The organism is Mucilaginibacter sp. A3364 (assembly GCF_059690715.1).
Genome location: NZ_JCAWED010000001.1, coordinates 1,844,980 through 1,902,650 on the forward strand (window position 1 = coordinate 1,844,980; position 57,671 = coordinate 1,902,650).

Genomic DNA, 57,671 nt, shown 5'->3' on the forward strand with positions numbered 1-57,671 from the left:
TACATCCAACAGTAAATATCAAAGCTGTTATCGACATAAAAACAATAACAACATGATAACTCGCATTTGTTGAGAGGCGCAGGTTATAATGATCTTTAGCACCAAAATAATTACCGGACTTGATAGCTGCCGCAGCCGACAACCCGCTCGACATCATATAGGTGATAGATGCCATACTAATTGCTATTTGATGGGCAGCCAATTGTACTAAACCAATACTACCCATAATTACCGCCGCAGCACTAAAAGCACTTACCTCAAAGCCATATTGTAAAGCAACAGGGCCGCCAATACCAAATATTTTAAGGCAGCGAACACGATCGATATTTTTGATGGCGAAAGTGGTTAAGTACGCTTTAAAATTCTTCGACTTAAAAACATAATATCCCATTACGCAAGCCATTAAGCAGCGGTCAATTAACGTACTGTAACCTACGCCGGTAATACCCATTGGCTTTACGCCAAATAAGCCCTTAACGAAAATTATCCCCAGGCAAATATTCAGCACGTTACCCCAGATGGATATCATCATGGCCTGTTTGGTGAAGCCAAGCCCTTCGGCAAACTGCTTAAAGGTGTTGAAAATAAGCATCGGGATAATGGATAGCGCCAACAAGGTTAAGAACGGCCTTGCTTCGGCAACCACCTGCGGAGATTGATCCAGATGCCCTAACAGGTATACCGAACCAACTGATATTATAGCAAACAAAGCAATGCCGCTAAGCAGGTTAATAAATAAGCTGTTGGATAATAGTTGTCCGCATTCTTTAAAGTCGCCACGGCCGTTATTTTGCGCTATAAGAGGAGTGGAGCCATAGGAGATACCTATGCCAATGACCATAGGCACCACAAAAATACTGTTGGCCAGTGATACAGCCGCCAGGCTAACCGTGCCTGAAAAGTGTCCAACAATGATCGTATCCGAAGTTTGAACCAGCGTATGACCCAATTGCGATATCACAACAGGGATAGCCAGTTTAAGATTATCACGGTAGTATTCTTTGTATTTTTGGTAGATAGCTTTCATTTTGCACGCATCGGTAGGCCGTGCAAAATTATGAAATTATTGCACGGACGGTGTTATTGATCAGTCGCCGCAGTGTAGTATTCTTCTTTTTCGGTAGTATGTATACGTACTACACCTGATAATGCCAGGTTAACCAGGATACGCTGCGCTGCACGACGGCCAACTTTAATTAAATCACAATATTGTTTCACATCAATACGCTCATTAGTCGTTAAGTAATCTAATAACTTACGTTCTTTATCCGAATATTCTATCAATACACCTGTACTATCGCCTGATCGTTTTAGTACATCAACCACCACTTTACTTGCTAGCACACTTTTATCTTTCACCCGCACGTAAACCCACCATTTACCATCTTCGGCAAGCGCGTAATGGGGTTTCAAGTTACTTTCGGCCGTATCAACAATCAGTACCAGTTTATCATCCACATACACCTCTTCAAACTTAGGCTCCAGTGCAGGGCGGCAAAACATATGAGCGGCTTTGGTGATCATATAGCGCTCTTCGTCCTCAGATTTAACCCCCTTAATGGTGCCATCATCAGCTACGCCAATTAACAAACGCCCGCCTTTATTATTGGCAAACGATACCATAGTACGAGCTATTTTTTCGCAACTGGTAATGGTTTTTTTAAAATCTAAGGTTACACCTTCGCCTTCAAAAATCTGTTTCTTAATGCTCATTTTCTATAGGTTTAGATGCCAAATACGGTGTAAATATTTCCATCCAAAGCTCGGGTTTACTTACAGGCGTAAATCCAAACTGTGTGTAAAGGCCATGCGCATCTGCTGTGGCTAATGACCATCTTCTTAATCCTTCAAACTCATCGTATTGTTTAATAGATTGGATCAGCCATTTAGATAAACCCAGGCCGCGATGAGCCGGCAATACAAAAACATCTGCAATGTAGCCAAAAGTGGCTTTATCTGTAATTACCCTTGCAAAACCCACCTGGTTGTTGTAATAATATACACCAAAACAAATAGAATTTTCTATCGCCCTTTTTAGTCTTTCCGGTGGGATGCCTTTTGCCCAATAAGAATCCTGATCCAGGTAATTATAAACAACGTCAAAATCTATCAGGCGTTTGTCTGTTGATATTTGATATCCTTTTTTTGCAAATGCTTCGTCATTCATAAATACCTTCATCACTTTGGCTTTCAATATAGTTTAAATTGCGTACATAAACCTCATTCATTAAGGTAACGCATACCTCGCCTTTTTTGTCTACAATATCTATCGGGTGTGCTTTTACGTAGCGGCCGCCGGTGTTTAGTACATGTTCCGCTTCGGCTATTTCTTCGGCTGATAACCTAATGGTAAAGTAAAGTGAGCCTAAGCCAGGCTTTAAAAATTGTATTTGTGCTGATTTTGACCAGGCTATTAATTTATAGCCTTTTTTGGTAAAGTGCTGATGAAACAACAGCGGTAAAAACGGATCGGCGGCAGCAAATAATGTCCCTCCGAATATAGAATTATTGTAATTGCGATTTAAAATGCTCTTGCTTATTTTAACTCTTACCCCTGTAAATCCTTTATCAAAATGTTGCACCCAAATGCGCTGAAAGAAAAGAGGAGGGTAGAAGCGCATAGCCCATTTCAATAAACCTTCGGATACCAGCATGATAGCTAAATATCAATAATTAAAAGCAAACATTGTTACACCGTTTTGATTTTTGATGAAAATTTGATGAAAAATATTTCAACAGATTTCAAATGGCACGGTTATTATACTGTAAATAAGGATAATTAATAAAAACACCTATGAAAAAGCACATTTTAAGTTTAGCAATTGTAGCCGGCATGCTTGGTACAATTGCATTTGGATGCAGTTCTGAAAAATCGGCATCCGGCACAGATACAGCTGTAGCCGTTGCAGATTCGCCGGCTGCAGTATCACCGATGGTTATGGATACCAACAGAACACCACCAATGGCCGATACAGCAAAAAAAGTTGTTACAGATACAACCAAGAAACCGCCAATGTAAATTGGAAAGTTTTAATAAAAAAGCCCGCAATTTGTTGCGGGCTTTTTTATTGACGATTACCAGGTAGCGTTTCAATAGATCATAGATAACGCGACAGCCAAGACCAGATATATAGCTATTGGTAGCTGGGTTTATAAAATTCACATAATTAACATTATGTTAAGTACAATATTTTAATGTAAGCCCGGATTATTATGTCCGGGCTTACTATGGGTTGCAATGTGCTCCCCTTATTTTGCTTTTAGCGCATCGATCTTCTTTTGAGTTTCGTTAGCTTGTGCAGTGTTTTTAGTACCTAAGTAATACAATTTCAAATTAGCTAATGCATCTTCAGATTTTGGCTGAAGCTCAACAGCTTTTAATATCCATGGTTTAGCCAGTTCCAGCTGTGCACTGGCTTTAGCCATGGCCACATCATAATCTTTTTGTTTGGTTAACTGGTTAGCTGCATTGTACATATCAATACCTGGGCTTAAAGTAGCATAACCTAAGTTTAAGATGGCATCGGTATAGTTTGGATCAATTTCCAACGCTTTTTTAAACATGTCAGACGCTTTGGCAAAGTCTTTAGCACGTTGAGCAACCAAAGCCGCTTTTTTTGCAGCATCTGTTTCTTTTCTCAGTTTGTTGGCTACCGCGTCAGCAAACTGCGCATTTGTTAAACCTGCGTAGTAATATAAACTTTTGTTTTTCGGGTCATTAGCAATAGCTGCTTCAATTTTGCCAATAATTTCCTGTTGTTTGCCGGTTAATAAACCAATCTCAATTTCTCTTTTTCTCAGGTCAGAGTTGTTTGGAAATTTCTCGATACCCTCTCCTACAGCTTTTAAAGAAGCAACAGTATCTTTTTGTTGAAGATAGATCGTTGAAATATCTAAATAGATGTCTTCTTTTTTAGAGTAAGCTGTAGTTACCAGTTTTTTGTAATTGGTAAGCGCTTCCGGGATTTTATTTGATTGCCTCGCTGCTAATGCTGTGTAGTAAATAGCGTTAGTATCTTCGGGCATTACAGTACGATAATAGTTAAATGCATCATACGCTAGATCATATTTTTTAGCCTGGTAATCTTTTACACCTTTGTTCAATTGATATTGAGCCAAATTGCTTCTGCCATTTTCAACATATGATTTGAACTCTTTTTTTGTATCAACCTGCTCAGCTTTAGTTAAAGCGGCATCAGCTATATCAAAATTTGGTTTTGACGTTGCCTCCACAGTATCTTGTGCTGCTAAAAATGCATATATAACGCCTTTTAACGCATAGGTCATCGGCAAGTCTTTAGTTTTATCGTGAACCGAGGCTTTGTCAATAGAAGTTTTTGCCTGAGTTAAGCTGGCGGCCGCCAGTGGGGTACCTCTTAAGGCATCTACCTTTCCGAAGGCCTCATTGGCTTTATCAAGTTCGTTTTTTTGCGCAAATGATGCTGTGGAAACAAGGCCCAATATACCTGCCGCCATCAAAAATTTAATTTTCATCTCTTAATTTATTGATTGGTTAACTGTTTTAATTTATTATCTAACTTCTCTATTTGATATTTATTATTGGTTTTTGTGTACAACAGCTTCAATACTTCCAGGCATCGCACATCATTTGGCGATATTTCGTTAGCTTTTTCCAGCCATTGTATAGCGCTGTTTATATTTTTTTCGCTGTCTTCTTTTTTCAGTTCACTTTTTTTAACGTACAGTAGTCCTAAATTAAATACCGGGTTAAACGCTGAACTATTAAGGTCGATTACATGCAAGTAAAGCGACTCTGCTTTATCATAGTTAAATAGCTGATCATAGCAGTTAGCTGCTACGAAAACAATATCGGGGTTATTTGCATTAATATCAAGCAGCGGCACCAATAATGGCTCCAACGCTTTGTAATTTTTTTGATTGCTGTAAATATTGGCCTCGTCCAGCAATAAGTTTTTATCGTTTGGTACCAGCTTCCTCCCCTTTTTGATCACCTCCAGCGCATGTGCCGTATCACCTACCGATTGATAAATATTTGAGGCGGCTTCAAAATACTCAACTTTTAAAGTGTCTGATTTAAATAAGCCATCATAATACTTAGCTGCGGCCTGTAAGTTGCCTAATTTGCTATTGGTATAAGCCATGTAAGCATTCAACTGCTCAAAATTAGGAACATACCTACTGGCTTTTGAAAACAGCGCTTGCGCATTGCTGAAATCAGAGATACGCACATACGTAAATGCCTTACGAATGTATACGTTTGCCAGGCAACGTTTAGCAAAACTCATCTCGGTTTCGTACCTGAATATTTGTTTATCAGCCTCCAACTTGTCAACCAGGTCGGTAGTTTTTCTGAAAAAATCTGTGGGTTGATTGAGCTTATTGGTGGAATCGGTGTATAGTATAGCGCAATTAATTACGGCGCTATATACGTTTTTTTGAAGATCGCGGGAGTTTTTGCCGATGGCCATAAGGCTGTCAATTGATTTTTTAGCGTTGCCTAAAAACCTAACCTCGCCCCTTTGCTTATAATATGCCAGGCTATTTACCACACCCTTCAGCACTTCCGACTGGCAGAAAGCCATGGGTGCGGTAAATATTAATAGTAAAACCGATAAAGCAATTTTACGTCCCGTCATATATAGTTTGTTTTGTTATTCTGTTGTTTCTTCTGATGAAGATTCAGCATCGGCATCCGGACTTGATTCGCTATTTTCGTTCAACTCATCGCTTACTTCATTTTCCTCTTCCTCATCATGCTCAATTTTAGCTACTGATGCAATTTCGTCATTGCCTTTCAAGCTAATGAGTTTAACACCTTGCGTAGCACGGCCCATTACCCTTAATTCGCTAATAGCAATACGTATAATTACGCCTGACTTATTGATGATCATCAGATCTTCCATATCAGTAACACCTTTTATGGCAACAAGGTTTCCGGTTTTTTCAGTTACGCTAAGAGTTTTTACACCTTTACCGCCACGGTTAGTAACGCGGTAGTCGTCAATATCGGTACGTTTACCGTAACCTTTTTCAGATACTACCAATACCGTAGTCTCCGGATTATCAATACTGATCATACCAACAACCTCGTCATTATCGCTATCTAAGCTGATACCTCTAACACCTGTCGCGGTACGTCCCATCGGCCTAACTGTAGCTTCGTTAAAGCGTATAGCACGACCAGATTTAAGCGCCATAACGATCTCGCTGTTACCGGTAGTTAAGTTTGCTTCTAGTAATGAGTCACCATCATTTACATTGATAGCGTTGATGCCATTAGCACGCGGACGAGAATAAGCCTCTAAAGATGTTTTCTTGATCACACCTTTTTTGGTACACATAATAATAAAGTTGTTCTCCAGATACTCGCGATCTTTCAGGTTAACAACTTTAATATACGCCTTGATCTTTTCTTCTTTTGGTATGTTGATGATATTCTGGATAGCACGGCCTTTAGAAGTGCGTGAGCCTTCCGGTATTTCAAAAACTCGTAACCAAAAGCATTGCCCTGATTCTGTAAAGAACAACATGTAATTGTGGTTCGAAGCGATCAGTAAGTGCTCGATAAAGTCTTCATCACGGCTATTGCTGCCTATGGCACCTTTACCACCGCGGCTTTGTCTGCGGTATTCGGTAAGAGAGGTCCGTTTGATGTAACCTTCATGCGAAATGGTGATAACAACGTTCTCATCCTCGATAAAGTCCTCAGTCTGCATTTCGGCAGATGAGTAGGTTATTTCGGTACGGCGCTCATCGCCATATTTATCTTTTACTTCAGCCAACTCATCTTTAATGATCTGCATTCTCAGGCCTTCGTCGGCAAGGATAGCGTTTAAATGATCAATTAATTTCATCAGGGCCTCGTACTCGTCTTTGATCTTATCGCGCTCCAGTCCGGTTAACCTTCTTAGGGTCATATCCAAAATGGCGCGTGCCTGAATGTCTGTTAAACCAAAATTGGCCATCAAGCCTTCGCGGGCCTCATCAGGCGTTTGTGAAGCACGGATCAACTTGATAACTTCGTCCAGATGATCCAAAGCTATAAGCAAGCCCTCTAGTATATGGGCGCGTTTTTGGGCTTCAGCCAATTCAAATTTGGTACGGCGAACGATAACCTCATGCCTGTGCTCAACAAAGTGATGGATAAGATCACGAAGGTTAAGCAGCATTGGGCGGCCATGTACCAGTGCGATGTTATTTACACTAAATGAGGTTTGTAAGGAGGTGTATTTGAATAAGTTATTCAGCACGATCGCGGCATTGGCCTCACGTTTTATTTCGTAAACTATGCGGATACCTTCACGGTTCGATTCATCGCGAATGGCTGATATACCTTCGATCTTTTTATCGTTTACCAACTCGGCGGTACGTTCGATCATCAGGCCTTTGTTAACCTGGTACGGGATTTCGGTAACGATAATACGCTCGCGGTCGCTGCCATAGGTTTCGATCTCGGCACGGGCACGTAATACCACGCGGCCACGACCGGTTTCCAGCGCCTCGCGCGGACCGTCAAAGCCGTAAATTATACCTCCTGTAGGGAAATCGGGGCCTTTAACGTGCTTCATCAACTCGGCAACTTCAATATCGCGGTTGTCAATGTAAGCTACGGTGGCGTCAATTACTTCGCTCAGGTTATGCGGGGCCATGTTGGTGGCCATACCTACCGCGATACCCGACGCACCGTTAACCAGCAGGTTAGGGAACTTTGATGGTAATACGGTTGGCTCCTCTAACGAATCGTCAAAGTTTAGCTGGAAGTCGATGGTGTCCTTGTTAATATCGGCCAGCATTTCCTCGGCAATTTTTTGTAAGCGAGCCTCGGTGTAACGCATTGCCGCAGGGTTGTCACCATCTAATGAACCATAGTTACCCTGGCCTTCGACCAACGGGTAACGTAAGCTCCACTCTTGCGCCATACGCACCATGGTGTCATATACTGAAGAGTCGCCGTGCGGGTGATACTTACCCATTACCTCACCCACAATACGGGCAGATTTTTTATAAGGTTTATTATTGCTCAAACCCAGATCAAGCATACCGAACAATACGCGCCTGTGCACCGGTTTTAAACCATCGCGCACATCGGGCAATGCCCTTGATACGATAACCGACATTGAATAATCAATGTACGCCGCTCGCATTTCCTCGTCAATATTTATCGAAATTATTTTGTCTTCGTTACTCGAATTATCGTTCTCTGTTCCTTCAGCCATCTTAATTTTTGTCTGTTAATTCTTCTTGTAATTTATTGGTTGAAATCGGTCTCTGTTTCTAACTGGCGAAGTTAATAAAATCATTCATTTTATGGCCGTTTTTTACTAACAAAATGGCTCCACAACTGGCCTATTTGGGCAGATACCCGAGGTTTTTTTCAACAATTACAGAATACTCCACATTACCGCTTCAAAGGGCTTGAGCGCGAGCGGGTTTAATAGAAAAATTACAGCGAATTTAAGGGCGCAGTGTAGCGCGTTATGCGTAGCCGCTACAGGTGCTACACTTTTCAATTGTAGCGCTACACCTTATAATAAATTAATAATCAGATTTTTATCTAGATTATTGGTGTACTAGTGTATTAGTACGGTAGTGCACCTGTGTTACGCTTAGCGGCAGCTACTTTTATCCAGTAGTCTACTATCTCGGTGTTGTTGGGTAATGTGCCTTTCAGCATCAGGGTGTCCTTACGAACTACGTAGCGGTACCGCACTGTTTTGCCTACCATTTGCTGATCCTGTAAGGCAAAGGTCTGCGTTTCCATGCAGCTATCAGGTGTTAAAGTATAGATACCCGATTCGTATCTCAGCGGTGGCTCCCCTGCTTCCAGCGCGTTTGCTTCAAAAGTACTATCGGTATAGGTGCGCTGCATTTTATAGGCTTTGGGCGGGCCGAAAAATTTGCCTTTGCTGTAGCCGCCAGCGTATTGCCACGTGCCGCTCAGTGTTTCGGCTTTATAAAACGACGATAATACCACAATTACCGCTAACAGCGCGATCATCTTTTTCATACTACGCCCAGTTGATACCTTTTTTTAATAACGAAATGGTTTTCTCCTCTTCGCTGCCGGCTTTTGGTTGGTAGTTGTACAGCCATTTAGCCGTTGGTGGCAGGCTCATCAGTATCGATTCTATCCTACCGTTGGTTTCCAGCCCAAACTTTGTACCTGCGTCATAAACCAGGTTAAATTCGGTGTAGCGACTGCGGCGCTGGTATTGCCACAGCTGTTGGTCTTCGGTAAAGCTTTCGTTTTTGTGACGATTAACCAGTTCGGTATAAGTTGGGATGAATGAACGGCCCAACGCTTTTGAAAATTCAAAGATATCTTCCCAGCTTAGTTTTTCATTAGCAGTTAGCCTGTCGTAAAATATGCCGCCTATGCCGCGGGTTTCGTTACGGTGTTTAATGTAGAAATAGTCATCGGCCCAGGCTTTAAAGCGGGTATAAAACTCGTTGCTGTATTGGTCACACACGGCTTTTAAGGACTGGTGAAAAAACTTTGCATCATTCACCACCACGTAATGCGGCGTCAGATCAATACCACCACCAAACCAGCGTACCGGCTCGCGGCCCGCGGCAAAGGTTGATGGCATTTCAAAGTACCGTATGTTCATGTGGATGATTGGCACCAAAGGATGATTAGGGTGGATAACAATAGATACGCCCGTCGCAAAAAAATCATCCTGGTCTATCTTCAGGCTTTTTTTGATCACATCAGGTAGTTGTCCTTCTACAGCAGAAAAATTTACGCCGCCTTTTTCAAAAATGTTACCATTCTGAATGATCCGGGTACGACCGCCGCCGCCGCCTTCGCGCTCCCATTTTTCTTCCTCAAACTTTGCTTTGCCGTCAACCGCCTCTAACGCGGCACATATTTCATCCTGTATCTGCTGGTAGTCGGCGGCTATTTGTTCTTTGGTTATCATTGAGGGCAAAGGTAGTGTTTTGGTTGAATACGCCCTAAAAGTCATTAAATGTTAGTCCGGATCTGCGATCCCGGACTCCCGAGTCGAGGATTTGCAATCCTCGGTGTGCGGCTTCTGGCATTACGGTAGCGGATTGCAAATCCGCCGCTCTTTAGTCCGGGATTATAAATCCGGACTAACAGAATGTCAAATATTTGACTAAAGTACTAATGGCACTTGCTTAAAAGGTTCTGCCCAGCCTAAGTCACGCGGCGCCAATACGACTAAATCCGATCTCGTTCCGTTTGGGATTTTGAACTCATGTACGTAAAAAGTCTTCCTATTCGGCTCAGTCATATTAAATTGAAAATGTTCATTTACCATTGTCGAAAAAATATTGTTGCCTTCTAGTAGTGGAAATGGGCTGAATCTTACACAATACATAACGAGGTTAGCTACTATTGCATTAATACAGTTCCTTAATGTAGCCGACGATAGATGATTAGACCTATCATGCTTAGTTTTATTATAAGCATCATACCAACTCAACGACTCGGACGGTTTGGATACGAGCCAATCTTTAAACGGCTTGAAAGGAGCTAGCGACATTTGACCTCGCAAAGTTGCTTGAAAGTCATTTAAATGAAGTTTATCTAAAAGTTTGACATAATCCTTGGTTGTGTATTGCTTGCCATTAGTAGGCTTGCAATTGGCTAATTGCATATAAAATTTCCAAGTACTCTCTATTTCTGTACATGCTAAGATTAAAAGTTCTCGAGATTTATTGCTGTAAGAATCGAGGCACTTCTCATCAGGTTCAATATAAAAAAATAACTCGTCAAGTTTGTCTAACAAAAGGCGCAAAGATCGTTCTGATAGTTTCATCTCATTTTCAGAACAACCCAACGCTTCATAAGTATCTACGTAGTAGTAAAGACACGGCCTCCAAACTCCCGTAATTGAAAAACCAACTTCTACATCAAGCGCCTGTACATCTGTAGCGCCAAAAGTTTTTTCTATCCATTCTTCTAACGTACCTGTTTTAGCCTCAATCGCAGTTAATCCTTGTGATATTATATGATAAGGAACTCCTTTACCATATAAATGCACAAAATGCGTATCCGTTTCGTAAGCGTAGCCCCAAGGCTGACTCAGATGCAAGTCATTAACCCATCCTGGTAAAGTGGTTTTATTATTTCTATATGTAAGACCTCTCATGATAACTGATAAACTTACGTTATCAACTCGGCATATTCGCCCCCTCATCCTCAATATAATCCAGATCCTTATCAAAGGTTTCCTCTAACTGGCTGGTGGCAAACAGCGCAATAGCGGTTAATAAAACCATGGTGATGTACCCTGCGTTGACACGGCCGAAGTGGCCCATCAGGAAGGTGAAGAAAAAGTTGATAGGTATCAACGAGCCACGCACAAAGTTTGGCGCGGTGGTGGTTACGGTGGAGCGGATGTTGGTGCCAAACTGCTCGGAAGCTATGGTAACAAATGTTGCCCAATAACCTACCGCGAAACCCATAAAGAAGCATAACCAAATAAACTGCGGCGTGGTGATGCCTTTGGCGCTCAGGTAAAACATAGCGCTTATCAGCGACAGCAATAAAAAGATGAACATGGTGTTTTTGCGCGACCGCGTGTACTGCGCCAATAAGCCCGCAAATATGCCCCCTACCGAAATACCGATATAAGTGTACATAATACCACTGCCGGCGCTTAAAGGCTCTTTAGCGCCCAGCGCAACGCCAAATTCGGGTGCTTTGGTTACCAGTACCCCTACTACGTACCACAGTGGTGCGCCAATTAATATGCAATACAGGTATTTCAGGAAACGTTTACGGTTATTAAACAACAACAGGATATTGCCTTTTGATACATCCTTATCGGATATGTTTTTAAACATGCCCGATTCGAAGGTGCCCATCCGCAGCAGCAACAACAACACGCCCAGGCCGCCGCCAATGTAGTAAGCTATACGCCAGTCGTATTTGCCGGCCATGGCGGCAGCTACCGCGCCTAAAAGGCCAACCATGGCTACAATGGTGGTACCATAGCCGCGGCGTTCTTTACTTAGGGTTTCGCTAATCAGGGTTATACCTGCGCCCAATTCGCCGGCCAGGCCTATGCCTGTTACAAAACGAATGATGGCATAGCTATGCACATCGTGCACAAAGCCATTAATGATGTTACCTACCGAGTATAAAAATATCGACCCGAATAATACTTTAATACGGCCCAGCTTATCGCCCATTACACCCCATATCAAACCTCCCAGCAGCAGGCCGAACATTTGCATGTTGATGATGTAATTGCCATCAATTTCTATCCTATCGGGTGTTACACCTATTTCCTGCAGACTACGTACCCGTACGATTGAAAATATCACCAGGTCGTAGATATCAACAAAATAGCCCAGTGATGCTACCAGCACCAGGAAAAAAACATTCTTTTTAGGATTAGCTAAAGTGGCTTGCGTCATGACTTAAGTTTACTATTGGTAGGGCTAATGTAATATAAATTTAAATTTTAGGGCAAAAAAAAACCTCTGTTGTTCACAGAGGTTTTTAATTTCTTTGGTTAAGCACTTATTTATACTTTTTTAACGTTTACTGCTTGTAAGCCTTTTCTACCTTCTTCAACGTCATACTCTACTGTGTCGTTGTCTTTAATAGCATTTACGCCGCCTTGTACATCTTTAAAGTGCACAAAAAGATCTTTACCTTCTTCGGTAATGATAAAGCCGAAGCCTTTTTGAGTGTTAAACCATTTTACTTTTCCAGTTTTCATAAATATAATATTCGTATTAAAAAATTGTGTTAAACATGTATAATTAAGCCTAACTGAATACAAATGGTATTAATAATCAGCGGTATAATATAGCGTGCTACATCAAATATATAAAAATATTATATAACCAAATAAAATTATTTATTGGGTTGTGGGGTTAATCGTAAGTACGGTTTAACCTCTGTAAAACCTTTAGGAAATTTTGCCGGGATGTCTTCGGTTTTAATTGCAGGCACTACAACCACGTCTTCGCCGTCTTTCCAGTCGGCTGGTGTAGCTACGCTGTGGTATGCTGTTAATTGCAGCGAATCTATCACCCGTAATATTTCAACAAAGTTACGGCCGGTTGATGCCGGGTAAGTTATGATCAGTTTAATAGTTTTATCCGGACCAATAATGAACAGCGAACGCACGGTTGCGTTTACCGAAGCATTTGGATGAATCATGTCATAAGCCTCGGCTATTTTACGATCCTCATCCGCCACTATCGGGAATTGTACATCAACATTTTGTGTTTCGTTAATATCTTTTATCCAACTGCGGTGCGATTCGGCCGAGTCAACACTTAGTGCCAGTACTTTTACATTGCGTTTTGCAAATTCATCCTGCAAAGCCGCGGTACGGCCAAGTTCGGTAGTACAAACCGGTGTATAATCTGCCGGATGCGAAAATAATACGCCCCAGCCATCGCCAAGGTATTCATACAGGTCTATCTCTCCTACTGAAGTATCTGCCTTAAAGTTTGGTGCTTTATCGCCTAATCGTAAACTCATGGTATTTGTATTTTTTATGTGATTGATGAAGTAAAGTTAGCCCGATGATTTTAAAAAGCAAACCTTAAATACAAAATAAACTAGTATTTATATAGACTTTACATACAATTGACTTTCGCGACAGCATAAAAACAAAAAGCCCCGCAACCATAGGCCGCAGGGCAATTGTAATTAATTAGGGTAAATTACTTTACAGTTTGGAAATACTGTACGGTATCGTTAGTTGATACTGACAGAATAGCCTCGCTTTTAGCGTTTTTGATGTTTACAAATACTACTACCGGCTCTTTATCATTTTGAGTTTCAAATTTGATAACCTCGGTTACAGTATAATCTTTGTAATTTTTTGCTATTTGATTTTTAACGGCAGTTGACAAAGACGCGTAAGCGATAGTTTGGGTACGGCCCAGGTATTCGCCTCTTAAATCGTAAAATGCTGTATATTTTTGACCATCAATGGTAAATGTAGCTTTTTGGCAGTTTGAACTTACAGTCCAGGTAACGTTTGCAGCTGCATCAAAATCAGCTTCAAATTGGTTAAGGGCAGCGTAAGTAACTGTTTTTTCATCGTCAGTTTTAACTTTTTTACCACCATCTGCAAATGCAGCAAAGCTAAACATGGTAGCGATAGCTGCGGTTATAAATAATTTTTTCATAGTTTCTTAAATTTTAAATCCGATACAAATGTAAAGTGCAATTACTTAGTGTACAAATTACACGAAATTTTTGCGAAAGTGTTATTATCACCCTCCAAAATTGAAGTGTCGTTAAAAAAATTGCAAAACACTTAGTGTATTTATTACAATAACAAAAATATAATGGTGTATTTTGTACAATAAGTAGATTAAAAACGGCCCAAAAAAAGAGGCGCTACCCTATTGTAACGCCTCTTTTACAGTTAGCAGACATTTAAATGGCAATTACAGCGCCTTTATATAGTCGAGGAATAAATGGAGTGCTTTTTTCTTGTCCTCAGTCAAATTAAAATCCAGTTTATGCATCAGGTAATCTTCCAGGTCGAAGTCTGCGCGGGGCGGAATTTCTTTCAGTACCTCTGCCCTGTGGTTTAAGCCGTATTGTAATGCTTCGTCCAGTTCGGTTATAAATTCCTGTTGGATGGGTTTGTTGGCTATCCAGGCGGCAAACACGAATGGCAGGCCGGTAAACTTTTGCCATTCCTGGGCCAGGTCATACACAAACGGGTATTGTTCTGTTTTGCCAAAGGTGCGATCGCCAATTTGTACAAAGGCCGTATTTTTTTGGGTGGATGTTGAATAGTCGGCCGCATCTGTTATTAACTCGGGTTTAACCTTCCAGTAATTTTTCAGCAGTACCAGCGCCAGGTTATTTGATGAGCGCGATTCGGGGTCGAGCTGTAGATGTGTCACCTTATTTATCTCGCAATTGCTAAAAATAAAAACCGAATTAACTGCACCCACTGCGCCAATGCAGTAGTTAGATACGATATGCCATTCGGGAAGATTTAACGTAGCAGCAACGGGTATCAGGCCGATATCAACCGTGCCGTCTATCAGTTTCTGCGCGCAATCGGCAGGAATATCCAGGCTAAGGTTTATCTTGTTGATGATATCGCTGTGTTGTAATCCGTATAAAAAGGGTTTGGTGTTAGTGTAGCTAACGGCAGATATTTTTATGTTATTCACAGGTATTTCTTAAGCGATCTTCAGGTGATCGGCATTATTAAATTCTACGATCTCAAACTTCCCGCCATCGTGCGTTACCTTATACAATACCAGGTTTTGGTGCGGGAAGCTATCCATCTCGGTTAAAGGTTTGCCGGTAAGCAGGCACAACAATAAACGCATAGCGCGGCCGTGCATACATACTAAAACCGTCTGTTCTTCCGGGTGACTCATGATCACTTCCAAAGCTTCCAACTGGCGTTTTTTTACTTCGTTGGGGCTTTCGCCATCTTCAAACTTGGTATCCAGTTTGCCGGCAACCCAGTCGCGCATTAATTGTAAAAACGCTGCTTTGGTTTCGGGTGTGCTGGGTTGGCCTTCGTAAATACCCCATGCAAGCTCGTCAAGTCCTGCAAGTTTCTCGTAAGGAATACCCAGGTCAATAAACGGCTGTATACTTTGCTGGGTGCGCTTAAGTTCAGAAATATAGATCTTATCAAAAGGCACAGCTTTATAAGCGTTGAAAAACTGCTTTGCCTGCAGCTGTCCTTCCTCGTTCAGATCGGTGTTGCGGCCCCGGCCTTGCACTATGCCTAACTTATTTAAATCTGTTTGCCCGTGGCGGACGATGTATAGTGTTTTCATTTTAGTCATTAGTCATTGGTCATTGGTCATTGGTCAGTTGTCATTGTAAACTTTACTAATGACCAATGACCAATGACTGATGACTAGTTTATCACCGGCAGCCTGTAAAACTGTGGCTTTTGCTCGGCTTCAAACTGGTAGTCGTTATAGTCGGTAACTACGTTGTATAGTGTGTCGCGTTCTATAGGGTAACGGCCTACCTGTTTTATCAGTTCAACCAGTTGTTTGGTGCTCATGGCCGGGGTTTGTTCTTCGGCGCCTGCCATGCTGTATATTTTGGTGGTATCGTCCAGCGTACCGTCAATATCATCAACCCCAAAGTTTAGCGATAACTGTGCCGTAGTACGACTGATCATGGCCCAATAGGCTTTGATATGATCAAAATTATCCAGGTAAATGCGCGATATGGCATAATTACGCAAATCCTCAACCACCGGAACCTCGGGCACGTTAGACATCTGGTTATCCTTATTACGGAACTTCAACGGGATAAACGTTTGGAAACCACCCGTACGATCCTGCAACTGGCGTAGGCGTTCCATGTGGTCAACCCGGTGCCAGTGCTGCTCAATATGGCCGTAAAGCATGGTAGCGTTTGAGCGTGCACCCAGTTTGTGCCATTCTTCGTGTATAGCTAACCATTGGTCGGCGGTACATTTGTCTTTGGCAATCTGGTCGCGTATTTCCTGGTGGAAGATCTCGGCACCACCGCCGGGGATAGATTCCAGGCCTGCATCCAGCATCATTTTCATGCCGGTGGGGTAGTCTATCTTAGCTTTTTTGAAGATGTAGTGATATTCAACCGGCGTTAATGCTTTCACGTGCAGATCTGGCCGATGCGCTTTGATACGTTTAAAAAGCTCGACATAAAACGGCACATCATACTGTGGTAACACGCCACCTACAATGTGTACCTCGGTAACGGGTTCGTTATCGTATTTTTTTACGATATCGAACATCTCGTCCATGGTGTACTCCCAGCCTTCCTCCTTCTGTTTCAGCAGGCGCGAATACGAGCAAAACTTGCAGTCGTAAACGCAAAGGTTGGTGGGTTCGATATGAAAATTGCGGTTGAAATAAGTTGTGTTGCCGTGGCGCTTTTCGCGAATGTAGTTGGCCAATACGCCAAGGTAGCTTAGTTCGCCTTTTTCGTAGAGGATCACACCTTCATCAAAAGTGATGCGCTCGTTGTGGAGTACTTTTTCTGCAATGCGTTTTAAATCAGCAGATAAGCCCGGATCCTGTAATAATACCTGTAAATTACCTGGTACTTCCATTTAATAAAACGTTTAAACAAAGGTAGCAAAATGCTGCAATTTTGCAGTGCTTTGCTATATATAACCCGTGTTTAAACAAATAGTATGACGCTTATCTTACAGTAGCAGGCCGTTAGTTAGTTTTGATGATAGATTTTATTTCGGCGCCAATAAAACAACCTTCAAGGCAGCCGCTTTTACGTTGGTAGCCTGCTTTTGATATCATGCCGTTGTTACCGGCTTCGAAGAAAATATCGTAACGATCTTTAGCCTGTGTTAACCAGGTAGTTTTGGTAAACGAGTAAATATCATCTAAAGCATAAAGGTTGGCACCTTCTCCGCCATGGCTGTTTAGGGTTTTTTCGTTTTCGTGCCACTCTGTACTTAGGTAGTAGGCACCGGTATTATTACTGACCCTGTATTCGTAAAACCAGTAATCTCGGGTCGTAACCTGGCCATTTTTAATGGTTAGTTTGGTTTCCGAATAAGCAAAGTTTAAAGGACGTTGTACTGCAACGTATGAATAGTTGTTATTTGCGTTTGATTTAAACGTTTCAAAAGCTTTTAAACTTTTCTCGTAGTCATTAGTAACCGCGTCCTTTTTGGTGCACGAGGAAATAAGCACGATCAACGAAAGCATGCTTAAGGTTATATATTTAAAAAAGTTCATGTCTGCTTAAATTGGTTATTAAGTACATAAAGTTACATAATTGTAACAGTATTATGGTAAATAATATGGTAATTTGATATGCTTAATATGAAAACAGAAACCATTGCCATACACGCCGGCAACCATGCCGATGCCGCTACCGGAGCCGTTATACAACCGATAGTTCTATCAACTACGTTTATCCGTAACGCGGACGGTAGTTATACCGATGGCTACATTTACAGCAGGGCTTCAAACCCTAACCGCACTTCCTTAGAAAATGTGTTAGCTCAGTTAGAGCAAGGGGCAGATGCGGCAGCCTTTTCATCGGGCAACGCGGCGGGCATGGCTGTATTTCAGTCATTGGCCCCAGGTACGCATGTTATTGCGCCCGATGATATGTATCATGGGTTACGTAACCAGCTTAAAACTTTATTCGCCGGCATTTTAACGTTTGATTTTATTGATGTGAATAATGAGGCTGTTTTAAATGCCCACATCAAACCCGAAACCGGACTAATCTGGATCGAAACCCCATCAAACCCATTATTAAAAATAAGCGACATCAAAAAAATCGTCGCGACAGCAAAACAGCATAACATTAAAGTGGTGTGCGATAATACCTTTGCAACCCCTATTTGCCAGCTACCATTAACCTTAGGTGCCGATATAGTTATGCACTCCAGCACCAAATATTTTGGCGGGCACAGTGACTTAATGGGCGGGGCTCTAATTACTGCAGAAAAAAGCGACTGGTGGGCCAGGATCCGTGCCGTACAAGAAATGGGCGGCGCTATCCCCTCTCCGCAGGATTGTTATTACCTGGCACGTAGTTTGAAAACACTGCCGTACCGTGTACGCGGTCATGTAAGTAATGCACAGCTACTGGCGGAATACTTACAACAGCTTCCAAAAGTTGAACGCGTGTTATACCCCGGTTTACCATCGCATCCCAATCATGAGGTTGCCAAACAGCAAATGCAAAGCTTTGGCGGGGTATTATCATTTTGCTTAAATGGCGGCAAAGAAGAAGCGCACCGTGTTATTAATAAGCTACAACTATTTACCCAAGCCACCAGCTTAGGCGGTGTAGAAAGTTTGATTGAGCACCGTGCTATGATCGAAGGCCCGGATACTAAAACACCGTTTAATTTGCTGCGGGTATCTGTCGGGTTGGAGCATATTGATGACTTAATAGCCGACTTAGAACAAGCTTTGGCTTAAAAAATTTGCACTTTTACCTATCAGCATATATATTTGCAGCTCGGTAGCAATACCATGATCAATTCCCTCATACGGTTTTGATTTATAAAGAAGTGGCGAGAGATCAGGCTCAATGACCCACTGGCAACCCTCTAAGGTTAGAGATAGGTGCCAATTCCTGGCCCGGTAAATATCCCGGGAAATATAAATTAACAACATGGATAATTTAAAAAACACCCTTCTTCCGCAAATTTTAATTAATGCCCAAAACGGTACCGCGCCTGCTTATTGCATGTGCTATATGTGCCGCTGTTGATCCCTCACCCGTTTATTTTCTCCACAAAAGAAAAATAACGAACAGCGTTAACGGATAAAATATATCCTTTAGCCTCCCTAAAAATCAACACGTTAATTACTATCAACCAAAAAAATGAGCATTTTAACTTATAAGCATACATCACCATTCCAACTCGAGTCGGGCAAAATACTGGCCGAACTTGAAATTGGCTACCACACCTTTGGCACCCTTAATGCCAATAAGGATAACGTGATATGGGTATGCCACGCCCTTACTGCAAACTCCGACGTATTGGATTGGTGGAAAGGCCTTTTCGGCGATGCCGACTATTTTAACCCGAACGAGCATTTTATAGTTTGTGCCAATATATTAGGTTCGGCCTATGGTACTACCAGTCCGCTCAGTGTTGATCCAGCAATCGGCAAGCCATACTTTTTATCGTTCCCCAACATTACTGTAAGGGATATGGCGAAGGCTCATCAGTTACTAGCGCAGCATTTAAAGTTAGATAGCATACATACCGTAATTGGCGGATCATTAGGCGGACAACAAGCTGCCGAGTGGGCCATTATGGAACCTGATTTTATAAAAAACCTGATCCTTATCGCTACCAACGCGCGTCATTCACCGTGGGGTATTGCTTTTAACGAGTCGCAGCGTTTGGCTTTACTGGCAGATGAAACTTATCATGCCGAAACCGTAGATGGCGGTAAAAAAGGTTTAAAAGCCGCACGCAGTATAGCGTTACTATCCTATCGTGGTTATAAAACTTACACGGTTAGTCAGCAGGAAGACGCGGATGCTAACAACGCCGATGATTTCCGTGCAGCCAGCTACCAGAGCTACCAGGGCGATAAACTGGTGAACCGATTTAATGCCTACAGCTATTGGCACCTAACTAAAACCATGGATTCGCACAATGTGGGCCGTAACCGAGGTGGGGTTGAAAAAGCGTTGAGCCTGATCAAAGCGCGTACGCTGGTTATCGGTATTAAATCAGACGTGTTATTCCCGGTTGAAGAACAGCAATACTTATTTCAGCATATACCGCAGGCGGCATTTGCCGAGTTCGACTCGTTTTACGGGCACGACGGTTTTTTAATTGAAACCGGTATCCTTACTAATATTATCACATCATTTTTTAAACAAGACGTAAAGGGAAAGATCATCCAGTTACAGCAAATAGCATAATGAGCAAGAAACTAAATATCGGCCTTTTTGGCTTCGGCGTGGTTGGCCAGGGACTAAATGATATCATCCAGACTAAAAACCTTAACCTTGAAATAAAAAAGATAGCTATTAAAGATGCCAGCAAAAAGCGCTCTTTACCGGCCGAACTTTTTACTACCGACAAAAACGAACTGCTTAACAACCCGGAGATAAACACCATTGTTGAGCTGATAAACGATACCGAAGCGGCTTTTGACATTGTATCAACCGCGCTTAAATCGGGCAAGAACGTAGTATCCGCCAGTAAAAAAATGATAGCCCTGCATTTGGAGGAGCTGATCCAGATACAACAACAATACGGCACATCATTATTGTATGAGGGCGCGGTTTGCGGTAGTATTCCTATCATCCGTAACCTTGAGGAGTATTATGATAATGAGTTGCTGCACTCTATCTGCGGTATATTCAACGGTTCGTCAAACTACATTCTGTCTAAAGGCTTTTTGGAGAACATGGATTATGATGCCGCTTTAAAACTGGCGCAGGACCTTGGCTTTGCCGAAACCAACCCGATAATGGATGTAGGTGGTTTTGATGCGAAATTTAAACTGGTGATAGCCGCGTCGCATGCTTATGGTGTTATTGTAAATCCGGATGAGGTGTTGAACATAGGTATTCAAAACCTGGGAGCAGATGATATTCAGTACGCCCGCGAAAAGAACCTGAAAATAAAACTGGTACCGGTAGCTAAAGAACTGGACGACGAGCATGTTGCCATGTTTGTATTGCCAAAACTGGTTACCGAAACGGAGTTTTTATACAATGTGGAATATGAGTACAACGGCGTAATTGTACAAGCCGCGTTTGCCGATCAGCAATTCTTTTTTGGTAAGGGCGCTGGTGGCCACCCAACAGGTTCGGCTGTGTTATCGGATATTGCTGCTTTACGCTATGACTATGCTTATGAATACAAAAAAACCAAAGCTAGTAAAGGCTTAAACTTTACTAATGATATTGAATTGTGCATTTACCTGCGTTATGAGAGCGACGAACTGCTTGAAGCGTTGAAATTCATCAGCATTAAAGAACGCTACTATTCTGGCAATTATAAATATGTTATTGGAAAAGTAAATCTGCAAAATCTGATCGCTAACGAACAACGTATATCGGATGAGAAGGCATTTCTGGCCTTCGCCGATCAGCTAACAGGGGTCAGTTTAGCCTCGGCTTAAAACCCAACTAAACTTTGCAGTAGTTTTGTTGTGAAGAAAAATGAAAGGTTCCGTAACAGGAACCTTTTTTTGTTTTTAGTCCGACCGCGCGTTGGCGATTACTTACGTGGCTTTTTTATGTCATTGCAAGCGAAGCGAAGCAATCTCCGCTGATAGGTGCGCTAGTTCATACGGAGATTGCTTCGTCGTTCCTTCTCGCAATGACATGTAAGGTGGAATTATGCAGCCAAATTTGTATTTTTGGCGCTATTCGCGTTAGCAAACCCTTATAAATGCATAAACTGGCCGCCGTTTTTAAAAGCAAACCATTTGTAGTTATTGTATGGTTTTTTCTTGGCCTTTTCCCAGTAATCAAAAGTGTTATTGAAGGTTTTGTAAAGCACGAAAACCACATCCATAACAACTACTTCGTTTACAAATACACCTTTATTCATTTAATTGAGCAGGCAAACCTATATACGTTTGAGCCGGCGCATTATATTGATATGAACCATTACGGACCGGTGTTTGGTTTGCTGATAGCCCCATTTGCCCTTCTGCCCGATTTTGCCGGTGTGTTATTATGGCAATTACTCAACACCTGGATATTGTTCATCGCCATACAAAAGCTGCCTATAAAAAAAGAACATGCTTTAATTGTGGCTTTACTATGCGCGCATGAGTTGATGACATCCGCTTCCAGCGTACAAATAAACCCGCTGGTTACGGCTTTAATATTATTTAGCTACATATTCATCCGTAACCAAAAGGACTTCTGGGCGGCTTTAATGATCATGCTGGGGGTATATATTAAACTGTATGGCATCGTGGGACTGGCATTTTTCTTTTTCTCTAACAACAAACTCAAATTTATTGGCTCCATGGCATTTTGGGCCGTGGTATTATTTGTGTTGCCGATGGCGATATCTTCGCCCGCGTTCATCGTGCAAACTTATAAAGACTGGTACGCTAACCTGGTGCACAAAAACGCGGGTAATGAAACTTCGCTGATGCAGGATATATCTGTAATGGGGATGCTGCGCCGCACGATGTTTCCGCACCTGTCAAATTTGATTGTTTTGCTGCCGGCTATGGTGCTGTTCGGTTTATCATACCTGCGTATCAAGGCATTTAGAGACGTTAATTTCCAGTTACTGATTGTGGCTTCTACGCTGATATTTCCTATTATCTTCAGTACGGGGTCCGAATCGCCAACCTATATCATCGCTTTTGTGGGCGCGGCTTTGTGGTATGTAAATGGTGAGCGACCGGTAACTTGGGTTGACTTAAGTTTAATGGCGTTCGCGTTTATATTGACGAGTCTATCACCGTCGGACTTGTTCCCTCGCTACGTACGGATCCATTATGTAGAGCCTTACGCTTTGAAAGCTTTACCATGTTTTGTGGTATGGCTGAAGATAATTTATGAAACATTATACCGTAAGTTTGATAAAAACGATTTAAACTTACCTTTGCAGAAAGGTGCGCAAACAGCATGAGTAAGAAACTTTCCATTATCATTCCGGCTTATAACGAAGAACAGAACATCAGTCATTTGGTTACTGAGCTGAACAGGTCGTTAAGTACCATTAACTATGCTTATGAACTGATATTTGTAAACGACGGCAGTAAGGATGATACGCTGAACGAGATCATTAAACAATCGGAATTGTATCCTAATGTTTACTTCATCGAGTTTTCGAAAAACTTTGGTAAAGATTACGCGCTTAAAGCCGGTATTGATATGGCGCAGGGCGACGCGGTTATTACCATGGATGCCGACCTGCAACACCCCCCTCACCTGCTGCCCGAAATTTTGAAGCGCTGGGAAGAAGGGTTTGATATTGTGTACACCTACCGCCAGGAAGCTAACCAGCATGTATCGGGTACGCAACGCGCGGGTTCAAAAACATTTTATAAGCTTATTAATTTGCTATCAGACATCAAGCTGGAGCAAGGCATATCCGATTTTCGTTTACTGGACAGGAAAGTGGTTGATGAGCTTAAGCACATTAACGAGTACGAGATATTTTTCCGCGGGATGGTAAAATGGGTTGGTTTCCGCCAGGTAGGCATCCCCTACACCCCCGCCGAGCGCCACACCGGCGAGGCCAGTTATTCCTTTTTCAGGTTGGTTAAACTGGCCGTAGGCAGCATTATGGCATTTAGTGTAAGGCCGCTGTATATTGCTACCGGTTTGGGCCTGTTCTTCTCCATATCGTCCATGCTTTACATTCCATATATCGTTATCAGCTATTTTTCGGGGTACGATACCGCTTCGGGCTGGGCATCGTTGATTGCTACTGTCGCCTTTTTTGGCGGCCTGCAACTATTGGTTTTGGGCATTATAGGCTCTTATCTGGGTAAGATATTTATGCAGACCAAAAACCGCCCTAGTTATATCATCCGTTCTACCAACCTATTAAAACCTAAGCATGATACTACTGGGGTTTGATGTTGAAGAATTTGATATGCCGTTTGAGTATGGTAAAGAGTTGCCATTTGATGAGCAACTGGAAATATCAACCAAAGGCACTTTGCTGATACTTGAACTGTTAAAACTCACCGGAATTAAAGCCACATTTTTCTGCACGGCCAATTACGCTATGCACAAACCGGAGATCATTAAACAAATGGTAGCCGATGGGCACGAGATCGCTTCGCACGGTTACTATCATTCTGATTTTAAAGAAGAACACCTGGCGCAATCAAAAGCTAAACTGGAAGAAATATCGGGTGTGAAAGTATCGGGCTATCGCATGGCCCGTATGGCACCGGTTGATGAATTGGAAATTCAAAAAGCAGGGTATGCTTATAATACTTCCATGAACCCTACTTACCTGCCGGGACGTTATAACAACCTGGGCAAACCGCGTAAATGGTATTTTGACCACGAGGTACTGCAGATCCCGGCATCGGTTTCGCCGTTGGTGCGTTTCCCGCTGTTTTGGTTAACGTTTCATAACCTGCCCATGTCATTGATCAAATGGATGAGCGCTGCGGCGCATCGTAAGGATGGTTACCTGAACCTCTACTTCCACCCCTGGGAATTTACCGACCTTGATCAGCCTGAAAAATTTGGTTTCCCGGGTTACGTGGTTAAAAATTCCGGCGACGCCTATGTAAAGCGCATTAAAGATTTTATTGTGTGGGCGCAAAGCAAAGGTTTGGAGTTTTGCAGGACGGATGAGTTTGCGGCGGGGATAATCGCCAATAAAAAATAAACAACTACCTCGTCATCCCGAGCGTAGCGTGGGGATCCCCTTTAGAAAAGTATGCGTACGACCTGTCTCAAGGGGATTACGACGCTCGTTCCTCGCTCGTAATGACGGGGCGGATAAAATGCAAAAGGGCCACCTGTTTAGGTGGCCCTTTTGCTATATGATGGAGTTAATTATATTATTCCGCATTGTCCGCAGCGTTCAAAAACACGAACTGATTATCAAACATATCCAGCTTGATCTTGCTGTCCTTATCCACCTTGCCGGCTAATATTTGTTTAGATAGCTCGTTCAGGATACGTTTCTGTATCACCCGTTTTAATGGGCGTGCGCCGAACTGCGGATCGTAGCCCAGTTGTGCCAGCCAATCCAGCGCTTCTGGCGATGCTTCCATGGTTATGCCCATTTCGGCCAGGGTAGCCTGCACTTGTTTAAACTGCAGTTTTACGATGTCGCCAATCTCGTTCCGGCTCAGCGGCGTGAACATGATGATCTCGTCTATCCTGTTCAAAAACTCCGGACGGATGGTTTTGCGAAGCAGATCAAACAGGTCATTTTTAGTTTTGGCGATGATGGAATCCTTATTCGCGTCATCCATCAACTGGAAATTATCCTGTATCACGTTTGATCCGATGTTAGAGGTCATGATGATAATGGTGTTCTTAAAGTTCACTAAACGGCCTTTATTGTCGGTTAAACGACCATCATCTAGTACCTGCAGCAAAATGTTAAATACATCCGGGTGCGCTTTCTCTATCTCATCCAGCAATATCACGCTGTATGGTCTGCGACGCACGGCTTCGGTTAACTGGCCGCCTTCATCATAACCCACATAGCCCGGAGGCGCTCCTATCAATCTTGATACCGCATGGCGTTCCTGATACTCACTCATGTCAATACGTACCATGGCGGCTTCGTCATTGAAAAGATAATCTGCCAGTGCTTTGGCTAATTCAGTTTTACCGACACCGGTAGTACCCAGGAATATGAACGAACCAATAGGCTTACGTTTATCCTGCAAACCGGCACGGCTGCGGCGTATAGCATCACTAATAGCCTCGATAGCCTCGTCCTGACCGGCAACACGCTTGTGCAGCTCATCTTCCAGGTTAAGCAATTTCTCACGCTCGCTCTGGATCATTTTTGAAACCGGAATACCTGTCCAGCGGGAAACCACGCCGGCTATATCGTCAGCAGTAACTTCCTCTTTCAGCATGCGGCTATCTGATTGATTTTCCTGCAATGCAGCCTTCAGTTTTTCAACCTCTTCCTGCGCTTCGCGGATAGTGCCGTAACGTAGTTCGGCTACTTTACCGTAGTCGCCGGCACGTTCTGCTTGTTCAGCTTCCAGTTTGTAGGTTTCAATTTGCTCAACTTTTTTGTTGATGCCGTCAACCACATCTTTCTCGCCCTGCCATTTGGCGCGTAGCGAATCACGATCTGCTGATAGGTTAGCTATTTCTTCGCTTAGTTCGGATACTTTCTTTTCGTCCTTTTCACGTTTAATGGCTTCGCGCTCGATCTCTAATTGCATAATGCGACGCTCCAACTCATCCACCACCTCCGGCACCGAATCCATTTCTAAACGCAGTTTTGAAGCGGCTTCGTCCATCAAATCGATGGCTTTATCCGGCAGGAAACGATCTGAAATATAGCGCTGCGACATTTCTACCGCGGCAATGATCGCTTCGTCTTTGATACGTACTTTGTGGTGTGCTTCGTAGCGTTCTTTCAAGCCACGCAGGATAGATATCGCGTCGGCAGTATCTGGCTCATCCACCAATACCATCTGGAAACGACGTTCAAGCGCTTTGTCTTTCTCTATATATTTTTGATACTCGTTAAGTGTGGTTGCACCGATGGCGCGTAATTCGCCACGGGCCAGGGCCGGTTTCAGGATGTTAGCCGCATCCATAGCACCTTCACCACCGCCGGCACCTACCAGGGTGTGGATCTCATCGATAAACAACACGATCTCCCCATCAGCCTGGATCACTTCTTTGATCACTGATTTCAGACGCTCCTCAAACTCGCCTTTGTATTTGGCGCCTGCAACAAGCGCGCCCATATCTAAAGAGTATACCGTTTTGGTTTTCAAACTTTCGGGCACGTCGCCTTTGATGATACGGAAGGCTATACCTTCGGCGATGGCGGTTTTACCCACGCCTGGCTCGCCAACCAGTATCGGGTTGTTTTTGGTACGGCGCGATAAGATCTGTATTACTCGGCGGATCTCTTCATCACGGCCAATAACCGGGTCCAATTTGCCCGATTCGGCGTACTCGTTCAGGTTGCGGGCGTATTTGTTAAGGGCGTTATAGGTGGCTTCCGCGTTTTGGTCGGTAACTTTATTATCGCCGCGCAGACTGGTAATGGCTTTTTTGAGGTCCTTCTCGTTTACGCCGTAATCTTTTAGCGCCGAACTGGTTTTATCGTTTACAGATAAAATACCAAGCAAAATATGCTCTACCGATACAAAATCATCCTTAAACTCTTTTAAGTAAGAAGTAGCCTTTTGCAAAGCCGTGTTTGACGATGCCGATAAATATACATTGCTGCCGCTAACCTTCGGGTACGCGCCTATCTGTTCATCAAGCGTATCATTCAACCGGTTAAGGTTAACGTTTAATTTTTTTAGTAAATAAGTGATAACATTCTCATCAACCAGCAATAATCCTTTAAGCAAATGTGCGGGCTCAATGGCCTGCTGCTGATTGCCGGTTACTATCTCCGAAGCCTTCTGTACGGCTTCCTGAGCTTTTATTGTAAAGTTGTTGAAGTTCATGCTTTATTGTCCTCAAAGTGTTTGCCACAATGGTTAATCTGAAAAAATGTCACTACAAAATAAAAAGCCGTGCCCTTTTGTCAATAAAGGCACGGCTTAAATGTCAATAATTCAGGTAATTATACCAGGTTTGATTTAATGTAGTTGTAGCTTTTGGTAATACTATCAAACGGATCAACCGGTGTACGGTCCTGCTCCACGAAGAAATACTTCAGACCAGCCTTGTCCGCGTGTTTAAAAATGGTTTTAAAATCAATTACGCCATTGCCCACTTCGGTAAAAGCATGTTGCGGGGTGTTATCCATATCCTTCACATGCCATAACGGGAAACGGCCCGGGTTGGCGTTGATCAACGCGATAGGATCCTGTTTGGCTTTGTTTACCCAGTAAAGGTCCATTTCCATTTTTACCAGGTCCTTGTCCGAGTTTTGAAGCAAGGTTTCGTACGGATATTTTCCGTCTTGCTGTATAAATTCAAAGTCGTGGTTATGGTAGCAAAACTGGATGCCCGCTTTTTTACAGATCTCGCCGGCTTTGGTAAAGTCTTCGGCCACTTTTTTATAATGGTCAAGGCTACCACGTTCGTTGCCACCAAGGTAAGCGCAAACCATGTATTTAATGCCTACTTCGGCAGCATCATCAACGGCTTTCTGCCATTCGTTGGAGATTGTTCCTTTGGGGCCTTTAACGCCGTTATTCTCTTCGCCTAAAGCATAGTGACTGCTAAACATTTTAAGGCCGTTTTGCTTTAACAGGTTAGCATAAGCTTTAGCCTCCAGACCGTAAAATTTTTGGTTACCGGTATAAGTTGCGCCTTCTAAAGAGTTATAGCCTACTTTGGCTACTTTGGCTAGTGTAGCCGCCGCGTCTTTCTGCATGGCATCACGCACGGTATAAAGTTGCAGGCCTATGTATTTTTTGTCGTAGGCAAACAACTGGGGTGCTGCCAACACTCCGGCAGAAAATACGGCCGAGGTTTTTAAGAATGATCTTCTCGTAATCATAAAATGTTGATGTTTTCGGGTTTAAAAAGCGATGATCCGCTGCGCTAATTTATTAGTTTTTATTATAAACGCGTTTAAAATAATAATCTTGCTTTGCGCGCTTGCCATTCTTATACCCGTCTATCCAGGCGTGCACTTCATCAGCGCCATTAAACTGGTAAACTATACGTTGCGGGAAATCGTGTTCCGGGTTTTGGAAGATGAATTTCTTTTTAGTGTTGTCGGTTAATTTAAAATAAGTAGGTTGAGCTTCGGCAGACTTTTGCGCTACGTAAAACAGTTGTTCTCCACGCTGTACTATGGTCATAATCTCCAAAGCTGTGGAGTCCTTCCCTTTAACCAAAAAACCTTTGCCTTTTAGTTCCTTATCGCTGATCTGTTTCCAGGTTTCGCCAATGATGTTGCCTTTATCATTCTTCATTTCCCAGGTACCACCTACCAGGGCTGATAACAAACCAAACTCTTCAGATTGCTGGGCATAAACTTTAGTGCCCAACAACAACATTGTAATAAGCAGCAACTTTTTCATAAGCTAAATATAAAGCTTAAAGTTTATATTTTTCCAAATACAACGGTGCTGTTATGGCCGCCAAAGCCAAAGGTATTGCTCATGGCGGTACTTAATTGGTGAGATTTTGCTTCTTTTAGTACGATGTTCAGATCGGCCGGGACTTCAGGATCCAGATGCGTAGTATTGATAGTTGCCGGTACTATATTATCGCGCAAAGCCAATAAACATATAATACCCTCAATAGCACCCGCAGCACCCAACAGGTGACCGGTCATTGATTTTGTAGCACTTATTTGCACACCCGTTTTATGGCCCTTGGTGAGGCCTTGCACAGCATGTATCTCAGAAAGATCGCCAACCGGGGTTGACGTAGCATGCAGGTTAAGGTAACCCAAGTCCTCTATATTAACGCCAGCTTCTTCCAGTGCCAGTTGCATGGCTTTGGTAGCGCCTTTTCCTTCGGGATGCGTACTCGTCATGTGGTAGGCATCGGCAGTGGTGGCCGCGCCGCGGATCTCGGCGTATATTTTGGCGCCACGTTTTACGGCGTGCTCATATTCTTCCAACACTAAAGCGCCGGCACCCTCGCCCATCACAAAACCGTCGCGCTCTACATCAAAGGGGCGTGAGCCGGTTTGCGGATCGTCGTTACGGTGCGACATGGCTTTTAACGAGCAATAACCGCCATAAGTGCCTTGCGTAATAGGCGCTTCAGAACCGCCCGAAATGATGATCTTAGCTTTGCCCAGGCGGATATAGTTAAACGCGTCCATGATAGCCGCATTTGATGAAGCGCAGGCCGAAACCGCGCCAAAGTTTATCCCCATAAAACCATTACGCAACGATATGATACCCGCTGCCATATTGATCAGCGCTTTAGGTATCAGGAAAGGGTTAAAACGCGGATGACCATCCCCCAAAGCAAACTCTTTAACCTGGCCCTCCAAAGTATCCACACCGCCATGTGCCGAACCCCATATCACACCCACATCAAACGGGTCCATTTTGCTAAAATCAAAGCCAGAATCTTTAATGGCTTCGTCGCTGGCTATCAGCGCGTATTGGGTATATAGGTCGGTACGCTTAATATCTGTACGATCAAGGTGATCGGCAACGTTAAAGTCTTTCAGCTCACAGGCAAACTGCGACCTAAATAACGACGCGTCAAAATGAGTTATCGGGGCCGCGCCACTTTTGCCGGCAACCACGCCTTCCCAAAAACTTTTAATATTATTACCAAGCGGCGTTAAAGCACCAATACCCGTTACAACAACTCTTTTAAGCATAATATATTTACGATGTTTTTACGGGTCTAACCGCACAAAAACTGCGCCCCATAAAATTTGCGCAAAAGTAAGGTAAATTAATTGTAAAGCGAAGCGATCATTAAGGCTCAACTAACTTCCAGTTCCCTTCAGAAATAACCTCGATTTCATTATCAAGCACTTTAATAGCTGTTTGATCGTCAATTAAGTAAGACGGCATAGGTAAGGTTAATACCAATTTTTCCAGGTTAGCTATTGAATTATTCGGTAACCACTCGTGATCTAAATGCGGATGGATAGCAAAATCTACATAATTCAATGATTTACCACTTCTGGTGGTAATGTGTGGTTACCGTAGGTTGTTCCGTAACGGGTCATTATCATACTTCCGGCACTTAAGCCCACATATACTATCCTGTCAAGCAATGAAGGTAGAAGTTTGACGAGGCCCGACTGTTGCATCCAGTAACACAAATATTGACAGTCGCCGCCACCAACTAAGAGTGCATCGGCTTCATGTAATTTAGATAGCCAAAGTTCTTGTTTCATGCTACTAAGCGCGGTAAGCTCTAACAGGCCTAAAGACTTCCACTTCAATTGACAAAAGGGATCACCAATTTCGCCACAAATAACTTTACGAACAATTTCGCCGCCATTGGGTATTGCATATATTGCCGTAGGGATAAAAAGCGCGTGAGCCTCTTCAATCGGCTTCGCTAACAGGTTAATCAAAGCGTTATGGATACTTACATTGCTTATGCCTGCAGAGGTTAGTAGAAGTTTCATTTCGCCGAATTATTAATGAGTTATCACAGTTTATAAAGTTAGCATTAGGAGTCTGTTTGTAAGCTATTTCTATCATTTATAAAACTACACCGCACACCATTATGCCTTTTTTGCGTTCTATAGTGTATGAAAAGTAATTGTTTTGCGGTTGCGATGGCCGCGCTGTTGCTCACAATGATGTTTGGTTGTAGTATTACAAGGTCGATAGGAATTGATCCCGAGGGGGATTCATTAGCAGGGTTGGACACGTTATCTAATTACAAAAACGGCGTTTTTCAAAATTATACGGATAGATTGGATTCTATTAAACATAACCGCTTTTTGTTTTTGAAAAGCCGGCCGGAATCTATCCGACCATCTGTTGGATTGCCGTGGTTAAAAACCGACTTAAAAAAACTAGCCGCCCCCGCGCCTACTGTGGTTTGGTTTGGCCACTCTTCATTATTAATAAAAACCGTACAAGGTAATATTTTGATAGATCCTGTTTTTAGCGGTTACGCGGGGCCGATGCCGGGTTTGGTTACCGCATTTAAAGGCACTACCCATTACCATGCCGAGGATATGCCTAATATCGATGTGCTGATTATTTCGCATGATCATTATGACCATATGGATTACCGCACCCTAAAAAAGCTGCGCACTAAAGTTAAAATGGCCATTGTGCCGCGTGGCCTGGGTTCAAACTTAGTTTACTGGGGATTTGACCGTAAAAAGATCATTGAGTTAAACTGGCAGCAATCAACCACCCTGCCCGGCGGCTTAAAAATAACAGCTACGCCTGCCCAGCATAAAAGTAACCGCACTTACAGCAGCGAGAATAAAACCCTATGGGCATCGTACGTTATCCAAAGCGGCCAGTATAAAATATTTTATAGCGGCGATAGTGGCTATGGCCCACATTTTAAACAAATAGGTGATCAATACGGTCCGTTTGATTTGGCGTTGCTGGAATGCGGCCAGTACAGTCCCAACTGGCCCTGGACGCACCTGTGGCTGGGCCAAAGCGCGCAGGCAGCGGTTGACCTGAAAGCACGTTTGCTGCAGCCGGTACACTGGGGTAAATTTGTAGAATCAGACCATCCCTGGAACGAGCCTATTGAAAAACTGCTACCGGCGGCTGAAAAGCTTGGCATGAGATTGAATATTCCCAGGATTGGTGAGCCATATGTTTTGGGCAATACGCCGAAGACAAAGGTTTGGTGGGATTTTGATTAAAACAAAAAACCCGATCAAAATTGACCGGGTTGATGTAGTGCGGAAGAAGGGACTCGAACCCCCACGCCGTGAAGCGCCAGATCCTAAGTCTGGTGCGGCTACCAATTACGCCACTTCCGCATCTTTAGGATTTTAAGAGCTGCAAAGATAGACTTTTTATATTAACTCGGAAATTCTATTTCAAATTTCAGGTGCTATTTGTTTTACCTGTCTGAATTATAACCGATTAATTTATTGTTAAGCCTGCCTTACCTGTTGTATATCTGGTAAACACCATCCAGCTTACGCTTTTTGCCTACCAGTACATTGGTTATTTTCTTTTCTATCATCAATACTTCAACCTGCCCTATAAACTCATCTGCGTCAATAATAATAGGGTTAGCGGTCATCATATCGGTTACCGATAGTTTACTTACATCGCTATTGCGTAGTAAGGCTCGGCGCAGATCGCCATCGGTGATGATGCCTTTTACGTGTGCCTTGTCTCCTACAATCACCATACCCAGTTTACCTTCAGACATGCGGAGCAATACATCGGTGAATGATGCTTCGGTATCAATAAAAGGCAGGTCATTCGTACGCATCAGATCTTTAACACGCGTAAGTAATTTGCGGCCGATGCTACCACCGGGATGAAAACGCGCGAAGTCGTCTTCTTTAAAATTCCGGGTTTCCATTAAGGCAATGGCCAGCGCGTCGCCCATTACCAGCGCAGCTGTGGTTGACGAAGTTGGTGCCAAAGCCAGCGGACAAGCCTCACGCGGTACCTGTATATTTAAATGATGATCGCTATGTTTAGCAATAGTTGAGTTTGGATTGCCTGTAATGCTGATAATCAGATTTTTATTCCATTTAAAGAACGGAATAACTTTAAGCACCTCATCGGTTTCGCCGGAGTAAGAAATCATGATCACCACATCGTTACTACCTACCAAACCCAGGTCGCCATGAAACGCGTCGCCGGGGTGTAAAAAGAAACTCGGCGTACCTGTGCTTGATAGCGTAGCCGATATTTTTTTACCAATAAGCCCTGACTTACCCACCCCACTAACAATAACTTTACCGGTGCTGGCCATTAAGGCGTTCACCACATTGGTAAAGGCATCGTCAACCAGGCCTGCTACATGTTGCAAAGCCTCAATCTCAATATCAAAAACTCGTTTGGCAATATCTTTCATTATGTTTTACGCTGTACGTAGTACGTTATACGTTTTTTGCTGGTCTACGTACTACGTCAAACGTAATACGTACAACCCTTACGATAATAAAGGTTTGATAACTTCTTCTAATTGGTGCAATCTAACCTGGTTAGGGCCATCGCTTAGGGCATTATCCGGATCGGGGTGTGCTTCCATAAAGTAACCTGTGGCACCAAATGCTTTAGCGGCAAGGGCCATCATAGGAACAAAAGTACGATCACCGCCGGTTTTACCGCCTGCACCGCCCGGGCGCTGTACCGAGTGGGTACAATCCATACAAACCGGGTAGCCAAAGGCTTTCATATCATATATATTCCTGAAATCTACCGCCAGGTTATTGTAGCCGAACATGGTGCCACGTTCGGTTAAGATAACCTGCGAATTACCGGCTTCAACAACTTTCTGCGCCGGGTAAAACATATCCTGTCCTGATAGGAACTGCGCTTTTTTAATGTTCACTATTTTGCCCGTTTCGGCAGCCGCTACCAATAGGTCTGTCTGGCGGCAAAGGAATGCCGGGATCTGCACAATATCAACCACCGGGGCTACAATAGCCGCCTGGTAAGGTTCGTGAATATCGGTGGTAACGGGCAGGTTAAATTTATCTTTTACGTTTTGCAGCATTTGCATGCCTTTTTCAATGCCCGGTCCGCGTTGCGAATGGATTGATGTACGGTTAGCTTTATCAAACGATGACTTGAATATTACCGGAACATTGTATTTCTGGCCAATTTCGGCAACTTTTTCGGCAACGGTGTATAACAGGTCCTGGTCTTCCATCATACATGGACCCAGTATAAAAAACGGCTTTTGTTGTATCTGTTCAAACAGCATATGTAATGTTATTTGTACAAAGATAAAGTTTTTTAACGGCTTATAAACTTACAGGCGCTGAACGAAAACGTTTTCGCTGTTTGAAAAGACATTTTGTTTGATATATTTGGTAACCCGATTATAACCTTTTACTAAACCAAAAAATGAGTGAAACCATTTTATTGAACGACAGGCAAAAACATATAGCCCTGTTGTTAGCCTGTATGTGCGGCTTTGCTTTTTCGGCTAACTATACCAACCACGCACCATTAAAACCCTGGCTCATGGCCAGCTTTAACACACCCGAAGAACCGCTAACCAAAGCGATGTTCGGTTTTTTAACCACGGCTATATTTTTAACTCATGCCGCCATGCAGATACCCGGCGGCTTTTTGGCCGATAAGTTTGGGGCTAAACGTGTTATGGTACTGGCGCTGATTGTTGTAAGCATTGGCAATTTCGGTATATCATCTGCTGATAATTATACACAATTACTGGCCTGGAAATTTTTTGTAGGTTTAGGTACCGGTGCAAGTTTCGTAGCTGGCGCAAGGTATATTTACCAGTGCATCCCACAAGAAAAATTATTATTATATCAAGGTTATTATGGTGCCAGCGTATTGCTGGGCTCGGGCTTTGTAATATTTGTGGTGCCGCAGGTGGCGGATCATTATCAAGGCTGGGCGCCGACATTTTTATTGACTGCTACCGTAGCCGCCGTGGTGTTTCTATCAGTACTATTCTTCGCTCCTAACCCACCGGATAAACAGCACCCTCACTCCTCTTTAATGCAAATGCTTGCCAATGGGCAATTGTGGTTACTAGGCTTGGTGCAAATGGCATCGTTTGGTTTGGTGATAGCTATTAGTTCGTGGTTTACAACATTACTTAAGGAAACATTTGTGGATAGTAATAAACTGCTTATTAGTTTCATTGCATCACTAGGCTTATTGCTGGGAATATTTACCCGCCCGCTGGGTGGTAAACTTTTAGCCAGCGTTGGTGTAAAGCAATTAATCATTACCAGTTTGGTGATAAATGCCATCGGGTGTTTTTTAATAGCCAATTTCCATCAAAATCTGGCCATTGATGTGGTGGCGATAGTTTTACTGGGGATAGGTTGTGGTTTACCGTACTCGGGGCTCTTTAACCGGGCTGCTTATATTTTCCCGGGCCGTGCCGGTGCCGCTATGGGTTTGGTAAACATGCTGGGCATTGTATTTATTTTAATAGCCGCGCCGCTGGTTGGAAATATCACTGATAAAACCGGCAATTTTTCGATGGCTTTTGTTTCTATGGGTATATTCGCCCTGTTAATTTGTGTTACCTCGCTTAAGATCAAAAACAGTTAAGCGAACTTATATATTACGTTATTTATGAATTTAGTTAGTCTATTTAATTTATCGCTTAAAGGCCGTAAAGATAAAGTGGCACTGGAGTTTGGCGACGAACGTTTTACCTTCGGTGATATTGATGCGCGCAGTAATCGTACTGCAAACTTATTACTATCAAAAGGCCTCGTTACCGGCGACCGCCTGGCTGTTTACCTGGAGAATTGTGTAGAGATCATCGACCTATTCATCGCCTGCGCTAAAACCGGGATCATTTTTGTGCCGGTAAATATCCTTTACAAGGAACGCGAGATGAGCCATATTCTGGCGGATTCTGACCCTAAAGCCTTAATCGCCAAAGGCAAAGTACCCGTAGATTTTAAAGTATGGCAACTGGACGACCTGATAACTGAAGTTAAATCCCAACCTGATACTTTAGCTGATATCCTGACCACGGGCGATAGTCCTGCGGCATTGGTTTACACCAGCGGCACCACCGGCGCATCAAAAGGTGCTATATTAACGCACAATAACTTTATGAGCAATGGTGTAAACCTTAACGCCTGCTGGAAAATAACCGAAGGTGATCGCTTCTTGTTAGCCTTGCCTTTATTTCATGTGCACGCTTTGGCAAACGGCGTGCATTGCTGGTTATTGAGCGGCTGTACCATGCGTTTGCTGCCAAGGTTTGAGCATGGTAAAGCGGCTGAAGAATTCCTGTCATTCAAACCGACATTATTTTTTGGCGTGCCTACTATCTACATCAGATTGTTGGATCAGCCAGCGGCTATCGCGAAGCAAATTGGTGAAGCGGGCCGTTTATTTGTGTGTGGATCAGCTCCTCTGCCTGCTCATGTGTTAGAAGAATTTGACAGGCTATACGGGCATGTAATATTGGAACGATACGGCATGACCGAAACCCTGATGAACATCAGCAACCCTTACGAAGGCGAACGCCGTCCGGGAAGCATTGGTTTCCCGTTGCCGGGCATATCAGCCAAAATAGTATTGCCGGGTGGCGAAACTGCCGCGTTTAACGAAGAAGGTGAAGTGCATATTAAAGGGCCAAACGTATTTGCAGGCTACTGGCGAAGAGAACAGGCTACTGTCGATGCCTTCAGTAATGGTTATTTTAAAACCGGCGATATGGGTGTAATGGCAGCCGACGGCTACTTCACCCTAAAAGGCCGTAAAAGTGATCTGATTATTAGCGGTGGCTTTAATATTTACCCACGCGAAATTGAGGACTTTTTATTAGAGCAACCCGGCGTAGCCGAAGCGGCTGTTGTGGGCATACCACACGAAACCCGCGGCGAAATGCCGGTAGCCTATATTGTACCTGCCGATGGCTATAATGCGGCTTTGATTGAAGAAAAATGCAAAAACACATTCGCGTCCTTTAAAGTACCACGATCATTTGTCGAGGTGGAGACCCTTCCACGTACGGCGTTGGGCAAAGTGCAAAAACATTTGCTGCCAAAACCATAAAACAATAAAAAAGGCCCGACAAAACCGGGCCTTTTTCTTTTCATATATACTTAACTATTGCAGCGGAATAACCACATTAAAGGTATTGAGGCCAGATGCGGCATCAAAATGATAGGTGAACTCGCTTGATGATTTGGTGATGATCAACAAACCAAAGTGCTCCATCAAATCGTCAAGATTAGGGGCTTCTATCCCATCGCCGTCTTCGCTTACAAATCTTACCATGTTTTCTTTTTCAACCACGGCATACATCGCGTTCAGGTCATCCTTGGTTAGCATCAATTTATAGCCTGTCGGATGTTTCAGTATCTCGATGAAATTGTTAGGATTGAACGGGGTACCAAAATCCGTTTTCTCGATGGTCAGCGTTTTATCGTCAATGTACACACGTATCAGCGTTTCGGCATTTTTTACGTGCTTAAGTGCATTGGTCAATAACTCGGTTACGATGATATCCACCTTAAAGTCAATATCAACAGCCGATACATCAGCCGGTAAATGCCTGTTTATAAAGTCAATGATCTCCCTCAACGAGGCAGCCATCGCCAGCCGTGAATTCGGCAATAAAAATTGATTGAATATTTGATCAGCCATATTATTTATTACTGAGTAAGCGCCTCGTCAAAATTATTATATATTTTAAAAACCTTATCCAAACGTATCAAACCAAACAAAGTAGCCACATCTTTACGCATGCCCACCAAAGCAATATCAGACTGGTGTGAAATTACATATTTCAAAACCGATACCAATGCACCCAAAAATGAACTATCTATATACTCTACATTTTCCAGGTTAATGATCAGGCGTTTTTTATGTTTATCAAACAGCTGTACCAGTTCGGCTTTAAACTCTTCAGCATAACCAAGGTTTGCATCCTTCAGGTTTACGTTAACCAGCAGGTTTTTATCGTCCTCTTTAAAAATGTTTATCATATTAATCTTTATATATGCTTATTATACTTTGATCGTCAACCTGTTCAACCGTTTGGCTGTTAAAAAACTGCTCTTTTATATCCGCAAAAGCTTTATCATCTGTAAGGTACGGGTGCAGTGTTTTTGAAAAAAGATTATAGTCACTTTTCTTACCAGCTTTATCCGCAAAATCAATCAGTCCATCAGTAAAAATAAACAACCTGTCCCCTTTCTCCAACACAATCTCCTGCTCGCTATAAAATCCATCGGCAAATAAGCCCAATAATAAACCCGATGAGCTTATTGATTTTAGTTTATCATCATCGCGCTTATAATGCAATAAAGGTAGATCGCCGGCGCCCGAATAGGTTATTTTATTCGCTTCACTATCTATTAATATCAGTGATAAGCTTGACAGGATGTCCTTTAATACGTCATCATAACAAATAATGTTGTTTACTTGTTGCAATATATTTGCGGTTGAGTATTCCTGGTTAAAAGCGGCAAAACGCACCGCCGAACGGATATAACTCAGGAAGCCGAAGGTAAAGAACCAGGCCATCCATTTTTTGCCCATTACATCGCCCAACACCACGAAGCTATAACGATCATTAACCCTTATAAAATCAATAAAATCCCCACCGGGGATATCATGATACGCATGATGCCAAAAGTTAATTTCAAAGCCGTTTACATCGGGTGTTTTTACGGGGATGGATTTAATGTTAAGCGATGATGCCGCCTTTTTGATCTCCATTTCGGATAGCTCCCGCTGCTTATCAACAGCGAATAATATATTATTCACTTTTGATACGATCACGTTTACGGGGGTATCCTTAATTACATAGTCTATAGCCTGCAGATCAAGCCCCTGTGTCATCAGGTCGCTATCCGAGAAAAACGTAAGAAAAACAAAAGGGATATCTTTAAACTTCGGGTCCTCCATTAAATGGCGCCTAAACTGCAGGCCGTTCATAGCCAGCATTTCATAATCAGACAGGATAATGTTTGGCGAGGCGCCGTTGTTAAGCTTTTCTATAGCCTCCTCGGCAGATCCGGCTGTTTCACATTCGAACCCCGATTTTTTGAAAACCTGCACCATAACTTTTAAAAAAAGCCGGTCATCATCAACAAGCAAAATTTTTTTTGAATGACTATCCATACTTTTTTACAGGGCGTTAAGCTTATATTTTTGCAATTGCTAAGGCAACCAATTTTAGTTAAATATTTCAACAAAACATAGTCGTAATTTTTTTTTACGATTTGCTAAGCAACTGTATCGTTTTTAGGTGCGTAACCGATTTATCGCTATATTCATGCTGAATTATAATACCTGATGTTACAATTGCCAAACCAAGCCCAAAACGACCATATCTTTTTAAAAAAATACACTTACCTGCAATGCCTTGTTGCATTGGTTTGTGCTATTTGCTTATTTCCATGCCCGGCAAATGCCGAAGGTAGCAAGGAGTTATGCTCAAACGGTGGCAACAGGGCCGTGCTGGTATCGTCAAGTTCGGCTTCGCCGTCATACCCGTTCCCTACGCCGGGATCTGTAAAGGTATATGTTAAGGCCGGCGAAACATTATGTGTAGGTTCGAGCGCGCAAGGACTTGGGCTGGGCACCATTAACTTACGTGCACCTGATGGTACTGCTTATGTTAGCGGCGCATCAACAACAATTGGTGCAATTAATAATATTAATGAGGAAATGGCCGGGCCATTGCCTAATACCGGCGGTTATACGCCTTATACCCGTACAGCAACGGCTGCCCAGGAAGGTATTTGGGACGTGAATTTTATACCGCCCAATCCTTTTGTTAACAGCACCGTGAACCCAATTGCCGCTAATGCGCCCTGGGTGCAAACCAGTGGCGAATTTGTTACCGCTTTTGATGTATCTGTACGCAATGCAGCCAATACTGCTTTTATAACCGGCAGGGCTTTTACTAATGTGTTTATAGGTTTGCTGGGTAGCTTTAACGTTGGCTTTAACGGCATTTTTTATATTGTTACCAAGGACGGTTACCATTACAAACTTGATAACAACGGACAAGCGGGCAATGGCTTTACTTTTTTTTCAAACAATAAAGGATTTCGTACGCCGGGTGGCGCGCCTTCTTATTTAAGCGTTAACAGCACATCGTCCCCCGATGTACATAACCCTGTTGCTGACGACACACAGTCTGACGTAACACACAAGCTATTTTTCAGTACGCCGGCCACTGATTTGCCAGCTACCGCTAAAACGGCAAACGGCACGACCTGGTTGATAAACCCTCCTTTTGTGCCCAATGTAACCGGTGTAAATTTTACCGGTAATTTAGGTACTGTGGGTAAGGCCAGCACCGCGACCGTTGGTGGCAAAATTAATTTTACAACGGCTGCTAACGGCACCTATACCATCAAGATGGACCTTAACCAAAACGGCGTTTTTACTGATGTTGTTGACAGGCAATTTACCGGCACCGTTAACGCGGGCCCTAACCAAATAGACTGGGATGGTGTTGATGGCATAGGTGCCACGGTGCCGCATACTATAGCTCCGTTTAAAATTAACATTGAGCTTGCCTTATTTGCTGCCGAAGTGCACTTTCCGTTTTTTGATGTAGAACGAAATGTTAACGGCATTAAGCTTTCGCGTACTAACGGTCTTAACTCGCCCGATGATAATGTGTATTGGGATGATAGGGATATTACCAATCCCGGAACTCCCTCAAGCCCTGTAACTAATTTAAGCGGACTAAGCAGCACAGCAAATGGCCATAAATGGGGAGTTACTACAACTACCAATAGCCAGGATGACTTTGGTAACAACCGCAGTATTGATACCTGGGCGTATGTAAAGGGCACGCCATCAATACCTGTGATCACCTTCCTGGTGCGGGATCCGTATGTGCCCAACGGCATTGTAACGCCCACCATTTTCACCCCTAACGGAGATGGTAAAAACGACACTTTCTTTATAAAAGACCTGGAATACTATCCCGGTGCCCAGCTATCGGTATTTAACCGTTGGGGAAATGAAGTTTACCGATCTAACGATTATAAGAATGAATGGGACGGTGCTAATCTTTCTGAAGGCACCTATTACTATACCCTAAAAGTTAAAATTGACGACACGCCTACCACAACTAAGGGTTGGATATATTTAAAACGTAAATAATGAGTTTAAAAAAATATGTCCTTTTAGCCTTAGTGCTAAGCTACTGCCTGCAAAGCCGTGCGCAGCAAACTATACAATTTAGCCAGTACGTATTTAACGGCCTGGCTGTAAATCCCGCCTACGCGGGTTATAAAGAAGACTGGACACTAAACGCAAGCAGCCGCCTGCAATGGACGGGAATTGACGGCGCACCAAAAACCAGCACATTCTCTGTTGATGGCGTTACCAATGTTGATACCAAGAACGTGGGCCTGGGCTTACTGGTAACCAACGACCGGCTAGGCCCGCAAAATAACTCATCTGTGTACGCTAACTATGCTTACCGCTTACGCTTAGATGACGAGGACACCCGCAGGCTAAGCTTTGGTATTGGCGCGGGTATAATCCAGTACCAGTTGGATGGTTCAAAATTGGTAGGTAACGACTTGCAGGACCCTCTTGCGGCGGGCACCGAAAGTAAAATTACGCCCGATTTTAGAGCAGGTATTTATTACTCCACACCTACGGTTTATGTTGGCGCATCAGTTTTGAATTTACTGCCCGAACTGAATAATAACAACAACAACACGGCTGTAATAAAACAGGCAAGGCATTTATATTTAACTGCCGGAGTTATTGTACCAATTACATCTGTGATAGACATTAAACCTTCGGTGATGCTTAAAGAGGATTTTAAGGCCCCCACCAGTGTTGATGTAACCACCTATATCCTGTTTGCCAAAAAAGTTTGGCTAGGCGCCTCGTACAATACAGGTGTAGTGGTCTGGAATAAGGCTTACCAGCAACAAGGCCTTGATCGCGCCAGCACAGCCGCGGGCATAATTCAGCTAAGTTTAAATGATCATTTCCGCTTTGGGTATTCGTATGATTTTACTACGAGCAACTTCACCGGTTACCAGGGAGGCTCGCACGAGGTTTCCTTAAGTATTGGCTTTGCAAGGAAACATCCAAGAGTACTAAGTCCGCGTTATTTTTAATTGAAGTAATATGAAGAAGATATTTACATTATTTATATTACTAATTGTTGCACAAGGAATTAAAGCACAAGAGCAGCCCGATAAAAGGCAACTGGCAGATAAGCTATTTGAACGCTACGAATATTTTAAAAGCCTGGGATTTTACCTGCAGGTTGCCCAACGTAATAGTCCCGGTTTGCATGTAATAGAACGTGTTGCCGATTGCTATCGGCTGATAAACGATTATGAAAATGCAGAGGCCTGGTATTCGCAGGTGGTAACCTATCCTAAAGCCGATATCATTAACACCTACTACTATGCGGAGGCTTTGCTGCGTAATAAAAAGTTTAACGATGCCAAAGTGCAATACAAAGCTTACTATACCGGGGTAAAAGACGATAAGCAATTGCAGCTGAAATTGGCTACCTGCGATTCGGCCGCTAAATGGACGAAGACACCCGCAAATACAGTAGTTAAAAACGTGGAAAAACTTAATACCTATTATTCTGAATGGGGATTGAGCTACGATGAAAGAAGCGGATTTGTATTTGCGTCGGACAGGTTAAATACTGATGATATTTATACACGGACGGGCAATGGCTTTTATCAAATTTACAAGGCAAATAAAAACTCAGAAATTACCGACGTGACTGTTAATACAGCCAACAGCGTTTTAGCCAACATGAGCCACCACACGGGCCCAATAGTATTTAATAAAACCAATGACACGGCTTATATTACTATTACCACTACAATACCCAAAGGCCAGCTGCCTACAGATAAACGCCCTAAAGGCAGTACGCAAAAGTTATATACCCGTAGGCTGCAGCTTATGGTAGCTACCCTGCAAAACGGCGAGTGGACAAACTTAAAAAGTTTTGCATACAATGATGTGAAGCATTATTCGGTTGGGCATGCGGCACTTTCAAAAGGCGGAGACGTACTTTATTTCACTTCGGATATGTCGGGCGGACAAGGTAAAACTGACATATGGTATTGCCTGAAGCAAGCCGATGGCACCTGGAGTAAACCTGCAAATTGTGGTGCCGGCATTAATACGGCTGACTATGAGGCCTTCCCTATTGTTAATGCCGATGGCGCGCTCTATTTTTCATCAAAAGGGCTGCCGGGTATGGGTGGTTATGATATTTATAAAGCAGTGGGCGAAAAGGATAATTGGGCTACTCCCGCCAACCTTAAAAATCCTATCAATAGCACCAGTGATGACTTTTATTATATTGCCCAAACGGTAACTACGGGTTATCTGTCATCAAACCGCGAAGGTGGAAAAGGCAACGATGATATATACAGTTTCGAAGCGGGAAAATCAACAAACACCACACCTGTTGCTGCACAACCCGCTAAACCTTCGCAAACTACCACACCATTAAAAGTACCGCTTAAAACAGGATCAACTTTCGTGCTGAATAACATTTATTATGATCTGGATAAGGCAAATATCCGCCCTGACGCGGCTTTAGAACTGGACAAGCTGGTTGTGATCATGAAACAACATCCGAAACTGCGTATCGAGATAGCCTCACATACCGACTCGAGGGCTCCTGCTGCTTATAATTTTGATCTTTCAAATCGCCGGGCAGCGTCGGCAATGGCATACCTGTTAAAACAAGGCATAGCGATTGAAAGATTAAGCTATCGTGGCTATGGTGATACCCGTTTACTGAATCAATGTGTCAAAGGCGTACCTTGTACCGAAGCTGAGCATCAGCTTAACCGCCGTACTGAGATCCGTATTTTAAGCGGTGGGGAAAATTAACCAACAAGGCTTAAAGGCTGACTAAGATGTTCAAAACAGCTTTTTGGCGAATCGCAAACAGGGCAAGCGTAGTCTGTAATATCATTAAAATCCACACCGGGTTCAATGTTATTAGTTACGTCACCGTAGGTTTTATCATAAATACTCAGGCAGTTTTTACATTGATAAACAGCAACTGTATTTTGTGGTGTCGGATCTGACGCAACACCGGTATCCAGCTTGTCAATATCAAATTGCTGAGTTTCCCTGGTATAAAAATCATCACACAATTGTATCAGGTGTTTGGGTAAATCGTCCTTGTCTACCTCCTGCTTATAGGTGATAAAATCTTTCGAATTAGGGTTAAAATCACGCGTATGGCTTAGTTCAAATAATTCATCTACTTTTCTGATAATGATCGATCCAAATAAACCGGTTTTCGGCTGTTTTTTTATGGCGAACGATAAACGGTAAGTGCGCAGATCTGCCTCTTCAAAATACCTTACCAAATCTTTTTTAAGATCAAGACAAAAGTCACAAACATCCTCAGTTTGCCAGTTCATCTCGTTTGCCGCGTGGCGGACGTTGATGCGGTATTTGTTGAGTATAACGCCCCATAAAGCACGGTCGGCCACCGTTATACCTTTTACCAATATTGATTTCCAGGGGGTGATATACAGTTGCCCAACCCTGGTTTGATTGCAAAGGGTGCAGCAATCCATTAAAAAATCAACAGAAAACAGTTCGTCGCGCCTGTAAATACCCAACCAATACTTACTACCATACCTGTTAAAGCCTTCATAATAAGGCAGGTGAAACTCGGGAATAACCAAGGCTTGTAATGCCTGCTGAACCACAAAATTTCCCTGTGCCATCACCAGTTTATAGAATGCATCGCCGTCAATTTCTGGTTGTTCGTAAAATCGTTGCTTGTTTTTAAAGATGGTTTCCTCTATTTTTTTTGACAAACCCGGTATATCATCAGAATACACTAACGAAGCCCAGCAATAAAGTATATTGGTTTTAGGAAAACGTATGTACAAATACCAGTAATTACTAACGTAAGATGATATAAAATTCAAATTCCCGGTAAAGAAAGGCACAAAGGTTTGGTTACTATCTACGATATTAATTTTTAGCTGCGGCTTAAAATTAAACAGGTCGAAAATATCTTTATAAACACCTTCCTTTACCCAGTTGTCGTTATTAAACACCGTATCAGCCACGTACGAGCTGATTATATTAGGATAGTTATGGATATTAAGCTCATAGTCAACATCGGCCGATAGCATATCAAACTCAAAATCCTCCAACGCGTTGTCGTCTATGGTGAAATAAAGCTGCTGGCGGTTACCAAAGCGGATATGCTCAGCTCCTGCCCTTTTAGCAATCACTAATATCTCGTACAGGTCACCCGCAGAAGTAACACCGCCGGGCAGATTGATTTTAACCAGGTTTTGCTTTGCTGTTTTCATACTGATCAAGTTTCTTGTGCAACCAATGCTGCTTGCAGCGCCTCTTCTAACAATCGTTTTACCTCTGGCTTGCAGGAGCCGCAACCTGTACCGGCGCCTGTTGCACTGCATAGGTCATTCAAATTATCGCAGCCGGCCTTTACTTTATTACGGATATTATCAGCACCAACGTTATTGCAACTGCAAACCAGTTTACCTAAAACAGGTTCGGCGGTTTTACCGCTGCGAAGCAGTTTGAGGCGCTTTTCGCTGAGTTCGGTTTTGTTGGCTATCAGTTCCCTAAATTCGTTGAACTCGCTTTTGTCGCCAATTAAAATGGTGCCAACAAGCCTGTCCTGGTGAATAATACATTTTTTATAGTAGCGTTTAGCTTTATCGATGAACACTATTTCTTCATAATTCTTATCATCAGGCATTTCGGGGATACCGATACTGCACAAATCAAAACCATGTATTTTGATGATATTCATAAACAAACTGCCTTTGTAATAGCTGGCTATATCGCCGCTTAGGTAACGGGCCATTACTTCGGCTTGTTGTTCGGCGGCGGCGGTTATACCGTATAGCGTGCCTTTAAATTCGGCAATTTCACCAATAGCAAATACGTCCGGATCGCTGGTTTGCATATAGTCGTTTACCAGTACGCCGCGTTTGCATTCCAGGCCACACTCTTTAACAATTTCAAGGTTTGGCGTAGTGCCGATAGCCAATATCATGGCATCGCAGTTAATTTTGCGACCACTCTTCAATCCAACCCCTGTTAACTTTGATCTGCCGTAGAATAACTGTATCTCGTCATCATAATAAATATCACATCCCTGGTCAACCATTTCCTCATGTAATAACTGGCTGCCCAAAGCATCCAATTGCCTGTTTAAAAAGCGCGAAGTACGTTGAATGATCGTTATACGTTTACCTATTTCCCGCAAGGAAGCCGCCATCTCCAAACCCAACAAACCGCCGCCTACAATAACCACATGTCCATTCTCGGGCACGTGCTTTTTAAAGCTATCGGCATCAACGCGGTTACGCATCGTAAATATGCCCGGCAATGATGGCACGTTTTTAGGCACAGCCGAGCGGCTACCTGTAGCCAATAACAACACATCATAACGTGTTCTAATTCCTCGTGAATCGGTAACAGTTTTGTTGGAACGATCTATCTTCTCTATACTTACTCCTCGCAACAGACTGATATTATATTCCGGTTCTTCCGAATCCTTCATTTTTACCAACTGCTCCCATTTTTGTTCGCCGCTGATGTAATCCGGTAGCATAACGCGGTTGTAAAAAGGAAAATTCTCCTTACTGAAAATAATGATCTCGTCGTCTTTATTTAATTCCCGGTATGATTTTACAAAACCGTAAGCGCCGGCGCCTGCGCCAACCACAACAATGCGCTGCCTTGGTTTAATATATTTTTGAATGCTAACGGCGCAATACTTAAAATCAGGCTCTTTTGATATGGGGTCTACAATATCATTGGTAATGTTGTTGGCACGATTAAGATCGTTTCCTAAGATCTTACTCCAGTGCATAGGCAAAAACACCACGCCTTTTTTTATAGCGGTAGATAATTTAGCTTTCACCCGCACGTCGCCCCTGCGCGATGATATTACCGCCAGATCGCCTTCCTTAAGATTTAGCGCATCCGCATCAATTGAGTGTATCTCCAGGAAAGATTCTTTTATATGCTGATTAAGCTTATTCACCTTACCCGTCTTGCTCATCGTATGCCATTGGTCGCGGATGCGGCCCGTGGTTAAAATAAATGGGAAATCATCATCAGGCAATTCGCTGGTCAACACATCATCAACCGGACTAATAATAGCCTTTTGCGATGACGTATAAAACTTTTTATCGGTAAACAAACGCTGCGTGCCCTGCTTCTGCGATCGCTTATTATAGGGCCACTGTACGGTCTTAAGCTCCTTTAAAATTTTGTAACTCAGTCCGCTGATATCAATATTGGTTTTGGCGGTAAGTTTAACATGCTCATCATAAATTGCCGCCGGGTTTTCAAAGTCAAAACCCTTAAAGCCCATTTTACGCGCAAAGCGACAGATGATCTCCGCATCAGGTAAAGCCTCGCCCGGTGGATCGATAACTTTGTTCAAATAACTAATGCGTCTTTCGGAGTTCGTCATCGTTCCCTCCTTTTCCGCCCAGGCAGCGGCGGGAAGTATTACATCGGCATATGGCAAACATTCAGACTTGTTAGTGATCTCCTGCACCACCACAAACTTTGCTTTCTTTAATGCTTCCTCCGCCAGGCGCACATTAGGCAAACTGGTTAATGGATTGGTACACATTATCCATATTGCCTTCAAGCGGCCGTCATTCAGCGCCTCAAACATTTCTGTCGCGGTTAACCCTGGCTTATCGGCAATAGTGGTACCACCCCAAAAGGCTTGTACTTCGGCACGGTGCGCGGCATTTTTTAAGTCACGATGTGCGGGCAGTAGATTTGCCAATCCCCCAACTTCTCTACCGCCCATTGCATTCGGTTGTCCGGTTAAGGATAAAGGCCCTGAACCCGGTTTGCCGATATGTCCTGTTATTAGGCTCAAATTGATCAAGCTCAGGTTTTTATTTACGCCGATGGCACTTTGGTTCAGGCCCATCGTCCACATCGAAATAAAACCTCTGGCCTCGCCAATATATTTTGCAGCCAGCCTGATATCGGCTTCGCTAAGGCCGCATACTAGAGCGGTTTCTTCAACGGTTCGGGCAAATACTACTTTGCTATAAGCCTCAAAGCCTTCAGCATGGTTATTTATAAAGTCAAGATCGATATCACCGTTCTCTATCAAAACCCTGCCAATGGCGTGATTCAGCGTTACATCGGTACCCGGGTTAAGCTGCAAATGCAGATCGGCAACCGAACAGGTATCTGTAACCCGCGGATCTACGATAATAATTTTAACATCCGGATTAGCCGCTTTATGAGCCTCTACCCTTCGCCACAATATGGGGTGGCACCAGGCGGGGTTGGCGCCGGTAACGTAAAAGCAATCCGCCAGTTCAATATCATCATAGCATACCGGAACGCTATCCTCGCCTAAAGCTATTTTGTATGATGCCACCGCACTACTCATACACAGGCGCGAGTTGGTATCAAGGTTATTACTGCCTATAAAGCCTTTTATCAGCTTATTGACCACATAATATTCTTCGGTTAAACATTGTCCTGAAGCATAAAACGCGACAGAATCCGGCCCGTATTTATCTATAAAAGTTTTAAAAACGGCAGCCGTGCGTTGTAGTGCGTCATCCCAGCTTACGCGTTGCATGGGCATGCTTTTATTGTATCGCATTTGCGGATACAGCAGGCGGTCGCTGCGGTCGTTAACGGTATAGTGCAGGTTCATGCCCTTGCTGCAAAGCATACCTTTATTAACCGGATGATTTTTATCACCCTCAAGTGTTAAGGCACCGTTTTTTTGCTTGCTTAACAGCACGCCACAGCCAACCCCGCAGTAACTACAGGTACTTGAAAAACTATCGACCGCTTTTTTACTCATATTATCAGGCTACACTACCGGCTATGGCGTTAACTTCGTTGGTAGCGGGTTGCTTTTTAAAACGTGTTACAAATACAATTACCGACACCGCGATAACCGTATAGCCTATATAAGTAAAGGCTTCTACATAGGTTATAGTGCTTGATTTAAACAGGAAGCCAAACAGCATCCCACCCAGGTTACCGCCAGCGCCTACAATGCCGCTAACCAGGCCAACATTTTTTTGATTTACAAAAGGCACAATGCCGTAGGTGGCACCGTTTGACATTTTAAGAAATAAAGCAAAGGTTAACATTGATGCAATCGCGACAGCTAACGAGCCGGCCTGGGCGAAAAATATCAAGCCAAATCCCTCCAGCAACAGCACAACCGAAAGCAATAAGCCCTTACCACGCATACCGAATTTTGCGCCCACTTTATCTGAAGCTATACCACCCAGGGCACGGGCAAAAATGTTCATGAAACCAAATATGCCGGCCCAAAAACCTGCCGAGCTTTGCGAAAGGTGAAACGTATCTACAAAGTGTAGCGAAGCCACATTATCAAAAGTCAGTTCCATGCCAAAGCACATCGCGTAAGCTAACGTAAGCGCCCATATGCGCCAGTCGGCAAGCACAGTCCAATCTGTTTTGGTTGATTGTTGTACACTACGGCCTATCTCGTCGTAATTTCCGTTCGGCGTATCTTTAGTGTATTTAGCATATAAGAACGCAATGACCAGCATCATTAAGCCAGGTACTATCATGGCATAGCGCCATGCTTCGGCAGATGTATAACCAAATCCAACGATGGCCGCAAATATTAAAGGCATTACCATATTGGTAACACCGCCACCAAGATTGCCCCAGCCGCCGGTAACCGCGTTTGCCGTACCTTTAATATTAGGCGCAAACATCATAGAAGTATGGAACTGCGTAACCACAAACGAGGCACCGATAATGCCGATGGCTAAACGAAAGAGTAAAAAAGTAGTATAATCATGCGCCAGGCCTACCAAAAATACCGGTACCGAGCCTACTATCAGTAAGCGCACGGCTGTTTTACGCGGCCCCCAGGTATCGCAAAGTTTACCTATTAAAAGGCGCGCGATAATGGTTGCTGTTACCGATGCGATAATGATGTTTCCTACCTGTGCTTTAGACAAACCTAGTTCTGCACGTATGGTTGGCATTAAAGGCGCCAGGCCAAACCAGCCGAAAAAGCAAACAAAGAACATTAACCAGGTGATGTGAAACGTGCGCATCTGCACGCCTTTTAACGAGAATATATTGAGTTTGGTAAGTTGAGTTTCCATGATGTTTAAGCGTAATGTTATTGACTATTTATTTAAAAAATCAGGCTTGATGTTGATCTGCAGATAGGCCCACACCGGGTTTAAATTTGACGTGCCGGGCGTGATACCTTTCGCATATTCCATATTGGCTGAAGCTGCCATGTAGGATAAGCCCAGATCGATATTGGTAATTTTGTTGAGTTTGTAACCGAGTGTAAGGTCGATCTCGGTACCTATGTATTTATCTATCGCGTTTCCGGCAACATCTTTTTGGTTGTTTGCTAACGCGAAGTAATGGCCCGCAAGTTCTCCGGTAAACCGGGTGTTGGCCGACGTGTACTTAGCTTTTAAATAAGGATTATTCAAACCACCGGTTGGCGCACCACTCACCGCGTAAAAGTAATCCATGTATCCCCAAAACTTATGCGGTGTGCCGTATAACGGATCAAAGCGGTGATTAACAGATGAAGTAGATAAGGCGTTGTTACCCGACAAGTGATCGATGCCCGCTGTGTAAAGCACCCTGCTTAGTTTGAGCTGTAACGACGCCGCGTAATGATAAGCGTTAAGTTCGACGCCATCCTTATCATTACCGCCCTGGTAATAATAAGCACCATTAATAAGCCATTGTTTTTTGGGGCCGAAGGCTGAATTTAAAGCCAGGCCGGTAGTTATCCTTGTATTAGTGCCAGGCTGGTTAAACCTCCGTCCGTACAAGTATCCTACATCGGCTCCGGCTGTATTTTGAATGGAGTCGAGCTTATACTTCCCAAATTGATCTGCCAGAAATAGTAATGATACCTTAGTTTGATCAACTTTTTTGGCTACATATAAGTATTGCAGCGATTTATAATTTTGATTTAGTGCATTAGTGCCTGGCGGATTAGCAAATACCGGCGCACCGTTTTTTGAACTTATTCCGGCGGCACTAACCAGCGGAATAAATCCGGCAGGTACATTTATCAAATTCCCTTTACTATCCTTTACCGTTACAGGCACATTTGCAGGCGTATAAAACGTACCATTATAATTTACCGCTTCGGTATTTTGGTTAAATGCCAAACCCAGGTCGGCCTGCCAACCTTTTTGTTGTAACTTAAAAACTATAGCATCATGACGGCGGGCCTGTTGCAGCCAGTCGGTGGCGCCTAACAGCCTTTCGTCATCATAGCTTAACTCCTGCCTGCCAAGTTTAACAGCGAAATAATCTAAAGGCGAATTTTTAAAAGAAGTGTCTTTTTTGTTAGAGAAGATCAGTTCGGCCCAGGCTTCGTGAAGCGATAGTTTTGAGCCATCGGCCGGGGTTATCGTCGAAGCATCCTGGCCCCAAAGTCTTACATCCTGTAACGATGTTTGAAAAATGACTTTGTTTGATTTATAGTTAAATGTCAATCGCGTTCGTTGCGATACAAAGGCCGCGGTGCTGTTGCCTTTGGGTTTAAGCGTAGCGTAGCCATCTCTGAGCTCGCCCCGCGTTCGTAATTGCCCTGTTAAAGTAAGCTGCGCTGATGCTTTGTAAGACGATAAACAAAGGCAAAGAAGCATTACTTTGGCGGGAATGTACTGTTTTGATACATTTTTGTACATTTGATAAGTTTTTATTTGTTAAAGCAATAAAACTATTTGGCCCTGGCCGGGAATGCGACCTCCCGACAGGGCTTTTTTGTGTTTTGGATTTAGTATTATTTTTTATTCATACTTTCCTGTTTTGATATCATAAATATAGCCAATTTGGTTTTTTAAGTAAAATAAAAACAAACAATCGCTTAATTTTTATAATAAAAATCATATAAACCTTATTTTGTTGTAAAAATATCAATCATTAGTGTACATAAAACACCTTAAATAAGAAATTGATAAAAATATTTAGACCATAAATTCAAAATATCTATATAAAAAATTGATTTAACTCATTAAATTTCATTAAAAACTCTGATTTCATTAAAAATATATCCATAAATTCGGTCAAAATTGACATTTTTAATCATTTTAAAGAAAAACACCAACAAAAAAAACACTTTCACGTCTCCATGAAAGTGCCTAACAAAAATTAACAATTTAAAATTACCTAACCGGCAATACCTACATATACTTTTCCGTCTAAAACTTTTACCGGATACGTTTTTATCTGATAATCTTCGCCACTTAAACATTCGCCACTTAACAACGAGAATGTTTTTTTATGAAACGGACAGGCCACTTTTGGCTCGCAAGCTTCACCAGCACTACCTATCATGCCGCGCGACAAAACCATTTGCTGTTTATGCGGGCATAAATTTTGCGTAGCATACCATTCATTTCGGCGTTTAAAATTATAAATGGCAATTTGCTCATCGCCATGCTTCATGCAGGCACCGCCATTTTCGGGCACGTCATCTGTATAACAAGCCAATACCCAATCAATTGCTTCTGTTACTTCCATTGTTGTATAGTTTAAGTGTTACCAGTTAGCCTTAACCTGTTCACGCATCGGCTCAAATTTCACATTAGGGTCTTTTTCCATCGGCGCATTAATAAAATGCGAGAAACGTTTACGCAAGTCATCATTATTCACAACCTCTTTCCACTCGCAGTGATAGGTGTTAACCAGCTGCTGCATTTCTTCCTCCAATTGTTCACCAATACCCAGGCTATCATTAACGATGACGTTTTTAAGATAACTCATACCGCCATCCATCTTATTTAACCAGGTAGCGGTGCGCGATAATGGCTCGGCAGTTTTTATATAAAACATCAGGAATCGGTCAAGATATTTCACCAGCGTATCTTTATCAATATCCGTAGCCAATATCTGCGCGTGCTGCGGTTTCGATCCGCCGTTACCGCATACATACAAATTCCATCCTTTCTCGGTCGCGATAATTCCAAAGTCTTTTGACTGCGCTTCAGCACATTCACGGATACAACCACTTACACCACCTTTAATTTTATGCGGGGCGCGGATACCTTTATACCTATCCTCCACCTCAATAGCAAATGAAACGCTATCATGCAAACCAAACCTACACCAGGTACTACCAACACAACTTTTTACGGTGCGCAAAGCCTTACCATAAGCATGGCCACTTTCAAAACCGGCGTCAATTAATTCTTCCCAAATCTCAGGCAGGTCATTCACGTGCGCGCCGAACATATCAATACGCTGACCACCGGTTATTTTAGTGTATAGATTATATTTTTTAGCTACCTGACCCAGCACGATCAACTTATCCGGCGTAATTTCCCCTCCCGGGATCCGTGGTACTACAGAATAAGTACCACCTTTTTGAATGTTAGCCAGGAAACGATCATTACTATCCTGTATAGTATCTTGCTTTACAATTACCTCATTCCATAAACTCGACAGGATACTAGCCACCATTGGCTTGCAGGTTTCACAACCATCACCTTTACCAAAATGATCGAGCACCAGGTCGTAATTCTTTATTTTATTAAGCTTGATCAGGTCATATAATTCCTGGCGGGAATAATCAAAATGTTCGCATATGGAGGTTTTTATATATTGGCCATTTGCTTTTAGCGTGCCATTAACTAAATCTTTTACAAGTGGCATACACCCCCCGCAACCTGTACCGGCTTTGGTGCATTTTTTTATACCATCTACGTCGGCAACACCGCCATCGGTAACCGCAGAACAAATAGCTGATTTAGTTACCGCTTCGCACGAACAGATCAAGGCATCGTCAGGCAGGTTCATCACACCCGAACCTTCTGCAGCAGCGCCACCTCTTGACCCCAGTATCAGATCCTCAGGATCCGGCGGAAGTACAATTTTATTGTTTACAGTTTGAAGCAGGATATTATAAGCGGCGGCATCACCAATCAATATACCACCAAGCAGATATTTACCATCATTGCTAATGTTAATACGCTTGTAGGTGCCTTTATTGGTATCTTCAAAAACAATGGTTCTGCATTCAGGCTCACTTATAAAAGCGTCACCAAAACTTGCCACATCAACACCTATCAATTTAAGTTTGGTGCTCATATCAAAACCATAGAACGATTTATCACCTGCGATAAGATTGCTAACCACAGTATCAGCCATTTCGTAACCTGGTGCCACCAGGCCATATATCATGCCTTCATGTAATGCGCATTCCCCAATGGCAAAAATAGACTCGTCGCTGGTTTGCATCCTATCGTTAACAACAATACCACCGCGATCGCCAACCTTCAGGCCACAAGTTTTAGCCAATTCGTCGCGCGGGCGGATGCCGGCAGATATTACTACCATATCAACAGGCAATACCGTGTCGTCAGCGAAACGCATGGCTTCGACTTTTTCACTACCGTCAAAACACTGCGTGCTTTTATTTAAGTGGATAGACAAACCCAATTCAGCTAACTTTGATTGCAACATGGCACTACCGGCCGAATCAATTTGCCTTGGCATTAATCGTGGCGCAAATTCAACTACATGCGTTTGCTGAATTCCCAGATCGATCAACGCCTTAGCAGCCTCTAAGCCAAGTAACCCACCACCTATAACGGCGCCGGTTTTAGCATTGCCAGCGTAGCTTTTTATCAAATCAAGGTCATCTATAGTGCGGTATACAAAAACGCCCTCTTTCTCCACACCGGGAATATTAGGCACAAAAGCGCCCGACCCGGTAGCTAACACCAGGTAGTCGTAACTAAGTTCCTGGCTTTTTAGCGAACGAACAATTTTGTTACTACGGTCAATTTCAAGGATGGGATCATCCAGATAAAGCGCAATGCCATTATCTTTGTACCACGAAGATGTTGAGAGCGAAAGATCGTCAGCTGATTTTCCGTTGAAATATTCACTGAGGTGCACCCTATCGTAGGCCCTACGGGGTTCTTCACCAAAAACGATTATGTTGAACCGGGAAGATTTAGCTATTAATTTCTCGCAAAATTTATAACCAACCATGCCATTGCCAACTACTATAACGGTTGATTGTGACATATAGAAGTTTTTAAATGTTAAAGCAATTATCCTCAATAAACACAGCCAAATGCGACCTCGATTGCGTTTACTTTAGCAATTTTAGTTATTTTTTATTATTTATGCAATACAAAAAGACATAAAACAACAAAAAATATCTAATTTTTATTATTAATATTATATAATTTGAGTTAATTTTTAATATTGTCAAAAAATAAAATACAAAACGGTCAATTATTGATGATTTTTTAATTGATTAGAATAAAAATAATTGTAGAAATTAAATAATTACTCAAAATTAAGACCTATCACAACCATAAATGAGCAATAAAATTAAAAAACCAGAATTATTTGTAATAGGTGCAGGCCCAGGCGACCCCGATTTGATAACCGTCAAGGCTTATAAGCTTTTACAAACTGCAGATGTTATATTATATGATAACCTGGCCAATAAAGAATTACTAAGCCTGGCCCGCGAAGACTGCGACCAGATATATGTGGGCAAGCAACCGTATGGTGCTTACACTCCTCAGGAAGAGATAAACGCCATGATCAAGCACTTCGCATTTGCTAAGGGACGGGTGATACGTTTGAAGGGTGGCGATCCATTCATTTTTGGACGTGGGTTTGAGGAAATGTTATACGCCCGCGAACAAGGCATTGAAACCCATTACGTGCCAGGCATAACCAGCATGCAGGCATCGGGTCTGGGTGATATCCCACTCACCCATCGCGCTATAAGCGAGGGCGTTTGGATGATAACCGGCACTAAAAAGGACGGCACCTTATCCAAAGACTTGAAGCTGGCCATGCAAAGCAACGCCACCGTCGTTATATATATGGGTATGAAACAAATTGACACCATTGCCGCTACCTACGTGGAAGCTGGCAATGGCGACATGGCTGCGGCAATCATTCAACACGCTTCGCTTCCACAGCAGAAGACGGCCAAAGGGAAAGTAAAAGACCTAAAAGCCATGGCCCAGAGCCAACAACTTACCCACCCTTCGCTTATCATTATTGGTCCGGTGGTGGAGTTGAGTTTATAAATCCCTAGATTATGACAGACCACAAACTCGAAGCCGCCCGTGCAGCCGCGAAGCTGATAGGGCCCAATCATACCATTGGGCTGGGCGCCGGCAGCACTATTGCTCATTTAATTAATATAGTGAGTGAAAACCCTGTGCTGGCTTCAAGCCTTACATTCACTTCATCTTCATTTAAAACTACAGCTTTACTGGTTAAGCATAAACTGCGGGTAACGCCTCCTGCCCTGCTGGATACCATTGATATTTACTTCGACGGCTGCGACCAGTTCGACCGGGACTTGAACGCTTTGAAAAGCGGGGGCGGCATACACACTACCGAAAAAATCCTGGCCAGCATGGCCAGCCAATTCATCATCGTTGGGGATGCGGGTAAATTTGCGCAGCATCTGGACACCACCTACCCGCTGGTTATTGAGGTTTTGCCGGCGGCTTTACAAATCGTCATCAAACGCATTACTACCGAACTTCCGATAGACCGTTACGAACTCCGCCTAAGCGCGCAGAAGGATGGCGCCCTGATATCCGACAACGGCAACATGCTCATCGATATTTACTTTACAAAAATGCCCGACCTTGCTCAGCTTAACACGCAGGTTAAAATGATACCCGGCATAGTCGAGCACTCGCTATTTTATGGCATGGCACATAGGGCCATCATATCAGGCGATGATGGAATTCAGACTATTTTGCCGGCTACCAAATAAAGGCAGCAGTGTAGCGGCGTATGCGTAGCACGCTACACTGCTACACCTGGTGTAGCGCGCTACAGCGCTTTTTATCAGGTAATTAACTTTTTTGGTGGCGGTATTTTGTCAGTGTACTGCGCTACACCATTTACAAGCTTACTCCACCTTATAAATAAAGCCACCTTCCAACTCAAATGGAATGGTAAAACTGCTTGTTCCTTTGATGCTTTGACCGCCTAGCAACTCGGTGAGTTGATAGTTTTTCCCGGCAGGTAAACCCAAACGCTGCGCATCCAGTTTAATGCTTGCTGCTTCTTTTTTGTAGTTCAATACAGCGATGTAAATTGCATTACCATCATGTTTAATGAAAGCTTGCGTGGCCTGACCGGCAATTGCTCCGTCAACAGGCATAAAGGCTTTACCACTTTTAAATACGGGTTTTATTTGCGGGCGTTGCAGCCATTGTTGTATTTGCGGCTGCCAGTCGGCGGGTTTGCTGTAGTCGTCGCCGAGGATGATGGGGCCGGCCACCAAAGCCGATACCAGCCTCGCGCGGTTTGCGTCCGGTGTTTCTTTTTCGAACACTAAATGGTCTGCATCTATATAATCATACAAATAGGTTTGCCACCAGCCGTAGGTTACGCTATTGAGGGTGTATTCCGTGTCTTTGATCGATTTCCATGAGTCGCAGGCAATGCGGCGCATGTGGGTGTATTTGGCCGTGGCCAGCGATGGGGATATAGCGGCGTAAACCAACATGGAGTTATCCAGCGCGTCATCAATAGCCTGCATGCCTATTTTGTAGGCCTGC

The 57,671-nt window shown here is 43.2% G+C and carries 51 protein-coding genes, 1 tRNA gene and 1 riboswitch (2 of these 53 only partly in view); of the genes, 15 read left to right on the top strand and 37 right to left on the bottom strand.

The window, feature by feature from the left end; translation table 11 throughout:
- The 4 genes in view from AC59JT_RS08305 to AC59JT_RS08320 are tightly spaced (at most 53 nt apart) and all read right to left on the bottom strand, a layout consistent with a single transcriptional unit that may run on beyond the window.
- A protein-coding gene (locus AC59JT_RS08305) for an MATE family efflux transporter (RefSeq protein ID WP_497397673.1) crosses the window boundary here: on the bottom strand, window positions 1-1,027 show its 5' portion. It extends 353 nt beyond the left edge of the window; 1,027 of the gene's 1,380 nt are visible here — the first part of the coding sequence; the start codon lies at window positions 1,025-1,027; its stop codon lies off the left edge, out of view.
- Window positions 1,028-1,080: 53 nt separating this feature from the next.
- Window positions 1,081-1,713 carry an AlbA family DNA-binding domain-containing protein gene (locus AC59JT_RS08310; RefSeq protein ID WP_497397675.1) on the bottom strand — a complete coding sequence of 211 codons (633 nt, stop codon included), beginning with the start codon at window positions 1,711-1,713 and terminating at the stop codon, window positions 1,081-1,083.
- Entirely contained in the window at window positions 1,703-2,179 is a 477-nt protein-coding gene (locus tag AC59JT_RS08315; RefSeq protein WP_497399351.1) for a GNAT family N-acetyltransferase, read from the bottom strand. The genes AC59JT_RS08310 and AC59JT_RS08315 overlap by 11 nt, the downstream gene beginning before the upstream one ends.
- Window positions 2,160-2,654 (bottom strand): PaaI family thioesterase, encoded by a 495-nt coding sequence (locus tag AC59JT_RS08320; RefSeq protein WP_497397677.1) that lies wholly within the window; start codon window positions 2,652-2,654, stop codon window positions 2,160-2,162. The genes AC59JT_RS08315 and AC59JT_RS08320 overlap by 20 nt, the downstream gene beginning before the upstream one ends.
- Window positions 2,655-2,794: 140 nt before the next feature.
- Here AC59JT_RS08320 and AC59JT_RS08325 point away from each other — a divergent pair, with 140 nt between their 5' ends.
- The gene (locus tag AC59JT_RS08325) at window positions 2,795-3,019 is read left to right on the top strand and encodes a hypothetical protein (protein WP_497397679.1); all 225 of its coding nucleotides are present in this window, start codon (window positions 2,795-2,797) and stop codon (window positions 3,017-3,019) included.
- A gap of 230 nt (window positions 3,020-3,249) precedes the next feature.
- Here AC59JT_RS08325 and AC59JT_RS08330 read toward each other — a convergent pair whose 3' ends face one another.
- From AC59JT_RS08330 to AC59JT_RS08395, 14 genes are all read right to left on the bottom strand, one after another.
- On the bottom strand, window positions 3,250-4,494 hold the full coding sequence (locus AC59JT_RS08330) for a tetratricopeptide repeat protein (RefSeq protein ID WP_497397681.1): 1,245 nt from the start codon (window positions 4,492-4,494) through the stop codon (window positions 3,250-3,252).
- Window positions 4,495-4,502: 8 nt separating this feature from the next.
- Window positions 4,503-5,618: a tetratricopeptide repeat protein gene (locus AC59JT_RS08335; protein ID WP_497397683.1), complete on the bottom strand. Its 1,116-nt coding sequence runs from the start codon at window positions 5,616-5,618 to the stop codon at window positions 4,503-4,505.
- Between the two features lie 15 nt (window positions 5,619-5,633).
- A complete protein-coding gene (gyrA, locus tag AC59JT_RS08340; protein WP_497397685.1) occupies window positions 5,634-8,198 on the bottom strand; it encodes a DNA gyrase subunit A in 2,565 nt (854 codons plus the stop codon).
- A 362-nt stretch (window positions 8,199-8,560) separates the two neighbouring features.
- Complete coding sequence (locus AC59JT_RS08345; protein ID WP_497397687.1) at window positions 8,561-8,989, bottom strand: hypothetical protein; 429 nt, start codon at window positions 8,987-8,989, stop codon at window positions 8,561-8,563.
- A 1-nt stretch (window position 8,990) separates the two neighbouring features.
- On the bottom strand, window positions 8,991-9,905 hold the full coding sequence (hemF, locus tag AC59JT_RS08350) for an oxygen-dependent coproporphyrinogen oxidase (protein WP_497397689.1): 915 nt from the start codon (window positions 9,903-9,905) through the stop codon (window positions 8,991-8,993).
- 198 nt (window positions 9,906-10,103) lie between these two features.
- Complete coding sequence (locus AC59JT_RS08355; RefSeq protein WP_497397691.1) at window positions 10,104-11,102, bottom strand: hypothetical protein; 999 nt, start codon at window positions 11,100-11,102, stop codon at window positions 10,104-10,106.
- A gap of 22 nt (window positions 11,103-11,124) precedes the next feature.
- A complete protein-coding gene (locus AC59JT_RS08360) occupies window positions 11,125-12,375 on the bottom strand; it encodes an MFS transporter (RefSeq protein ID WP_497397693.1) in 1,251 nt (416 codons plus the stop codon).
- Between the two features lie 110 nt (window positions 12,376-12,485).
- Window positions 12,486-12,683, bottom strand: a complete 198-nt coding sequence (locus AC59JT_RS08365; protein WP_497397695.1) for a cold-shock protein — start codon at window positions 12,681-12,683, stop codon at window positions 12,486-12,488.
- Between the two features lie 137 nt (window positions 12,684-12,820).
- Window positions 12,821-13,456 (bottom strand): peroxiredoxin, encoded by a 636-nt coding sequence (locus AC59JT_RS08370; RefSeq protein ID WP_497397697.1) that lies wholly within the window; start codon window positions 13,454-13,456, stop codon window positions 12,821-12,823.
- 185 nt (window positions 13,457-13,641) lie between these two features.
- The gene (locus tag AC59JT_RS08375; protein ID WP_497397699.1) at window positions 13,642-14,112 is read right to left on the bottom strand and encodes a hypothetical protein; all 471 of its coding nucleotides are present in this window, start codon (window positions 14,110-14,112) and stop codon (window positions 13,642-13,644) included.
- A gap of 264 nt (window positions 14,113-14,376) precedes the next feature.
- Window positions 14,377-15,120: a menaquinone biosynthetic enzyme MqnA/MqnD family protein gene (locus tag AC59JT_RS08380; protein WP_497397701.1), complete on the bottom strand. Its 744-nt coding sequence runs from the start codon at window positions 15,118-15,120 to the stop codon at window positions 14,377-14,379.
- 9 nt (window positions 15,121-15,129) lie between these two features.
- On the bottom strand, window positions 15,130-15,744 hold the full coding sequence (locus tag AC59JT_RS08385; protein ID WP_497397703.1) for a histidine phosphatase family protein: 615 nt from the start codon (window positions 15,742-15,744) through the stop codon (window positions 15,130-15,132).
- 83 nt (window positions 15,745-15,827) lie between these two features.
- The gene (gene mqnE, locus AC59JT_RS08390; RefSeq protein ID WP_497397705.1) at window positions 15,828-17,021 is read right to left on the bottom strand and encodes an aminofutalosine synthase MqnE; all 1,194 of its coding nucleotides are present in this window, start codon (window positions 17,019-17,021) and stop codon (window positions 15,828-15,830) included.
- A 112-nt stretch (window positions 17,022-17,133) separates the two neighbouring features.
- Complete coding sequence (locus AC59JT_RS08395) at window positions 17,134-17,670, bottom strand: hypothetical protein (RefSeq protein ID WP_497397707.1); 537 nt, start codon at window positions 17,668-17,670, stop codon at window positions 17,134-17,136.
- 87 nt (window positions 17,671-17,757) lie between these two features.
- Here AC59JT_RS08395 and AC59JT_RS08400 point away from each other — a divergent pair, with 87 nt between their 5' ends.
- The 3 genes from AC59JT_RS08400 to AC59JT_RS08410 all read left to right on the top strand — a co-directional run bounded on the left by AC59JT_RS08400 (window position 17,758) and on the right by AC59JT_RS08410 (window position 21,552).
- On the top strand, window positions 17,758-18,873 hold the full coding sequence (locus AC59JT_RS08400; RefSeq protein ID WP_497397709.1) for a trans-sulfuration enzyme family protein: 1,116 nt from the start codon (window positions 17,758-17,760) through the stop codon (window positions 18,871-18,873).
- A gap of 79 nt (window positions 18,874-18,952) precedes the next feature.
- Window positions 18,953-19,063: riboswitch (SAM riboswitch) on the top strand.
- 219 nt (window positions 19,064-19,282) lie between these two features.
- Window positions 19,283-20,341: a homoserine O-acetyltransferase family protein gene (locus AC59JT_RS08405; protein WP_497397711.1), complete on the top strand. Its 1,059-nt coding sequence runs from the start codon at window positions 19,283-19,285 to the stop codon at window positions 20,339-20,341.
- A complete protein-coding gene (locus AC59JT_RS08410; RefSeq protein ID WP_497397713.1) occupies window positions 20,341-21,552 on the top strand; it encodes a homoserine dehydrogenase in 1,212 nt (403 codons plus the stop codon). Before AC59JT_RS08405 ends, AC59JT_RS08410 begins: the two co-directional genes overlap by 1 nt.
- A gap of 266 nt (window positions 21,553-21,818) precedes the next feature.
- On the opposite strand, the gene AC59JT_RS08415 is transcribed toward AC59JT_RS08410, so the two are convergent.
- On the bottom strand, window positions 21,819-21,986 hold the full coding sequence (locus AC59JT_RS08415; protein ID WP_497397715.1) for a hypothetical protein: 168 nt from the start codon (window positions 21,984-21,986) through the stop codon (window positions 21,819-21,821).
- A 51-nt stretch (window positions 21,987-22,037) separates the two neighbouring features.
- Between AC59JT_RS08415 and AC59JT_RS08420 the strand changes: the two genes are divergently transcribed.
- Genes AC59JT_RS08420 through AC59JT_RS08430 form a run of 3 tightly spaced genes read left to right on the top strand, consistent with a single transcriptional unit; the run spans window position 22,038 to window position 24,755 of the window.
- Complete coding sequence (locus AC59JT_RS08420) at window positions 22,038-23,030, top strand: glycosyltransferase family 87 protein (protein WP_497397717.1); 993 nt, start codon at window positions 22,038-22,040, stop codon at window positions 23,028-23,030.
- Window positions 23,027-23,986, top strand: coding sequence for a glycosyltransferase family 2 protein (locus AC59JT_RS08425; protein WP_497397719.1), 960 nt, complete (start codon window positions 23,027-23,029; stop codon window positions 23,984-23,986). The genes AC59JT_RS08420 and AC59JT_RS08425 overlap by 4 nt, the downstream gene beginning before the upstream one ends.
- Entirely contained in the window at window positions 23,967-24,755 is a 789-nt protein-coding gene (locus AC59JT_RS08430) for a polysaccharide deacetylase family protein (protein ID WP_497397721.1), read from the top strand. The genes AC59JT_RS08425 and AC59JT_RS08430 overlap by 20 nt, the downstream gene beginning before the upstream one ends.
- A 175-nt stretch (window positions 24,756-24,930) precedes the next feature.
- Here AC59JT_RS08430 and clpB read toward each other — a convergent pair whose 3' ends face one another.
- From clpB to AC59JT_RS08455, 5 genes are all read right to left on the bottom strand, one after another.
- On the bottom strand, window positions 24,931-27,537 hold the full coding sequence (gene clpB, locus AC59JT_RS08435) for an ATP-dependent chaperone ClpB (RefSeq protein WP_497397723.1): 2,607 nt from the start codon (window positions 27,535-27,537) through the stop codon (window positions 24,931-24,933).
- Window positions 27,538-27,656: 119 nt separating this feature from the next.
- A complete protein-coding gene (locus AC59JT_RS08440) occupies window positions 27,657-28,541 on the bottom strand; it encodes a TIM barrel protein (RefSeq protein WP_497397725.1) in 885 nt (294 codons plus the stop codon).
- Between the two features lie 52 nt (window positions 28,542-28,593).
- Window positions 28,594-29,070, bottom strand: coding sequence for a DUF6265 family protein (locus AC59JT_RS08445; protein WP_497397727.1), 477 nt, complete (start codon window positions 29,068-29,070; stop codon window positions 28,594-28,596).
- 23 nt (window positions 29,071-29,093) lie between these two features.
- Complete coding sequence (gene fabF, locus AC59JT_RS08450) at window positions 29,094-30,338, bottom strand: beta-ketoacyl-ACP synthase II (protein ID WP_497397729.1); 1,245 nt, start codon at window positions 30,336-30,338, stop codon at window positions 29,094-29,096.
- Between the two features lie 294 nt (window positions 30,339-30,632).
- Window positions 30,633-31,103 (bottom strand): Type 1 glutamine amidotransferase-like domain-containing protein, encoded by a 471-nt coding sequence (locus AC59JT_RS08455; protein WP_497397731.1) that lies wholly within the window; start codon window positions 31,101-31,103, stop codon window positions 30,633-30,635.
- A 294-nt stretch (window positions 31,104-31,397) separates the two neighbouring features.
- Between AC59JT_RS08455 and AC59JT_RS08460 the strand changes: the two genes are divergently transcribed.
- Window positions 31,398-32,318 carry an MBL fold metallo-hydrolase gene (locus AC59JT_RS08460; RefSeq protein WP_497397733.1) on the top strand — a complete coding sequence of 307 codons (921 nt, stop codon included), beginning with the start codon at window positions 31,398-31,400 and terminating at the stop codon, window positions 32,316-32,318.
- A 38-nt stretch (window positions 32,319-32,356) separates the two neighbouring features.
- On the opposite strand, the gene AC59JT_RS08465 is transcribed toward AC59JT_RS08460, so the two are convergent.
- The 3 genes from AC59JT_RS08465 to kdsA all read right to left on the bottom strand — a co-directional run bounded on the left by AC59JT_RS08465 (window position 32,357) and on the right by kdsA (window position 34,351).
- Window positions 32,357-32,438, bottom strand: a tRNA-Leu gene (locus AC59JT_RS08465).
- A gap of 128 nt (window positions 32,439-32,566) precedes the next feature.
- On the bottom strand, window positions 32,567-33,496 hold the full coding sequence (locus tag AC59JT_RS08470) for a KpsF/GutQ family sugar-phosphate isomerase (protein WP_497397735.1): 930 nt from the start codon (window positions 33,494-33,496) through the stop codon (window positions 32,567-32,569).
- A 78-nt stretch (window positions 33,497-33,574) separates the two neighbouring features.
- The gene (gene kdsA, locus AC59JT_RS08475; RefSeq protein ID WP_497397737.1) at window positions 33,575-34,351 is read right to left on the bottom strand and encodes a 3-deoxy-8-phosphooctulonate synthase; all 777 of its coding nucleotides are present in this window, start codon (window positions 34,349-34,351) and stop codon (window positions 33,575-33,577) included.
- A 143-nt stretch (window positions 34,352-34,494) separates the two neighbouring features.
- Here kdsA and AC59JT_RS08480 point away from each other — a divergent pair, with 143 nt between their 5' ends.
- Window positions 34,495-35,682, top strand: coding sequence for an MFS transporter (locus tag AC59JT_RS08480; protein ID WP_497397739.1), 1,188 nt, complete (start codon window positions 34,495-34,497; stop codon window positions 35,680-35,682).
- Window positions 35,683-35,706: 24 nt separating this feature from the next.
- Window positions 35,707-37,149: a class I adenylate-forming enzyme family protein gene (locus AC59JT_RS08485; protein WP_497397741.1), complete on the top strand. Its 1,443-nt coding sequence runs from the start codon at window positions 35,707-35,709 to the stop codon at window positions 37,147-37,149.
- A 54-nt stretch (window positions 37,150-37,203) separates the two neighbouring features.
- On the opposite strand, the gene AC59JT_RS08490 is transcribed toward AC59JT_RS08485, so the two are convergent.
- Genes AC59JT_RS08490 through AC59JT_RS08500 form a run of 3 tightly spaced genes read right to left on the bottom strand, consistent with a single transcriptional unit; the run spans window position 37,204 to window position 39,225 of the window.
- Window positions 37,204-37,743 carry an ATP-binding protein gene (locus AC59JT_RS08490; protein WP_497397743.1) on the bottom strand — a complete coding sequence of 180 codons (540 nt, stop codon included), beginning with the start codon at window positions 37,741-37,743 and terminating at the stop codon, window positions 37,204-37,206.
- A gap of 8 nt (window positions 37,744-37,751) precedes the next feature.
- Complete coding sequence (locus AC59JT_RS08495) at window positions 37,752-38,084, bottom strand: STAS domain-containing protein (RefSeq protein ID WP_497397745.1); 333 nt, start codon at window positions 38,082-38,084, stop codon at window positions 37,752-37,754.
- Between the two features lies 1 nt (window position 38,085).
- The gene (locus AC59JT_RS08500; RefSeq protein ID WP_497397747.1) at window positions 38,086-39,225 is read right to left on the bottom strand and encodes a SpoIIE family protein phosphatase; all 1,140 of its coding nucleotides are present in this window, start codon (window positions 39,223-39,225) and stop codon (window positions 38,086-38,088) included.
- A gap of 174 nt (window positions 39,226-39,399) precedes the next feature.
- On the opposite strand from AC59JT_RS08500, the gene AC59JT_RS08505 reads away from it, so the two are divergent.
- Genes AC59JT_RS08505 through AC59JT_RS08515 form a run of 3 tightly spaced genes read left to right on the top strand, consistent with a single transcriptional unit; the run spans window position 39,400 to window position 43,962 of the window.
- On the top strand, window positions 39,400-41,229 hold the full coding sequence (locus tag AC59JT_RS08505; protein ID WP_497397749.1) for a T9SS type B sorting domain-containing protein: 1,830 nt from the start codon (window positions 39,400-39,402) through the stop codon (window positions 41,227-41,229).
- The gene (locus tag AC59JT_RS08510; RefSeq protein ID WP_497397751.1) at window positions 41,229-42,206 is read left to right on the top strand and encodes a PorP/SprF family type IX secretion system membrane protein; all 978 of its coding nucleotides are present in this window, start codon (window positions 41,229-41,231) and stop codon (window positions 42,204-42,206) included. The genes AC59JT_RS08505 and AC59JT_RS08510 overlap by 1 nt, the downstream gene beginning before the upstream one ends.
- Before the next feature lie 10 nt (window positions 42,207-42,216).
- Entirely contained in the window at window positions 42,217-43,962 is a 1,746-nt protein-coding gene (locus AC59JT_RS08515) for an OmpA family protein (RefSeq protein WP_497397753.1), read from the top strand.
- Here the strand turns inward: AC59JT_RS08515 and AC59JT_RS08520 are convergent.
- The 6 genes from AC59JT_RS08520 to nirB all read right to left on the bottom strand — a co-directional run bounded on the left by AC59JT_RS08520 (window position 43,959) and on the right by nirB (window position 55,146).
- The gene (locus AC59JT_RS08520) at window positions 43,959-45,416 is read right to left on the bottom strand and encodes a rubredoxin (RefSeq protein WP_497397755.1); all 1,458 of its coding nucleotides are present in this window, start codon (window positions 45,414-45,416) and stop codon (window positions 43,959-43,961) included. The two genes, AC59JT_RS08515 and AC59JT_RS08520, sit on opposite strands and share 4 nt — an antisense overlap.
- A gap of 5 nt (window positions 45,417-45,421) precedes the next feature.
- Complete coding sequence (locus tag AC59JT_RS08525; RefSeq protein WP_497397757.1) at window positions 45,422-48,940, bottom strand: molybdopterin-dependent oxidoreductase; 3,519 nt, start codon at window positions 48,938-48,940, stop codon at window positions 45,422-45,424.
- A gap of 4 nt (window positions 48,941-48,944) precedes the next feature.
- Window positions 48,945-50,234 carry a NarK family nitrate/nitrite MFS transporter gene (locus AC59JT_RS08530; protein WP_497397759.1) on the bottom strand — a complete coding sequence of 430 codons (1,290 nt, stop codon included), beginning with the start codon at window positions 50,232-50,234 and terminating at the stop codon, window positions 48,945-48,947.
- A 24-nt stretch (window positions 50,235-50,258) separates the two neighbouring features.
- Entirely contained in the window at window positions 50,259-51,800 is a 1,542-nt protein-coding gene (locus AC59JT_RS08535) for an alginate export family protein (RefSeq protein WP_497397761.1), read from the bottom strand.
- A 481-nt stretch (window positions 51,801-52,281) separates the two neighbouring features.
- Window positions 52,282-52,635 (bottom strand): nitrite reductase small subunit NirD, encoded by a 354-nt coding sequence (gene nirD / locus AC59JT_RS08540; protein WP_497397763.1) that lies wholly within the window; start codon window positions 52,633-52,635, stop codon window positions 52,282-52,284.
- Window positions 52,636-52,653: 18 nt separating this feature from the next.
- A complete protein-coding gene (gene nirB / locus AC59JT_RS08545; RefSeq protein WP_497397765.1) occupies window positions 52,654-55,146 on the bottom strand; it encodes a nitrite reductase large subunit NirB in 2,493 nt (830 codons plus the stop codon).
- Window positions 55,147-55,445: 299 nt separating this feature from the next.
- On the opposite strand from nirB, the gene cobA reads away from it, so the two are divergent.
- Complete coding sequence (cobA, locus tag AC59JT_RS08550) at window positions 55,446-56,174, top strand: uroporphyrinogen-III C-methyltransferase (RefSeq protein WP_497397767.1); 729 nt, start codon at window positions 55,446-55,448, stop codon at window positions 56,172-56,174.
- An 11-nt stretch (window positions 56,175-56,185) separates the two neighbouring features.
- Entirely contained in the window at window positions 56,186-56,878 is a 693-nt protein-coding gene (rpiA, locus tag AC59JT_RS08555) for a ribose 5-phosphate isomerase A (RefSeq protein ID WP_497397769.1), read from the top strand.
- A gap of 138 nt (window positions 56,879-57,016) precedes the next feature.
- Here rpiA and AC59JT_RS08560 read toward each other — a convergent pair whose 3' ends face one another.
- A protein-coding gene (locus AC59JT_RS08560; RefSeq protein ID WP_497397771.1) for an alpha-amylase family protein crosses the window boundary here: on the bottom strand, window positions 57,017-57,671 show its 3' portion. Its footprint extends 1,355 nt past the window's final position; only the last 655 of its 2,010 coding nucleotides appear in the window; the start codon falls outside the window, past its right edge; it ends in the stop codon at window positions 57,017-57,019.

What these genes read in the sequence shown, in the direction of transcription:
- AC59JT_RS08330 (WP_497397681.1), bottom strand. Translation starts at nt 4,494, where the DNA reads ATGAAAATTAAATTTTTGATGGCGGCAGGTATATTGGGCCTTGTTTCC.
- AC59JT_RS08405 (WP_497397711.1), top strand. Translation starts at nt 19,283, where the DNA reads ATGAGCATTTTAACTTATAAGCATACATCACCATTCCAACTCGAGTCG.
- AC59JT_RS08530 (WP_497397759.1), bottom strand. Translation starts at nt 50,234, where the DNA reads ATGGAAACTCAACTTACCAAACTCAATATATTCTCGTTAAAAGGCGTG.
- AC59JT_RS08525 (WP_497397757.1), bottom strand. Translation starts at nt 48,940, where the DNA reads ATGAGTAAAAAAGCGGTCGATAGTTTTTCAAGTACCTGTAGTTACTGC.
- AC59JT_RS08445 (WP_497397727.1), bottom strand. Translation starts at nt 29,070, where the DNA reads ATGAAAAAGTTGCTGCTTATTACAATGTTGTTGTTGGGCACTAAAGTT.
- AC59JT_RS08375 (WP_497397699.1), bottom strand. Translation starts at nt 14,112, where the DNA reads ATGAAAAAATTATTTATAACCGCAGCTATCGCTACCATGTTTAGCTTT.
- AC59JT_RS08385 (WP_497397703.1), bottom strand. Translation starts at nt 15,744, where the DNA reads ATGAAAACACTATACATCGTCCGCCACGGGCAAACAGATTTAAATAAG.
- AC59JT_RS08440 (WP_497397725.1), bottom strand. Translation starts at nt 28,541, where the DNA reads ATGATTACGAGAAGATCATTCTTAAAAACCTCGGCCGTATTTTCTGCC.
- clpB (WP_497397723.1), bottom strand. Translation starts at nt 27,537, where the DNA reads ATGAACTTCAACAACTTTACAATAAAAGCTCAGGAAGCCGTACAGAAG.
- AC59JT_RS08325 (WP_497397679.1), top strand. Translation starts at nt 2,795, where the DNA reads ATGAAAAAGCACATTTTAAGTTTAGCAATTGTAGCCGGCATGCTTGGT.
- AC59JT_RS08520 (WP_497397755.1), bottom strand. Translation starts at nt 45,416, where the DNA reads ATGAAAACAGCAAAGCAAAACCTGGTTAAAATCAATCTGCCCGGCGGT.
- AC59JT_RS08485 (WP_497397741.1), top strand. Translation starts at nt 35,707, where the DNA reads ATGAATTTAGTTAGTCTATTTAATTTATCGCTTAAAGGCCGTAAAGAT.
- AC59JT_RS08470 (WP_497397735.1), bottom strand. Translation starts at nt 33,496, where the DNA reads ATGAAAGATATTGCCAAACGAGTTTTTGATATTGAGATTGAGGCTTTG.
- AC59JT_RS08490 (WP_497397743.1), bottom strand. Translation starts at nt 37,743, where the DNA reads ATGGCTGATCAAATATTCAATCAATTTTTATTGCCGAATTCACGGCTG.
- AC59JT_RS08535 (WP_497397761.1), bottom strand. Translation starts at nt 51,800, where the DNA reads ATGTACAAAAATGTATCAAAACAGTACATTCCCGCCAAAGTAATGCTT.
- AC59JT_RS08320 (WP_497397677.1), bottom strand. Translation starts at nt 2,654, where the DNA reads ATGCTGGTATCCGAAGGTTTATTGAAATGGGCTATGCGCTTCTACCCT.
- nirB (WP_497397765.1), bottom strand. Translation starts at nt 55,146, where the DNA reads ATGTCACAATCAACCGTTATAGTAGTTGGCAATGGCATGGTTGGTTAT.
- AC59JT_RS08310 (WP_497397675.1), bottom strand. Translation starts at nt 1,713, where the DNA reads ATGAGCATTAAGAAACAGATTTTTGAAGGCGAAGGTGTAACCTTAGAT.
- AC59JT_RS08425 (WP_497397719.1), top strand. Translation starts at nt 23,027, where the DNA reads ATGAGTAAGAAACTTTCCATTATCATTCCGGCTTATAACGAAGAACAG.
- AC59JT_RS08400 (WP_497397709.1), top strand. Translation starts at nt 17,758, where the DNA reads ATGAAAACAGAAACCATTGCCATACACGCCGGCAACCATGCCGATGCC.
- AC59JT_RS08395 (WP_497397707.1), bottom strand. Translation starts at nt 17,670, where the DNA reads ATGAACTTTTTTAAATATATAACCTTAAGCATGCTTTCGTTGATCGTG.
- AC59JT_RS08355 (WP_497397691.1), bottom strand. Translation starts at nt 11,102, where the DNA reads ATGAGAGGTCTTACATATAGAAATAATAAAACCACTTTACCAGGATGG.
- hemF (WP_497397689.1), bottom strand. Translation starts at nt 9,905, where the DNA reads ATGATAACCAAAGAACAAATAGCCGCCGACTACCAGCAGATACAGGAT.
- AC59JT_RS08455 (WP_497397731.1), bottom strand. Translation starts at nt 31,103, where the DNA reads ATGAAACTTCTACTAACCTCTGCAGGCATAAGCAATGTAAGTATCCAT.
- fabF (WP_497397729.1), bottom strand. Translation starts at nt 30,338, where the DNA reads ATGCTTAAAAGAGTTGTTGTAACGGGTATTGGTGCTTTAACGCCGCTT.
- AC59JT_RS08315 (WP_497399351.1), bottom strand. Translation starts at nt 2,179, where the DNA reads ATGAAGGTATTTATGAATGACGAAGCATTTGCAAAAAAAGGATATCAA.
- AC59JT_RS08345 (WP_497397687.1), bottom strand. Translation starts at nt 8,989, where the DNA reads ATGAAAAAGATGATCGCGCTGTTAGCGGTAATTGTGGTATTATCGTCG.
- rpiA (WP_497397769.1), top strand. Translation starts at nt 56,186, where the DNA reads ATGACAGACCACAAACTCGAAGCCGCCCGTGCAGCCGCGAAGCTGATA.
- nirD (WP_497397763.1), bottom strand. Translation starts at nt 52,635, where the DNA reads ATGGAAGTAACAGAAGCAATTGATTGGGTATTGGCTTGTTATACAGAT.
- AC59JT_RS08335 (WP_497397683.1), bottom strand. Translation starts at nt 5,618, where the DNA reads ATGACGGGACGTAAAATTGCTTTATCGGTTTTACTATTAATATTTACC.
- kdsA (WP_497397737.1), bottom strand. Translation starts at nt 34,351, where the DNA reads ATGCTGTTTGAACAGATACAACAAAAGCCGTTTTTTATACTGGGTCCA.
- AC59JT_RS08420 (WP_497397717.1), top strand. Translation starts at nt 22,038, where the DNA reads ATGAACCATTACGGACCGGTGTTTGGTTTGCTGATAGCCCCATTTGCC.
- AC59JT_RS08370 (WP_497397697.1), bottom strand. Translation starts at nt 13,456, where the DNA reads ATGAGTTTACGATTAGGCGATAAAGCACCAAACTTTAAGGCAGATACT.
- AC59JT_RS08415 (WP_497397715.1), bottom strand. Translation starts at nt 21,986, where the DNA reads ATGAATAAAGGTGTATTTGTAAACGAAGTAGTTGTTATGGATGTGGTT.
- AC59JT_RS08515 (WP_497397753.1), top strand. Translation starts at nt 42,217, where the DNA reads ATGAAGAAGATATTTACATTATTTATATTACTAATTGTTGCACAAGGA.
- AC59JT_RS08510 (WP_497397751.1), top strand. Translation starts at nt 41,229, where the DNA reads ATGAGTTTAAAAAAATATGTCCTTTTAGCCTTAGTGCTAAGCTACTGC.
- AC59JT_RS08505 (WP_497397749.1), top strand. Translation starts at nt 39,400, where the DNA reads ATGTTACAATTGCCAAACCAAGCCCAAAACGACCATATCTTTTTAAAA.
- AC59JT_RS08430 (WP_497397721.1), top strand. Translation starts at nt 23,967, where the DNA reads ATGATACTACTGGGGTTTGATGTTGAAGAATTTGATATGCCGTTTGAG.
- gyrA (WP_497397685.1), bottom strand. Translation starts at nt 8,198, where the DNA reads ATGGCTGAAGGAACAGAGAACGATAATTCGAGTAACGAAGACAAAATA.
- AC59JT_RS08365 (WP_497397695.1), bottom strand. Translation starts at nt 12,683, where the DNA reads ATGAAAACTGGAAAAGTAAAATGGTTTAACACTCAAAAAGGCTTCGGC.
- AC59JT_RS08360 (WP_497397693.1), bottom strand. Translation starts at nt 12,375, where the DNA reads ATGACGCAAGCCACTTTAGCTAATCCTAAAAAGAATGTTTTTTTCCTG.
- AC59JT_RS08480 (WP_497397739.1), top strand. Translation starts at nt 34,495, where the DNA reads ATGAGTGAAACCATTTTATTGAACGACAGGCAAAAACATATAGCCCTG.
- cobA (WP_497397767.1), top strand. Translation starts at nt 55,446, where the DNA reads ATGAGCAATAAAATTAAAAAACCAGAATTATTTGTAATAGGTGCAGGC.
- AC59JT_RS08410 (WP_497397713.1), top strand. Translation starts at nt 20,341, where the DNA reads ATGAGCAAGAAACTAAATATCGGCCTTTTTGGCTTCGGCGTGGTTGGC.
- AC59JT_RS08500 (WP_497397747.1), bottom strand. Translation starts at nt 39,225, where the DNA reads ATGGATAGTCATTCAAAAAAAATTTTGCTTGTTGATGATGACCGGCTT.
- mqnE (WP_497397705.1), bottom strand. Translation starts at nt 17,021, where the DNA reads ATGGAAGTACCAGGTAATTTACAGGTATTATTACAGGATCCGGGCTTA.
- AC59JT_RS08495 (WP_497397745.1), bottom strand. Translation starts at nt 38,084, where the DNA reads ATGATAAACATTTTTAAAGAGGACGATAAAAACCTGCTGGTTAACGTA.